The sequence below is a fragment of the Pseudomonas sp. PIC25 genome, assembly GCF_002286785.1.
Lineage (GTDB): Bacteria > Pseudomonadota > Gammaproteobacteria > Pseudomonadales > Pseudomonadaceae > Pseudomonas_M.
In genome coordinates this window covers 1-52,794 of the sequence record NZ_MUJY01000172.1, presented here as the reverse complement: position 1 = coordinate 52,794, position 52,794 = coordinate 1, and the positions used below count along the sequence as shown (strand labels likewise).

General features: G+C 63.0%; 67 protein-coding genes and 1 pseudogene (1 of these 68 only partly in view). 17 read left to right on the top strand and 51 right to left on the bottom strand.

The features are described 5' to 3' along the window. Nucleotides 1-210: the 3' end of a TetR/AcrR family transcriptional regulator gene (locus BZL41_RS22575; RefSeq protein ID WP_095601335.1), read on the top strand. Its footprint begins 453 nt before the window's first position; 210 of the gene's 663 nt are visible here — the last part of the coding sequence; its start codon lies off the left edge, out of view; the stop codon is at nt 208-210. A gap of 71 nt (nt 211-281) precedes the next feature. Further along, on the top strand, nt 282-866 hold the full coding sequence (locus BZL41_RS22570) for a YigZ family protein (protein WP_095601334.1): 585 nt from the start codon (nt 282-284) through the stop codon (nt 864-866). A 594-nt stretch (nt 867-1,460) separates the two neighbouring features. On the opposite strand, the gene BZL41_RS22565 is transcribed toward BZL41_RS22570, so the two are convergent. Then, nucleotides 1,461-2,192: a polysaccharide lyase family 7 protein gene (locus BZL41_RS22565; protein ID WP_095601333.1), complete on the bottom strand. Its 732-nt coding sequence runs from the start codon at nt 2,190-2,192 to the stop codon at nt 1,461-1,463. Between the two features lie 153 nt (nt 2,193-2,345). Here BZL41_RS22565 and BZL41_RS22560 point away from each other — a divergent pair, with 153 nt between their 5' ends. Beyond that, a complete protein-coding gene (locus BZL41_RS22560; protein WP_095601332.1) occupies nt 2,346-3,029 on the top strand; it encodes an SDR family oxidoreductase in 684 nt (227 codons plus the stop codon). A 75-nt stretch (nt 3,030-3,104) separates the two neighbouring features. Here the strand turns inward: BZL41_RS22560 and BZL41_RS22555 are convergent, their stop codons facing one another. Beyond that, on the bottom strand, nt 3,105-4,190 hold the full coding sequence (locus tag BZL41_RS22555) for a calcium:proton antiporter (protein WP_095601331.1): 1,086 nt from the start codon (nt 4,188-4,190) through the stop codon (nt 3,105-3,107). 204 nt (nt 4,191-4,394) lie between these two features. Between BZL41_RS22555 and BZL41_RS22550 the strand changes: the two genes are divergently transcribed. Continuing rightward, the gene (locus BZL41_RS22550; protein WP_095601330.1) at nt 4,395-5,342 is read left to right on the top strand and encodes an adenosine deaminase; all 948 of its coding nucleotides are present in this window, start codon (nt 4,395-4,397) and stop codon (nt 5,340-5,342) included. Nucleotides 5,343-5,363: 21 nt separating this feature from the next. Here BZL41_RS22550 and BZL41_RS22545 read toward each other — a convergent pair whose 3' ends face one another. Together BZL41_RS22545 and BZL41_RS22540 are read right to left on the bottom strand one after the other, a co-directional pair. Beyond that, the gene (locus BZL41_RS22545) at nt 5,364-5,894 is read right to left on the bottom strand and encodes a cytochrome b/b6 domain-containing protein (protein ID WP_095601329.1); all 531 of its coding nucleotides are present in this window, start codon (nt 5,892-5,894) and stop codon (nt 5,364-5,366) included. Between the two features lie 4 nt (nt 5,895-5,898). After that, on the bottom strand, nt 5,899-6,165 hold the full coding sequence (locus BZL41_RS22540; RefSeq protein WP_084339596.1) for a PepSY domain-containing protein: 267 nt from the start codon (nt 6,163-6,165) through the stop codon (nt 5,899-5,901). Between the two features lie 231 nt (nt 6,166-6,396). On the opposite strand from BZL41_RS22540, the gene BZL41_RS28695 reads away from it, so the two are divergent. Further along, nucleotides 6,397-6,573, top strand: a complete 177-nt coding sequence (locus tag BZL41_RS28695) for a hypothetical protein (protein ID WP_168191058.1) — start codon at nt 6,397-6,399, stop codon at nt 6,571-6,573. Between the two features lie 128 nt (nt 6,574-6,701). Here the strand turns inward: BZL41_RS28695 and BZL41_RS22535 are convergent, their stop codons facing one another. Next, nucleotides 6,702-8,612 (bottom strand): propionyl-CoA synthetase, encoded by a 1,911-nt coding sequence (locus tag BZL41_RS22535; protein ID WP_095601328.1) that lies wholly within the window; start codon nt 8,610-8,612, stop codon nt 6,702-6,704. 196 nt (nt 8,613-8,808) lie between these two features. Between BZL41_RS22535 and BZL41_RS28690 the strand changes: the two genes are divergently transcribed. After that, nucleotides 8,809-8,985 (top strand): hypothetical protein, encoded by a 177-nt coding sequence (locus BZL41_RS28690; RefSeq protein WP_168191057.1) that lies wholly within the window; start codon nt 8,809-8,811, stop codon nt 8,983-8,985. A gap of 81 nt (nt 8,986-9,066) precedes the next feature. Here the strand turns inward: BZL41_RS28690 and BZL41_RS22530 are convergent, their stop codons facing one another. From BZL41_RS22530 to BZL41_RS22520, 3 genes are all read right to left on the bottom strand, one after another. Beyond that, nucleotides 9,067-10,242 carry a multidrug effflux MFS transporter gene (locus BZL41_RS22530; RefSeq protein ID WP_095601327.1) on the bottom strand — a complete coding sequence of 392 codons (1,176 nt, stop codon included), beginning with the start codon at nt 10,240-10,242 and terminating at the stop codon, nt 9,067-9,069. 92 nt (nt 10,243-10,334) lie between these two features. Continuing rightward, complete coding sequence (locus BZL41_RS22525) at nt 10,335-13,475, bottom strand: efflux RND transporter permease subunit (RefSeq protein WP_095601326.1); 3,141 nt, start codon at nt 13,473-13,475, stop codon at nt 10,335-10,337. Nucleotides 13,476-13,486: 11 nt separating this feature from the next. Further along, nucleotides 13,487-14,647: an efflux RND transporter periplasmic adaptor subunit gene (locus BZL41_RS22520; RefSeq protein WP_095601325.1), complete on the bottom strand. Its 1,161-nt coding sequence runs from the start codon at nt 14,645-14,647 to the stop codon at nt 13,487-13,489. 162 nt (nt 14,648-14,809) lie between these two features. Between BZL41_RS22520 and BZL41_RS22515 the strand changes: the two genes are divergently transcribed. Further along, on the top strand, nt 14,810-15,442 hold the full coding sequence (locus BZL41_RS22515) for a TetR family transcriptional regulator (RefSeq protein ID WP_095601324.1): 633 nt from the start codon (nt 14,810-14,812) through the stop codon (nt 15,440-15,442). A 6-nt stretch (nt 15,443-15,448) separates the two neighbouring features. Here BZL41_RS22515 and ribD read toward each other — a convergent pair whose 3' ends face one another. Both ribD and nrdR read right to left on the bottom strand, forming a co-directional pair. Next, nucleotides 15,449-16,561 (bottom strand): bifunctional diaminohydroxyphosphoribosylaminopyrimidine deaminase/5-amino-6-(5-phosphoribosylamino)uracil reductase RibD, encoded by a 1,113-nt coding sequence (gene ribD, locus BZL41_RS22510; protein ID WP_095601323.1) that lies wholly within the window; start codon nt 16,559-16,561, stop codon nt 15,449-15,451. After that, nucleotides 16,561-17,025: a transcriptional regulator NrdR gene (gene nrdR / locus BZL41_RS22505; RefSeq protein ID WP_084339600.1), complete on the bottom strand. Its 465-nt coding sequence runs from the start codon at nt 17,023-17,025 to the stop codon at nt 16,561-16,563. Before nrdR ends, ribD begins: the two co-directional genes overlap by 1 nt. Before the next feature lie 141 nt (nt 17,026-17,166). Between nrdR and BZL41_RS22500 the strand changes: the two genes are divergently transcribed. The 3 genes from BZL41_RS22500 (at nt 17,167) to trxA (ending at nt 19,254) form a co-directional block, all read left to right on the top strand. Continuing rightward, nucleotides 17,167-17,631 carry a YbaY family lipoprotein gene (locus tag BZL41_RS22500; RefSeq protein ID WP_095601322.1) on the top strand — a complete coding sequence of 155 codons (465 nt, stop codon included), beginning with the start codon at nt 17,167-17,169 and terminating at the stop codon, nt 17,629-17,631. Continuing rightward, nucleotides 17,628-18,284, top strand: a complete 657-nt coding sequence (locus BZL41_RS22495; protein ID WP_095601321.1) for a methyltransferase — start codon at nt 17,628-17,630, stop codon at nt 18,282-18,284. The genes BZL41_RS22500 and BZL41_RS22495 overlap by 4 nt, the downstream gene beginning before the upstream one ends. A gap of 97 nt (nt 18,285-18,381) precedes the next feature. Next, nucleotides 18,382-19,254 carry a thioredoxin gene (trxA, locus tag BZL41_RS22490; RefSeq protein ID WP_095601320.1) on the top strand — a complete coding sequence of 291 codons (873 nt, stop codon included), beginning with the start codon at nt 18,382-18,384 and terminating at the stop codon, nt 19,252-19,254. Between the two features lie 59 nt (nt 19,255-19,313). Here trxA and BZL41_RS22485 read toward each other — a convergent pair whose 3' ends face one another. After that, nucleotides 19,314-19,652 (bottom strand): hypothetical protein, encoded by a 339-nt coding sequence (locus BZL41_RS22485; RefSeq protein ID WP_095601319.1) that lies wholly within the window; start codon nt 19,650-19,652, stop codon nt 19,314-19,316. A 132-nt stretch (nt 19,653-19,784) separates the two neighbouring features. Here BZL41_RS22485 and BZL41_RS22480 point away from each other — a divergent pair, with 132 nt between their 5' ends. The 4 genes from BZL41_RS22480 to BZL41_RS22465 all read left to right on the top strand — a co-directional run bounded on the left by BZL41_RS22480 (nt 19,785) and on the right by BZL41_RS22465 (nt 22,972). After that, entirely contained in the window at nt 19,785-20,378 is a 594-nt protein-coding gene (locus tag BZL41_RS22480; RefSeq protein WP_095601318.1) for a DUF2796 domain-containing protein, read from the top strand. 87 nt (nt 20,379-20,465) lie between these two features. Continuing rightward, nucleotides 20,466-21,173, top strand: coding sequence for an ABC transporter ATP-binding protein (locus BZL41_RS22475; RefSeq protein WP_095601317.1), 708 nt, complete (start codon nt 20,466-20,468; stop codon nt 21,171-21,173). Nucleotides 21,174-21,176: 3 nt separating this feature from the next. Continuing rightward, nucleotides 21,177-22,442, top strand: coding sequence for an ABC transporter permease (locus BZL41_RS22470; protein WP_095601316.1), 1,266 nt, complete (start codon nt 21,177-21,179; stop codon nt 22,440-22,442). An 11-nt stretch (nt 22,443-22,453) separates the two neighbouring features. Next, nucleotides 22,454-22,972: a DUF3299 domain-containing protein gene (locus BZL41_RS22465; protein WP_095601315.1), complete on the top strand. Its 519-nt coding sequence runs from the start codon at nt 22,454-22,456 to the stop codon at nt 22,970-22,972. A 49-nt stretch (nt 22,973-23,021) separates the two neighbouring features. Here the strand turns inward: BZL41_RS22465 and BZL41_RS22460 are convergent, their stop codons facing one another. The 6 genes from BZL41_RS22460 to BZL41_RS22435 are packed head-to-tail and all read right to left on the bottom strand — an operon-like array spanning nt 23,022 to nt 27,889. Further along, the gene (locus BZL41_RS22460; RefSeq protein ID WP_095601314.1) at nt 23,022-24,125 is read right to left on the bottom strand and encodes a tetratricopeptide repeat protein; all 1,104 of its coding nucleotides are present in this window, start codon (nt 24,123-24,125) and stop codon (nt 23,022-23,024) included. 1 nt (nt 24,126) lies between these two features. Further along, nucleotides 24,127-24,810 (bottom strand): energy transducer TonB, encoded by a 684-nt coding sequence (locus BZL41_RS22455; RefSeq protein WP_095601313.1) that lies wholly within the window; start codon nt 24,808-24,810, stop codon nt 24,127-24,129. After that, entirely contained in the window at nt 24,811-25,224 is a 414-nt protein-coding gene (locus tag BZL41_RS22450; RefSeq protein ID WP_084339579.1) for a biopolymer transporter ExbD, read from the bottom strand. 10 nt (nt 25,225-25,234) lie between these two features. Next, entirely contained in the window at nt 25,235-25,780 is a 546-nt protein-coding gene (locus tag BZL41_RS22445) for a MotA/TolQ/ExbB proton channel family protein (RefSeq protein ID WP_084339578.1), read from the bottom strand. Next, a complete protein-coding gene (locus tag BZL41_RS22440) occupies nt 25,773-27,122 on the bottom strand; it encodes a MotA/TolQ/ExbB proton channel family protein (RefSeq protein WP_095601312.1) in 1,350 nt (449 codons plus the stop codon). Before BZL41_RS22440 ends, BZL41_RS22445 begins: the two co-directional genes overlap by 8 nt. Then, the gene (locus tag BZL41_RS22435; protein WP_095601311.1) at nt 27,119-27,889 is read right to left on the bottom strand and encodes a DUF3450 domain-containing protein; all 771 of its coding nucleotides are present in this window, start codon (nt 27,887-27,889) and stop codon (nt 27,119-27,121) included. Before BZL41_RS22435 ends, BZL41_RS22440 begins: the two co-directional genes overlap by 4 nt. Before the next feature lie 193 nt (nt 27,890-28,082). Here BZL41_RS22435 and BZL41_RS22430 point away from each other — a divergent pair, with 193 nt between their 5' ends. Next, complete coding sequence (locus tag BZL41_RS22430; protein ID WP_084339575.1) at nt 28,083-28,757, top strand: OmpW family protein; 675 nt, start codon at nt 28,083-28,085, stop codon at nt 28,755-28,757. 88 nt (nt 28,758-28,845) lie between these two features. Here BZL41_RS22430 and BZL41_RS22425 read toward each other — a convergent pair whose 3' ends face one another. The 4 genes from BZL41_RS22425 to BZL41_RS22410 are packed head-to-tail and all read right to left on the bottom strand — an operon-like array spanning nt 28,846 to nt 32,564. Further along, nucleotides 28,846-29,775, bottom strand: a complete 930-nt coding sequence (locus tag BZL41_RS22425) for an NAD-dependent epimerase/dehydratase family protein (protein WP_095601310.1) — start codon at nt 29,773-29,775, stop codon at nt 28,846-28,848. Then, nucleotides 29,768-30,652, bottom strand: coding sequence for a sugar nucleotide-binding protein (locus tag BZL41_RS22420; protein WP_095601309.1), 885 nt, complete (start codon nt 30,650-30,652; stop codon nt 29,768-29,770). The genes BZL41_RS22425 and BZL41_RS22420 overlap by 8 nt, the downstream gene beginning before the upstream one ends. A 21-nt stretch (nt 30,653-30,673) precedes the next feature. Next, on the bottom strand, nt 30,674-31,159 hold the full coding sequence (locus tag BZL41_RS22415) for a single-stranded DNA-binding protein (RefSeq protein ID WP_084339572.1): 486 nt from the start codon (nt 31,157-31,159) through the stop codon (nt 30,674-30,676). Nucleotides 31,160-31,175: 16 nt separating this feature from the next. Further along, a complete protein-coding gene (locus tag BZL41_RS22410) occupies nt 31,176-32,564 on the bottom strand; it encodes an MFS transporter (RefSeq protein WP_095601308.1) in 1,389 nt (462 codons plus the stop codon). Between the two features lie 186 nt (nt 32,565-32,750). Between BZL41_RS22410 and uvrA the strand changes: the two genes are divergently transcribed. Then, on the top strand, nt 32,751-35,591 hold the full coding sequence (gene uvrA, locus BZL41_RS22405; RefSeq protein ID WP_095601307.1) for an excinuclease ABC subunit UvrA: 2,841 nt from the start codon (nt 32,751-32,753) through the stop codon (nt 35,589-35,591). Between the two features lie 102 nt (nt 35,592-35,693). Then, on the top strand, nt 35,694-36,962 hold the full coding sequence (locus BZL41_RS22400; protein ID WP_095601306.1) for a M14 family zinc carboxypeptidase: 1,269 nt from the start codon (nt 35,694-35,696) through the stop codon (nt 36,960-36,962). A 66-nt stretch (nt 36,963-37,028) separates the two neighbouring features. Here BZL41_RS22400 and BZL41_RS22395 read toward each other — a convergent pair whose 3' ends face one another. From BZL41_RS22395 to BZL41_RS22250, 30 genes and pseudogenes are all read right to left on the bottom strand, one after another. Then, complete coding sequence (locus tag BZL41_RS22395; protein ID WP_095601305.1) at nt 37,029-38,486, bottom strand: catalase; 1,458 nt, start codon at nt 38,484-38,486, stop codon at nt 37,029-37,031. 364 nt (nt 38,487-38,850) lie between these two features. Continuing rightward, nucleotides 38,851-39,240 carry a 50S ribosomal protein L17 gene (gene rplQ / locus BZL41_RS22390; RefSeq protein WP_084339567.1) on the bottom strand — a complete coding sequence of 130 codons (390 nt, stop codon included), beginning with the start codon at nt 39,238-39,240 and terminating at the stop codon, nt 38,851-38,853. Nucleotides 39,241-39,284: 44 nt separating this feature from the next. Beyond that, nucleotides 39,285-40,286: a DNA-directed RNA polymerase subunit alpha gene (gene rpoA / locus BZL41_RS22385; protein WP_084339566.1), complete on the bottom strand. Its 1,002-nt coding sequence runs from the start codon at nt 40,284-40,286 to the stop codon at nt 39,285-39,287. Nucleotides 40,287-40,308: 22 nt separating this feature from the next. After that, entirely contained in the window at nt 40,309-40,929 is a 621-nt protein-coding gene (gene rpsD, locus BZL41_RS22380) for a 30S ribosomal protein S4 (protein ID WP_095601304.1), read from the bottom strand. Nucleotides 40,930-40,945: 16 nt separating this feature from the next. Next, complete coding sequence (gene rpsK, locus BZL41_RS22375) at nt 40,946-41,335, bottom strand: 30S ribosomal protein S11 (RefSeq protein ID WP_003093689.1); 390 nt, start codon at nt 41,333-41,335, stop codon at nt 40,946-40,948. A gap of 30 nt (nt 41,336-41,365) precedes the next feature. Next, a complete protein-coding gene (gene rpsM / locus BZL41_RS22370) occupies nt 41,366-41,722 on the bottom strand; it encodes a 30S ribosomal protein S13 (protein ID WP_084339564.1) in 357 nt (118 codons plus the stop codon). Nucleotides 41,723-41,855: 133 nt separating this feature from the next. Further along, the gene (gene rpmJ, locus BZL41_RS22365) at nt 41,856-41,972 is read right to left on the bottom strand and encodes a 50S ribosomal protein L36 (RefSeq protein ID WP_002555468.1); all 117 of its coding nucleotides are present in this window, start codon (nt 41,970-41,972) and stop codon (nt 41,856-41,858) included. Between the two features lie 28 nt (nt 41,973-42,000). After that, nucleotides 42,001-43,329, bottom strand: a complete 1,329-nt coding sequence (gene secY / locus BZL41_RS22360; protein WP_095601303.1) for a preprotein translocase subunit SecY — start codon at nt 43,327-43,329, stop codon at nt 42,001-42,003. Further along, on the bottom strand, nt 43,330-43,764 hold the full coding sequence (gene rplO, locus BZL41_RS22355) for a 50S ribosomal protein L15 (RefSeq protein ID WP_095601302.1): 435 nt from the start codon (nt 43,762-43,764) through the stop codon (nt 43,330-43,332). Between the two features lie 3 nt (nt 43,765-43,767). After that, nucleotides 43,768-43,950: a 50S ribosomal protein L30 gene (gene rpmD, locus BZL41_RS22350; RefSeq protein WP_084339561.1), complete on the bottom strand. Its 183-nt coding sequence runs from the start codon at nt 43,948-43,950 to the stop codon at nt 43,768-43,770. A gap of 2 nt (nt 43,951-43,952) precedes the next feature. Next, nucleotides 43,953-44,453: a 30S ribosomal protein S5 gene (gene rpsE / locus BZL41_RS22345; RefSeq protein ID WP_028629279.1), complete on the bottom strand. Its 501-nt coding sequence runs from the start codon at nt 44,451-44,453 to the stop codon at nt 43,953-43,955. Between the two features lie 3 nt (nt 44,454-44,456). Beyond that, nucleotides 44,457-44,807 carry a 50S ribosomal protein L18 gene (gene rplR / locus BZL41_RS22340; protein ID WP_084339560.1) on the bottom strand — a complete coding sequence of 117 codons (351 nt, stop codon included), beginning with the start codon at nt 44,805-44,807 and terminating at the stop codon, nt 44,457-44,459. 10 nt (nt 44,808-44,817) lie between these two features. Beyond that, nucleotides 44,818-45,351: a 50S ribosomal protein L6 gene (gene rplF / locus BZL41_RS22335; protein WP_084339559.1), complete on the bottom strand. Its 534-nt coding sequence runs from the start codon at nt 45,349-45,351 to the stop codon at nt 44,818-44,820. A 12-nt stretch (nt 45,352-45,363) separates the two neighbouring features. Further along, complete coding sequence (rpsH, locus tag BZL41_RS22330) at nt 45,364-45,756, bottom strand: 30S ribosomal protein S8 (protein ID WP_084339558.1); 393 nt, start codon at nt 45,754-45,756, stop codon at nt 45,364-45,366. 185 nt (nt 45,757-45,941) lie between these two features. Continuing rightward, nucleotides 45,942-46,247 (bottom strand): 30S ribosomal protein S14, encoded by a 306-nt coding sequence (gene rpsN, locus BZL41_RS22325; protein WP_084339557.1) that lies wholly within the window; start codon nt 46,245-46,247, stop codon nt 45,942-45,944. Nucleotides 46,248-46,259: 12 nt separating this feature from the next. Continuing rightward, nucleotides 46,260-46,799: a 50S ribosomal protein L5 gene (gene rplE / locus BZL41_RS22320; RefSeq protein ID WP_084339556.1), complete on the bottom strand. Its 540-nt coding sequence runs from the start codon at nt 46,797-46,799 to the stop codon at nt 46,260-46,262. 20 nt (nt 46,800-46,819) lie between these two features. Further along, the gene (rplX, locus tag BZL41_RS22315) at nt 46,820-47,134 is read right to left on the bottom strand and encodes a 50S ribosomal protein L24 (RefSeq protein ID WP_084339555.1); all 315 of its coding nucleotides are present in this window, start codon (nt 47,132-47,134) and stop codon (nt 46,820-46,822) included. Between the two features lie 12 nt (nt 47,135-47,146). Then, nucleotides 47,147-47,515 (bottom strand): 50S ribosomal protein L14, encoded by a 369-nt coding sequence (gene rplN, locus BZL41_RS22310; RefSeq protein ID WP_003448734.1) that lies wholly within the window; start codon nt 47,513-47,515, stop codon nt 47,147-47,149. Nucleotides 47,516-47,538: 23 nt separating this feature from the next. Then, a complete protein-coding gene (gene rpsQ / locus BZL41_RS22305; RefSeq protein ID WP_084339554.1) occupies nt 47,539-47,805 on the bottom strand; it encodes a 30S ribosomal protein S17 in 267 nt (88 codons plus the stop codon). A gap of 2 nt (nt 47,806-47,807) precedes the next feature. Beyond that, complete coding sequence (rpmC, locus tag BZL41_RS22300) at nt 47,808-47,999, bottom strand: 50S ribosomal protein L29 (protein ID WP_016490538.1); 192 nt, start codon at nt 47,997-47,999, stop codon at nt 47,808-47,810. Continuing rightward, nucleotides 47,999-48,412: a 50S ribosomal protein L16 gene (gene rplP, locus BZL41_RS22295; RefSeq protein WP_028238758.1), complete on the bottom strand. Its 414-nt coding sequence runs from the start codon at nt 48,410-48,412 to the stop codon at nt 47,999-48,001. Before rplP ends, rpmC begins: the two co-directional genes overlap by 1 nt. 12 nt (nt 48,413-48,424) lie before the next feature. After that, a complete protein-coding gene (gene rpsC / locus BZL41_RS22290) occupies nt 48,425-49,111 on the bottom strand; it encodes a 30S ribosomal protein S3 (protein ID WP_084339553.1) in 687 nt (228 codons plus the stop codon). A 13-nt stretch (nt 49,112-49,124) separates the two neighbouring features. Beyond that, complete coding sequence (rplV, locus tag BZL41_RS22285; RefSeq protein ID WP_003103908.1) at nt 49,125-49,457, bottom strand: 50S ribosomal protein L22; 333 nt, start codon at nt 49,455-49,457, stop codon at nt 49,125-49,127. Nucleotides 49,458-49,470: 13 nt separating this feature from the next. Continuing rightward, nucleotides 49,471-49,746 carry a 30S ribosomal protein S19 gene (gene rpsS / locus BZL41_RS22280; protein WP_084339552.1) on the bottom strand — a complete coding sequence of 92 codons (276 nt, stop codon included), beginning with the start codon at nt 49,744-49,746 and terminating at the stop codon, nt 49,471-49,473. 16 nt (nt 49,747-49,762) lie between these two features. Beyond that, nucleotides 49,763-50,584: a 50S ribosomal protein L2 gene (gene rplB, locus BZL41_RS22275; RefSeq protein ID WP_095601301.1), complete on the bottom strand. Its 822-nt coding sequence runs from the start codon at nt 50,582-50,584 to the stop codon at nt 49,763-49,765. A 14-nt stretch (nt 50,585-50,598) separates the two neighbouring features. Then, nucleotides 50,599-50,898, bottom strand: coding sequence for a 50S ribosomal protein L23 (gene rplW / locus BZL41_RS22270; RefSeq protein WP_095601300.1), 300 nt, complete (start codon nt 50,896-50,898; stop codon nt 50,599-50,601). Then, nucleotides 50,895-51,497: a 50S ribosomal protein L4 gene (gene rplD, locus BZL41_RS22265; RefSeq protein WP_084339549.1), complete on the bottom strand. Its 603-nt coding sequence runs from the start codon at nt 51,495-51,497 to the stop codon at nt 50,895-50,897. The genes rplW and rplD overlap by 4 nt, the downstream gene beginning before the upstream one ends. Nucleotides 51,498-51,512: 15 nt before the next feature. Then, nucleotides 51,513-52,148 (bottom strand): 50S ribosomal protein L3, encoded by a 636-nt coding sequence (gene rplC / locus BZL41_RS22260; RefSeq protein ID WP_095601299.1) that lies wholly within the window; start codon nt 52,146-52,148, stop codon nt 51,513-51,515. 84 nt (nt 52,149-52,232) lie between these two features. Then, nucleotides 52,233-52,544 (bottom strand): 30S ribosomal protein S10, encoded by a 312-nt coding sequence (gene rpsJ, locus BZL41_RS22255; RefSeq protein ID WP_003463313.1) that lies wholly within the window; start codon nt 52,542-52,544, stop codon nt 52,233-52,235. A 154-nt stretch (nt 52,545-52,698) separates the two neighbouring features. After that, a pseudogene (locus tag BZL41_RS22250) lies at nt 52,699-52,794 on the bottom strand (elongation factor Tu); the annotation flags it as partial.

The following is a 52,794-nucleotide window of genomic DNA, read 5'->3' as shown; positions in this document are numbered from 1 at the left end:
TGGATCGCCGCTGGCAAGATGGACCCCATCGATCCGGTGCACCTGATTTTCCTGCTCTGGGGCAGCACCCAGCATTACGCCGACTTTTCCAGCCAGATCTGCCGCCTGACCGGCCGCAAGAAGCTGACCAAGGAAGATTTCGCCGTCGCCACGGACAACCTGATCCACATCATCCTCAAGGGCTGCGGGCTGACGCCTCCGGCCAAGTAGCCGCGTGCGGGGCGCACGCCCCGTTCCGATGCGGGTACACTGCGCCTCCAGCCGCCACGCCCGCTTCGCCCATGGCCGTCACCCTCGCCGCTCCCGCCGATTACCGCGAAGAGATTCGCAAGAGCCGCTTCCTCGCCCAAGCCGCTGCCGTGGCCAGTGCCGAGGAGGCCCAGGCGTTCATCGCCCGCGTCAGCGACCCCGCCGCGACGCATAACTGCTGGGCCTGGAAAATCGGCAACCAATACCGCTTCAATGACGATGGCGAGCCCGGCGGCACCGCTGGGCGACCGATCCTGGCCGCCATCGAAGGGCAGGGTTTCGACCAGGTAGCCGTGGTGGTCACCCGCTGGTACGGCGGCATCCAACTCGGTACCGGCGGCCTGGCCCGCGCCTACGGCGGCAGCGCCGCCAAGTGCTTGCAGGGCGGTGTGGCGGTGGAACTGGTACAGCGTACGCGCTGTGCCTGCCACTGCGGATTCGCCGAGCTGGCCCTGTTGAAATCCCGCCTCGCCGACTTCGAGGCCCTGATCGAAACGGAAACCTTCGGCGCCGACGGCGCCCGGCTCACCCTGGCGCTCCCGGAACGTCATGTCGCCGGCCTGGAGCGATTGCTGGCCGACATCAGCCGTGGGCGGGAGCAGTTGCGACGGCTTTAGGTTGGATTTCATTGGGCGATGAGCCCGTGAAAGCATCAACCATAGCCCGGATAAGCGAAGCGCAATCCGGGAGTTCAGCGTCCCGGCTTGCGCCAAGGCTTATCCGGGCTACAGACCAGATTGTCGCCGTCTTGTAGAGGGAGGATGAATTTGCCCGTCGAAGCCTCGCCACACGTTATCCCTCATAAAAAAACGCACCGATTTTGCCCACAAAAGGTGTGGACAGTTTTGTGGACAAGACGGGGATGGCTGCCGGAAAGGCCGGCCCAATCGGGGCTCCGGGCCGTTGTATGCAAATTATCCAACCCACTGCGGGACCCGGTTTTTCAAGATAAGCAACTGATTTCCTGTAATTTTTCCTTTGCGGAAATCTTTTCGACGTGGTAGTGGCATTGCGCCGCGATTGTCCACGCGATCCGGGGATAAGGTTGTGGATAAACCGGGGACGCCTGAACGGAAGCCAGGGCTGACGGCGCCTGACGCGCACTGATCATTTTCTGTACAGCTCTTCGTCAGACCGGAGCCCTCCGCTTCGCACCAGCCTTGTGCGCTGGCGAGAACCGATTTGGGCCAGAGCTCACCAAAACAGGCACTTCACAGGTGTGAAGCCTTCAGTGAGTAGAAGCTTACCCGCCCGCCTTCGCTGGACGGCCCCGAATTGTCCTGCACGTAGGCGCCGGCCTTGAAATAGAGCGATTGCGACGCCCAGCTCGAATCGATAGGCAGGTTCAGGCTGGATGACTTGTCGCCATAGCTGGCGCTGACGGTCAGCTTGCCTCTACTGTCCAGCACCGCCTTGTAGCTGAAGCGCTTGCCCAGGGGTACCTTGCTCACCAGCAGCACCGGCTCGTTCGGCGTCTTACCGAACACCGGGCGTACCCGCGCTTCGATGTCGCCCTTGTTGTAGTAAACGATCAGCAGCGGCGTGCTGCGTTGAAAGACATGGATCTGGCCGATGGCGATGCGCCCGCTGCTCGGGATTTGCTCGACGGATACCCGGGCCTCCAGGGTGTTCACCGCGTCCCGGTAGTTCCAGTTGCGCAACCGGCCGTCCTTGTAGGCTTCGCGCAGTTCCGCACGGGGGAAGCCGCTGCTGTCGGTAGTAGCGCCGGTCACTGGCGCCCAGAACTGGATGCGTTCGTCGTTGGCACTGAAATACTCGGAGCTGTACCCGGGCAGGCTTGGCGTGTCGATGGTAGCGGCGAAACCTTCGGCGCCCTTCACCGGCACGGTCAGGTTCCACATAGCGGGATTGTAGGGGGCCGCCCAAAGAACGGCAGGCAGCCAGAACAGGCACAGTGGCAGCATCGGTTTGAACGGATTCATGAGCGGTTACCTCGGCGGCTCTCGTCTCCATTCGAGCCGCCCGCATCCGCCTCCTCTCGGCGCCAGGGGACGAATGGCACGCCGCCGGTCGGCGGCACCGCCTGGTCCAGACGCTATGCTGAGTCTTTTCACCAGACGAAGGAGCAAAGCGAGATGGCAGACACCAAGACGGCTTTGGTGGTCGGAGCCTCCCGAGGGCTCGGCCTGGGCCTGGTCAAGCAACTGAGCGCCGAGGGCTGGCAGGTGATCGCCACGGTGCGCGAACCGCAGCGCGCCAGCCAACTCACCGCGATCGCCGGCGTGCGCATCGAGAAACTGGATATGAACGACCGCGTGTCGCTGGAGGCCCTGGCGCAGAACCTGGCCGGCACCTCCCTGGACCTGCTGTTCATCAACGCCGGTGTGTCCGGCCCGGCGCACCAGTCGGCCAGCCATGCCACGACGGCCGAAGTGGCGGAGCTGTTCATGACCAACGCGGTGGCGCCGATACGCCTCGCGGAGCGGCTGGTCGAGCGAGTGGAGCCGACCAAGGGCGTGTTGGTTTTCATGACCTCGGCCCTCGGCAGCGTCGGCGCCCATGCCGGCGACCTGCCGCTGTACAGCGCCAGCAAGGCCGCGCTCAACTCGCTGACGCGCAGTTTCGTGGCCGAGCTGGGCGAGACGCCGCTGACCGTGCTATCGATGCACCCCGGCTGGGTACGCACCGACATGGGCGGCGAGGAAGCACCGCTGGATGTGGAAACCAGTTGCCGAGGCATGGTGGAGCAGATCGACCGCGCCCGGGGGAGCGGTGGCCATCGTTATATCGATTACCAGGGCGAGAGCATTCCCTGGTGACCTGTGCTGGTACTGGATTCCCGGATTGCGCTTCGCTTATCCGGGCTACGATCGACGGCCCGACGACAATTCCCTCTACAACCCCAGGCACGACAGCATGACGAAGGTGGCGAACAGCACGAAGTGGGTCATCCCCTCGATGGCGTTGGTTTCGCCATCGCCGAGATTGATTGCCGCCGCGATCAGGGTGATGAACATCATCACCGTCTGCACCGGGCTCATCGCCATCTGGAACGGTTGGCCGCTGTAGAGGGCCAGGCCTTCCATCACCGGCACGGTGAGGATCACGGTGGACAGCGAGGCGCCGAGGGCGATGTTGACCACCGACTGCATACGGTTGGCCAGGGCCGCGCGCAGAGCGGTGAGGATTTCCGGGCTGGCGGAAATCGCCGCCACCAGAATGGCCGCCAGCACCGGAGGGGCGGCGATGCCTTCCAGGCCGGCGTCGAGGGACTTGGACATCACCTCGGCCAGCACGCCGATGAGCACGATGCCCGCCACCAGCAGAGCGATGGACTGGCCGCGGCTGCCCTCGTGGTGCGGCGCGGTCACGGTCTTTTTCTTCTTCTCCGGGTAGCTGTAGCTGAAAAAGTAACTGTGCGGCCCCACCTGCATGCGCAGGAACACGCCGTAAAGCATCAGCATGGCGCCGATGGTGAATACCGAGTAAGCCTCCCAATACCGACGCGGAATGAACTCCGGCACCACCATGGAAATTCCCATGGCGGTGAGGATCATCACCACGTAGGTGCGCCCGGAGTCGTTGTTGTACGGCTGCTCGCCGTGCTTGAAGCCGCCGATCAGCGCGGCCAGGCCGAGGATGCCGTTGAGGTCGAGCATGACCGCCGCGTAGATGGTGTCGCGCACCAGCGTCGGCGAAGGCGCATGACTGATCATGATGCCGAGGATCACCACCTCCACCAGCACCGCCGAGAGGGTGAGGATCATGCTGCCGTAGGGGTCGCCGACCTTCTCGGCGAGGATTTCCGCGTGATGGGCGACGCGCATGGACGCCAGGACAATGGTCAACACCAGTACGCCGGCAGTGGCCAGGGCAGCCATTCGCCCCGCCGCCAGCAGGCTATGCTCGAGCGGATAGGTGAGCAGCGCCACGGCCAGCGCGATCAGCAGGAAGCGCTCCTGTTTCAGTAGGGCCAGCATGGGTGCCGTTTCACCTCCGCAGTCGTCCGCGCCCCGTCGATGGCGCCGTTCACGCCTCCCGCCGGAAGGGCCGTCAGCTTCTTTCCGGCTCTATGAACCCGACCGCCCGGATCGCCGGGCAGTTCCGTCGGGCACGTAGCCGGCGCTTGCAGCCCAAGGCTTGTCGCTTGAAGCTATGCTCTTTTCGAAACAGGGGACGCGATCATGTACGACTGGCTCAACGCCCTGCCCAAGGCCGAACTGCACCTGCACCTGGAAGGCTCGCTGGAGCCCGAGCTGCTGTTCGCCCTGGCCGAGCGCAATGGCATCGCCTTGCCCTGGCCGGACGTGGACAGCCTGCGCAGCGCCTATGCCTTCAACAACCTGCAGGAGTTCCTCGACCTCTACTACCGGGGCGCGGATGTGCTGCGCACCGAGCAGGATTTCTACGACCTGACCTGGGCCTACCTGCAGAAATGCAAGGCACAGAACGTCATCCACACCGAACCGTTCTTCGACCCGCAGACCCACACCGACCGCGGCATCCCCTTCGAGGTGGTGCTGGCCGGCATCAGCCAGGCGCTCAAGGACGGCCGCGAGCGCCTCGGCATCAGCAGCGGGCTGATCCTCAGCTTTCTCCGCCACCTCAGCGAAGAGGAAGCACAGAAGACCCTCGACCAGGCGCTGGTCTACCGCAACGCCTTCATCGCCGTCGGCCTGGACAGCTCGGAGAAGGGCCATCCGCCGAGCAAGTTCCAGCGCGTGTTCGACCGGGCTCGTGCGGAAGGCTTCCTCACCGTTGCCCATGCCGGCGAGGAAGGCCCGCCGGAATACATCTGGGAAGCCCTGGACCTGCTCAAGGTCAGTCGCATCGACCATGGCGTGCGCGCGGCGGAAGACCCCAGGCTGCTCGACCGGTTGATCGAAGAGCAAATCCCGCTGACCGTCTGCCCGCTGTCCAACGTGAAGCTCTGCGTGTTCGAAGACATGTCCCGGCACAACATCCTCGAGCTGCTGGAAATGGGCGTGAAAGTGACAGTGAATTCGGACGACCCGGCGTATTTCGGCGGTTATGTCACGGAGAACTTCGCCGCGCTGCACGACAGCCTGGGCATGAGCCAGGATCAGGCCAGACGGCTGGCGCAGAACAGCCTGGACGCACGCCTGGTCTGAGGTCGTGGTACGGCCGCGCCGTCAGTCCAGGCGGCGGCGCTTGCCGGTAATCATCGACAGCGGCAGGTTTTCCCGCAGGCGGACGCTTTCGTAGAGAGCGGCGGCCAGGTGTATGCAGACCAGCGCCAGCAACGTGTTGGCAAAGAAGGCATGGATCTCCAGCGGCAGGTCTTCGCCCCAGAAGTAATCGACTTCCTGCATCAGGAAGCCGGTGACACCGAGCCCCAGGAGCAGCAGCATCATCAGGATCATCACCAGCCCGCCGATGGGCGAATGCCCGAGGCGATGGTAAGGGCGCCCGGTGAGCAGCGCCCGGGCATGTTCGGCAAGGCGCGCCGGGGTCGGCCAGAAGTCCGACCAGCGCGCCGCCGGCGAACCGACGAAACCCCACACCAGCCGCACCACCAGGCAGACCACGGCGTAGTAGCCGATCCAGTTGTGCCAGTCGTCGCCTTCTTCGGTGAAGAAGTAGTTAGCGATGAAGGCACCGGCGAAGGACCAGTGACACAGGCGTACCAGCGGGTCCCACAGGCGCAGGGTTTCACGACTCACGGGATCAGTCCTCGATCTCTTCCTTCACAGCCTTGCCGCTGACCGGATCGAAGTAGATCTCGACCTTGCGCTTGTCCTTGTCCCAGCCGTAGATCTCGTAGCAGTTGCCGCCGGTGACCTTGAATTTCTTGATCTCGTAGCCCTGGGCCTTGAGGTCTTCCTGGAACTTGGCCTGGTCCTGCCACTCGGCTTTATCGGCTTTGGTGCATTCGGGGCCGGCGAAGGCCAGGGGGCTGGACAGAGCGAGGGAGAGCAGCAGCAGTTTGCGCATGGATGTCATCCTTTCGTTTGTTGTCATGGCCATGGGCGGCCCGATCGATGGCGCCCGCCTGAGCGGTGCCAGGCGGGCAATGCATCCTGCCGCACTCGGGAATCCGTCACAAGCCCGCTGAGAATGCGTATCAGCGCCTTGATGCCCGGGCTTGACCTGGATCATTTCCTGGTCACGAAGCGGTCCTACACTGGGGCGGCCCTGTGCGACCCCGCATGCAGGAGAACCGTCATGAAAATTCTCATCCAGCCGCTCTCACCCGCGCCGAACAGCCCCTGGCAGGTCCGTATCGACCAGCATAGCGTGCGCTTTTCCAGCGAAACCGAAGCCCGGCGCTTCGTCGCTACCCTGGAAGCACGCCTGCAGGCCCCACATCCCTGGCCTTCGCCGCGCCGCGAAGCGGGGTGATCGACCTACCCTCTGTGGGCGAATGCGTTCGCCCGCGCAGGGCTTTTTGTGGGAGCGAATTCATTCGCGATGCGCTCCACCTTCCTTGCGAATGAATTCGCTCCCACCGGGTTATCGCCCGGCGCAGCTCAGCGGGCAACCGAACTCATCCCGGCAGGAACCTTGAACGCACGCAACACCTCGGCGATTTCATCGAGGATCGCCGGATCGTCGATGGTCGGCGGCACGCTGTAGGCTTCTCCGTCGGCGATCTTGCGCAGCACGGCGCGGAGAATCTTGCCGGAGCGGGTCTTGGGCAGGCGCTTGACCACCGCCACCTTCTGGAAGCACGCCAGCGCGCCGATCTGCTCGCGGACCGTCGCCACCAGTTCGCTTTGCAGGCGATCGGCCGCGAGACCGGCGCCATCCTTGAGCACCACCAGACCCAGCGGAACCTGCCCCTTCAGCTCGTCGTGCACACCGATCACGGCGCACTCCGCTACTGCCGGGTGCCGGGCCACCAAGTCCTCCATCTCGCCGGTGGAGAGCCGGTGGCCGGACACATTGATCACGTCGTCGGTGCGCCCCATGATGTAGACGAACCCCTCGTCGTCCAGATAGCCGCCGTCGCCGGTGTGGTAGTAGCCGGGGTAGGTACGCAGGTAGGCGTCCAAGTAGCGCTCGTGGTTGTTCCAGAGGGTCTGGGCGCAACCGGGCGGCAGCGGCAGGGCGATGACGATGGCGCCCTGCTGGTTAGGCCCGAGCGGCTTGCCTTCGTCGTCCAGCACCTGCACGTCATAACCGGGCACTGCACGGTTGCTCGATCCCGCCCGCGCGGCGAAATCTTCCATGCCGGTGCAAGGCGCGGTCACCGGCCATCCGGTTTCGGTCTGCCACCAGTGGTCATGCACCGGCTTGCCGGTGAGCGCTTCGAGCCACTGATGGGTACTGGAATCGAGCTTCTCACCGGCGAGGAACAATTGTTTCAGCGAACGCTGGTCGTAGCGCCGCAGCAACTCGCCTTGCGGGTCTTCCTTGCGAATCGCGCGCATGGCGGTAGGCGCGCAGAACAGCGCGTTGACCCCATACTCCTCCACCACCCGCCAATAAGCGCCGGCGTCCGGCGTGCGGATCGGCTTGCCCTCGTAGAACACCGTGGTACAGCCGTTCATCAGCGGCCCGTAGACGATCAGCGAGTGACCCACCACCCAGCCCACGTCGGAGATACCCCACCAGGTCTCGCCTGGCTGCATGCCGTAGACGTGGCGCATGGCGAACAGCAGGGCGACGGCGTGGCCACCGTTCTCGCGAACGATGCCCTTGGGCTTACCGGTGGTTCCCGAGGTGTACATGATGTAGAGCGGATCGCCGCTGGCCACTGGCACCGGGTCCGCCGGGCTGGCATCGGCGACGGTGGCCTGCCAGTCGAGATCGCGGCCTTCGCGCATCGCCGCCGTGGCCTGCGGCCGTTGCAGCACCAACACATGCTCCGGCTGATGGCCGGCCTGCTCCAGGGCCTTGTCCACCAGCGGCTTGTATTCGATCACCCGCTCGAACTCCAGCCCGCAGGAAGCGGTGAGCAGCAGCTTGGGCCGGGCGTCGTCGATACGCACCGCCAGTTCATGGGGCGCGAAACCGCCGAACACCACCGAGTGCACCGCGCCGATCCGCGCGCAGGCGAGCATGGCCATGGCCGCCTCGGGCACCATGGGCATGTAGATGATCACCCCGTCGCCCTTCCCCACCCCCAGGTCGCGCAACGCGCCGGCCAGCCGCGCCACCTCGTCGCGTAATTGACGGAAGCTGTAGCGGGCCTTACGGCCGGTCACCGGGGAGTCGTAGATCAGCGCATCCTGCTCACCGCGGCCTTGCTCGATCTGGTGATCCAGGGCCAGGTAGCAACTGTTCAGCTCACCGTCCGGAAACCACTGGTGCGTGCCGTCCGGACGCTCGATAAGGGCCTGGGTGGGCGTACGATACCAGGCGACGCTGGCGGCCTGCTCGGCCCAGAATGCGGCGGGCTCGCGAAGAGAGCGCGCGTGGCTGTGCGGGTAGTTCATGGTCCTGCCTTCTCATTGTTGTTATGGAGGATGGAACCAGTATGGGCGAGTCTGGCCGGTCGGCCATGCCCCTTTGGTCGTAGCGGTGCACCGCAATGGGGCGACCGCCGGTCGGGGAAAAAGTTCTGAGCGGAGCGGCTGCGGGAGACGGGGCTAGACTCCTATTCCCCCTTTTCGCGCTCTGGAGGATTACTCCATGGAGATTCAAGTGCGTTCCCTGAAGACCGCCAAAGGCGAAACCTGGCAAGTGAGCCTGGGCCGGAATAGCGTCACCTTCCGCAGCGAAGCCGAAGCCCGCGACTTCGTCCGCACCCTCGAAGCCCGCCTGCACGCCCCGCATCCACTGCCCAGACGGGACCAGCACGTCGCCTGATCCACAACTCGACTGCAGGGGGAGAATGAATTCGCCCCTACGGCGGGCTGGGTACGTGGCAATGCACCTACCCCTCCAAAATCAGGCCGTCCGGCTCACCTGTCCGCTGTACCACGCCAGCAGCGTCGCCAGTCCGCCGCAGAGGGTGATCACTGCCGCCATAGGCACCGCGCTGCCGTCGTGCAGCACGCCGACCAGACTGGAAGCACCCGCCGCCACACAGAACTGCAGACTGCCCATCAGGGCCGAGGCGCTGCCGGCCTGGGCGCCCTGGTGGGCCATGGCGCAGGCCGAGGCGTTGGGGAGGATGCAGCCGAGGCTGGCGATGGCGATGAACAGCGGGATCAGCAACGGCCAGAGTTGCGCCGGCCGCGCCAGGGCCAGACCGAGCAGCACCACGCCGCTGAGGAAAAACACCCACACCATGCGCCGCAGCCAGAAACCCGGGCCACGATAGCGCAGCAGCCGGGCGTTGACCTGCGCCGCCAGGATAAAGCCCGCCGCGTTACTGCCGAACAGCCAGCCGTAATGCTCCGCCGGTACGCCGTAGAGTTCGATGAAGACAAACGGCGACCCGGCGATATAGGCGAACATGCCCGCCATAGCCACCCCACCGGCCAGGCCGCAGGCAATGAATTCCCGGTCGCGCAGCAGCGCGGCGTAGCGCCCCAGGCTGCCGCGCAGCGGCGCTCGCGGTTGGGCGTCGGACAGCGTTTCCGGCAGCCAGGCGGCGAGACCGGCACCAACCAGGGCGCTGAACAGCGCCAGGCAGAAGAAGATCGACTGCCAGCCGAAGACATCCAGCAACAACCCGCCGGCGAGCGGCGCAAGGATCGGCGCCAGCCCCATGACCAGCATGAGCTGCGAAAACACCTTGGCCGAGGCCAGCGGATCGCAGAGATCGCGCACCACTGCGCGGGAAATCACCATGCCGGCGCAGCCGCCCAGGGCCTGGACGAACCGCGCGGCGATCAGCCATTCCAGGTTCGGCGCCAGGGCGCAGCCCAGCGAGGCCAAGGTGAACAGCACCACGCCGAACAACAGCGGCCGACGCCGGCCATAGCGGTCGGCCATGGGCCCGTAGCCCAGTTGGCCGATGGCAAGGCCGGCGAAGTAGGCGGCCAGGGAGAGCTGCACGTGTTCGACATCGGTGGCGAATGCCCGTGCCAGGGTCGGGAAGCTGGGCAGGTAGAAGTCGATGGCCAGGGGGCCGAAGGCACTGAGAGCACCGAGGATCAACAGGATTCGCAGATTCATCGTAGGTTCGTTCTTGGGCTCATTTGTTCAACCTCTCTGAGACGACGAAACGCCGCCGCCCTTACGGACGGCGGCGTTTCCCGGCGGCCAAGTCACTCGGCCTGGGCGGGCACCGCCTGCTTCCTGCGACTCCGGCCCAGGCGCTCGGCCCCAGCCTCCACCAGCAGGTAGAACATCGGGATGACGAACGTCGCCAGCAGGGTGGCGGCGAGCATCCCGCCGATCACCCCGGTGCCGATCGAGTGCCGGCTGGCCGAACCGGCCCCGGTGCTGATCGCCAGCGGCACGCAACCGAGAATGAAGGCCAGCGAGGTCATCACGATCGGGCGGAAGCGCAGCTTGGCCGCCTCCAGCGCCGATTCGAAGATTCCCATGCCCTGCTCGCGGCAGAGCACGGCGAACTCGACGATCAGAATGGCGTTCTTCGCCCCCAGGCCGATCAGGGTCACCAAGCCGACCTGGAAATACACGTCGTTCTGGATACCGCGCAGCCACACCGCGAGAATCGCGCCGAACACCGCGAAGGGCACCGCGGTGACCACCGCCAGCGGCAGGGTCCAGCGCTCGTACTGGGCGGCGAGGATCAGGAACACCATGATCAGGCCGAAGATGAATGCTGTGCTGCCCGAGCCCTGGCTGGCCAGTTCCTGGTAGGCCGAACCGATCCAGCCAATGCTGTAGTTCTCGCCGAGCACCTCGTCGGCGATCTCCTGCATCGCCGCCAGGGCCTGGCCGGAGCTGTAGCCGGGCGCCGGGCCGCCGAGGATCTTCGCCGCCGGGTAGACGTTGAAGCGCGCATAGCTGTCCGGTCCGAGGATGCGCCGCACCTTCACCAGGGTGGAAAGCGGCACCAGTTCGCCGGAGGCGGAGCGCACGTAGACCTGCGACAGGTCCTCCGGCTTGCGGCGGAACTCCGACTCCGACTGCAGGCTGACCTGCCAGGTCCGCCCGTAGAGGGTGAAGTCATTGACGTAATAGCTGCCGAAGGTGGCCTGCATCGCGGTGAACACATCGTTGATCGGCACGCCCAGGGCGCGGGCCTTGGTGCGGTCGAGGTCGATGTAGTACTGCGGCACGTTGGCGCTGAAGGTGGTGTTCACCCCGGCCAGTTCCGGCCGCTTGGCTGCCGCTGCGAGGAACGCCTGGACCTTCTCGCCGAGGGCTTCGGTGGTGCCGCCGCTGCGGTCCTGGATGTACGCCTCGAAGCCGCCGGTGGTGCTCATGCCAGTGATCGGCGGCGGATTGAAGGACAGCACCACACCATCCTTCTGCGCCGCGCCCATGCCCATGAATTCACGGGTGAGGTTGCGTGCGTCCAGTTCCGCCGTCTTGCGCTCGCTCCAGTCCTTGAGCGGCACGAAGGACACCCCGGCGTTGCTGCGCTGGCCGAAGGTGAGTACGTCGAAACCGGCGAAGGTGACCACATCCTGCACCGCTGGGTGCTTCATCATCTGCCGGGTGACATCGCTGGTCAGCGCGTCGGTGCGGGTCAGCGAGGCCGCTGGCGGCAGGAAGTAGGCATTGATCACGTATCCCTGGTCTTCGTCCGGCACCAGCGAGCCGGGCACGCGGTTGAACAGCAGCACCATGATGGCGATCATCCCGCCGAACAGCAGCAAGCCGATTACCGAGCGCTTGAGGAAGAACAGCACGCCGGCGGCATAGCCCGCGGTGAACCGGTCGAAGGCACGATTGAACCAGCGGAACGGCGCCGCCGGCTCCTTGTGTTCCATCTTCAGCAGCAACGCGCAGAGCGCCGGCGACAGGGTCAGGGCGACGATGCCGGAGATCACCACCGAAACCGCAATGGTGATGGCGAACTGTTTGTACATCTGCCCCGCCAGGCCGCCGAGGAAGCCCACCGGGATGAACACCGCGCAGAGCACCAGGACAATGGCCACGATAGGCCCAGTGACCTCCTCCATCGCCTTGATCGACGCCTCGCGGGCGCTGAGCCGCTGGGTGCGCATCACCCGCTCGACGTTCTCGATCACCACGATGGCGTCGTCCACCACGATACCGATGGCCAGCACCATGCCGAACAACGTGAGCAGGTTGATGGAGAAGCCGAGCATGTACATGCCGGCGAAGGTGCCGATCAGAGAGACCGGGATCGCCAGCACCGGGATCAGCGTGGCGCGCCAGTTCTGCAGGAAGATGAAGACCACCAGCACCACCAGCACCAGGGCCTCGAAGAAGGTCTTCACCACCTCCTCGATGGAGACCTTGACGAATTTGGTGGTGTCGTAGGGGATTTTGTAGGCGATGCCGTCGGGGAAGCGCTTGGACAACCGCTCCATGGTGTTACGGACGGCCTCGGCGGTGTCCAGGGCGTTGGCGCCCGGTTGCAGGTAGATACCGAACGCCGCGTTCTGCTGGCCGTTGAGGGTGGTCACCAGGGAGTAGTCCTGGGCGCCCAGTTCGATCCTCGCCACATCCCTCAGCAGCAGGCTGGCGCCAGTCTCGTCGGTGCGCAGAATGACGCTGCCGAACTCCTTCGGGTCGGTGAAACGGCCCTGGGTGGTCACCGTGTAGGTGAAATCCTGCTCCTCCTTCATCGGTTGCTGGCCGAAGCTGCCGGCGGCGAACTGGGAGTTCTGCTCGCGGATCGCATTGACCACGTCGGTGGGCGTCAGGTCGTACTGCGCCAGCTTGTCCGGGCGCAGCCAAATGCGCATGGAATAATCCTTGGAGCCGAACTGGCTGGCATCGCCGACGCCGTCCAGGCGCTTCAGCTCGTCGATCACGTTGATCAACGCGTAGTTGCTGATGTAGACGGGATCGCGCGAGTTGTCCGGCGAGTAGAGCGTCACCACCTGCAGAATGTCCGAGGACTTCTTCTGCACCTTGACGCCCTGCCGGCGCACTTCCTCCGGCAGCTTGGCCAGGGCCGCCTGGACCCGGTTGTTGACGTCGATGGTGGCCTGGTCCGGGTCGGTGCCGACCTGGAAATAGACGGTGAGCGACATCTGTCCGCTGCTGGAGGAGTTGGACAACTGGTAGATCATCCCCTCCACGCCATTGATCTGTTGCTCCAGCGGCGCGGCGACGGTTTCCGCGATCACCTGCGAGCTGGCGCCCGGGTAGTTGGCGGTCACCGAGACCTGCGGCGGCAGGATCTGCGGGTATTGGGCGATGGGCAGCGCGCGCATGGCGGCGAGGCCGGCGAGCACGATGACGATGGAAATGACCGCGGCGAATACCGGGCGGTCGATGAAGAAGCGTGAGATCACGGGAACGCTCCTCAGGACTGCTTGGGCTGGGCGGCGGGGGTTTCGGCGATCTTCACCGGCGTATCCGGGCGGACCTTGGGCAGCCCTTCGACGATCACCCGGTCACCGGCATCGACCCCGGATTCGATTACCCAGCGGCCGTTGGCGGTGCGCCCGGTGCTCACTTGGCGCACGCGCGCCACGCCCTGCTCGTCCACCACGTAGACGAAGGTACCGCGCGGCCCCTGGGAAACCGCACGCTCGGGCACGGTCACGGTATCCGGACGGGTCAGGCCCTTGACCAGCACCCGCACGAACTGGCCGGGCAGCAGCTTCTGCGCCGGATTGGGCACCACCGCACGGGCACTGACGGTACCGGTGCCGCGGTCGATCAGACTGTCGGTGAAGTCGACCTGGCCTTCCATGGGGTAGCTGGAGCCGTCGCCGAACTTCACCTCGACGTTCAGTTTTCCGCTCTCCGGCAGGGTCAGCTTGCCGGTCTGCATTTCCTGGCGCAGGCGCTCCGCCTCGGTGTCCGGGTAGGCGAAGTTGACGTAGATGGGGTCGAGCTGGGTCAGTTGGGTGAGCAGGCTGGAGTTCGGATCGCTGGCCACCACCAGGCTGCCTTCGGAACGGGTCTCGCGGCTGGTAATGCCGGAGATCGGCGCTTCCACGGTGGTGTAGTCGAGATCGATCTGGCGCGACTTCACCTCGGCTTCGGCGGCCTCGACGTTGGCCTTGCTCTGCTCGAAGTTGGACACCGCGTTATCCAGCTCGCTTTCGCTGGCGAAGCCTTTCTTCTGTAGCTCGCGGATGCGCTTGAGGTCACGCTCGGTCTGCCGATAGCGCGCCTGTTCCTGGGCCAGCGCACCCTTGGCGCGGGCCAACGCCGCCTCGTAGGTACGCGGATCGATGCGGAACAGCACCTGCCCCTTCTGCACTCGGCTGCCTTCCTGGTAGGTGCGCTCCTGCAGGATGCCGCTGACCTGGGCACGTACTTCCACTTCGCGGTAGCCGGCGGTGCGACCGGAATATTCCAGCACCAGCGGCATGGCTTCGGACTTGGCCGTTTCGACCACTACCTCCGGCGGCGGAGGAGCTGGCTGGGCATCGGCAGCTTGGGCGGAGGTTGCCGTCATAAGAGCGCTGAGCGCGCACAGCGGAACGAGGGATAGGCGACGGACTGAAGGCATAACGGGCTCCAAGGCACGACGGAAGCGAGTGAAATTTGAATACGATTCGCAGGAAAGGTGCCGATGCTGTTACATACATTCACGTTTGTAAACAGACCATTGGCGGCAAAATCGTTACACTCTGTTCCCTCGACAGAGCCTAGCCGTGAATCGCCGCCTCGTATGCGTAGAACCAAGGAACAAGCCGAACAGACTCGCGTCGCCATCCTGGCGGCGGCCGAAGTTCTGTTCCTGAAAAATGGCGTGGCTCACACCACCCTCGAACAGGTGGCGCGGGAAGCGGGGGTGACCCGAGGCGCGGTCTATTGGCACTTCCAGAACAAGGCCCATCTGTTCCACGAAATGCTCAACCAGGTACGCCTGCCGCCGGAGCAACTCGCCGAACGCCTGTGCGGCTGCGACGGCCAGAATCCACTGATGGCGTTGCGTGACCTGTGTGTGGAGGCGGTGGAAAACCTGGCGCGGGACGAGCAGAAACGGCGCATCTTCACCATCCTGCTGCACCGCTGCGAATTCACCGACGAACTGCGCGACGCCGAAGAGCGACACAATGCCTTCGTCAATCAGTTCATTTCATTGTGCGAGCAATTGTTCGAACGCTCCGCCGAACGTCTTCATCAGGGACTGACGCCACGCCTGGCCGCACGTACCCTGCATGCCGGCATCGTTGGTCTGTTCACCGACTGGACGCGCGACCCGCTGCTGTTCGATCCGTTGCAGGAAACCGCCGCGCTGATCGACGCCCTGTTCCGCGGCCTGGTGCGCGACTGGAGCGCCACGGCCAACCCACACTGAAGGCAGTCAGAGCGGAACGGCGGTGATCCGCCAATCGTCGCCGACCGCGCGGATATCGGTGATCTTCAATTCCTTCGCCTCGGCCATCCGCACCAGCGGCAGGTCGAGCAGCGGGCGGGCGCTGGAACCGAGGAATTTCGGCGCGACGAAGAGCTGGTACTCGTCGACCAGCCCGAGGCGGGCGAAAGCCCCGGCCAGCCGTGGTCCCGCTTCCACCAGCACCTCGTTGGCGCCGCGCGCGGCCAGTTCGACCAGCAGCCGGTTCAGGTCCACGTGCCCGTTACTGCCTGGCACGGCGAGCAGCTCGTGGCCATCCTCGAGAAAACGATCACGTGCCGATGCCGCCGCGCACGTCGCCACCAACGCCGGTCCGACCTGGAAGAACGGCGCACTCAGAGGTACCCGCAGGCGGCCGTCGACCAATACGCGCAACGGCGGACGCATCAGCGCCAGGGCGGTCAGCTCGGCATTGAGGCCCAGCTCCTCGGGGCGCACCGTCAGCCGCGCCTGATCGGCGAGCACCGTGTCCGCCCCGGTCAGCACCACACTGGCCCGGGCCCGCAAGCGCTGCACTGCGGCACGTGCGGCCGGGCCGGTAATCCACTGGCTTTCGCCGCTGGCCATCGCCGTGCGGCCGTCCAGGCTCATGGCCAGCTTGACCCGGACGAAGGGCAAGCCCTTCTCCATGCGTTTGATGAAGCCGGCGTTCAGCGCCCGTGCTTCCGCCTCCAGCATGCCGCTCTGCACGGCGATGCCGACATCGGCCAGACGCTGCAAGCCACGGCCGGATACCTGTGGATTGGGGTCCTGCATGGCTGCCACCACGCGGGCAACTCCCGCGTTCACCAACGCATCCGCACAGGGCGGGGTACGGCCGTGGTGGCTGCAAGGCTCCAGCGTCACGTAGGCGGTCGCGCCTTTTGCCTTGTCGCCGGCCTGGCGCAAGGCATGCACTTCGGCGTGGGGCTCGCCGGCGCGGGCATGCCAGCCCTCACCAACGATGCGGCCGTCGCGCACGATCACGCAGCCGACACGGGGATTGGGGTGGGTGGAGTAAAGCCCTTTGCGCGCCAGCTCCAGGGCTCGGGCCATGTAGGCCTGATCGGGAAGTGCCGGCATCAGTCTTTCGACGGCTCGCGGGCCAGGCGCTCGATTTCCTCGCGGAATTCGTTGAGATCCTGGAAACGCCGGTAGACCGAGGCGAAGCGGATGTAGGCCACTTCGTCGAGTTTCTGCAATTCGGCCATCACCAGTTCGCCCAGCACTCGCGACTTGACCTCGCGCTCGCCGGTGGCACGTAGCTTGTGCTTGATATGGGCGATGGCCTCTTCCAGGCGCTCGACGCTGACCGGCCGCTTTTCCAGCGCCCGCTGCATGCCGGCGCGGAGTTTTTCCTCGTCGAACGGCTGGCGGCTGCCGTCCTGCTTGATCAGCCGGGGCATGACCAGCTCGGCGGTTTCGAAGGTGGTGAAGCGCTCGCCGCAGGCCAGGCATTCGCGGCGGCGGCGCACGTGCTCGCCCTCGGCGACCAGGCGGGAATCGATGACCTTGGTGTCGTGGGCACCGCAGAAAGGACAGTGCATGATGAAGGCAGTACGGATGAAAGGAGGCCCATGGTAGCGCATCCCGCCGGCAAGACAAGCCGAGGCTTTTGCGCTATACAGGCGCCCCGTTCGCAGGGCCGCGGCCCTGCCATACTGTCGTGGTTGCGATGGATGCTTCCCATGCCGATACGCCTGCGCCTACTGGCCCTTACCCTCCTGCTCAGCGCCTGCGCCAGCGCGCCCGACTCAACGCCGGTGACGCCCGCCACGCCGCCCGCGGCGGCTCCCAGTGTTAGCCCGGCGCCGCCTGTCGATACTCCGATGCCGTTGCCGGCACATTTGCGCGAGATCAGCGGACGGCTGCTCGGTGCCCCCAGCGGCGCCGAGGTGGAGCTGGCCTTGCTGCAAGTGGATGAGCGCGGCCGCCCGCGCAAGCTGCTGGCCAGCCTGAGCCGACGGGCCGATGGCACGCCGCTGGCGTTCGCCCTGCGCTTCAACCCGGAAGCCTTTCCCGGCGCCGCGCGCGTCGAACTGCGTGGCCGCGCCAGCCATTCCGGGCGCCTGATCCTGCGCCTGCCGCCCCGCACCATCCCCACGCCCACCAACCAAGTGCTCGGCGACCTCTCGCTGGTGCCCGCCCCATGAATGCACCCGACAACCTGCAACGCGCGCTGAGCGAACTGCTGGGCGACGCCCGCCTGGTGGCCGAGTCCCTGCCCGGCACTGACCTGCATCTCTGGCTGATCGACGCGGCAAACATGGACCGCGCGTTCAGCCCCGAAGAAACCCGCCGTATTTTGGAAGAGCCGCCGTACTGGAGCTTCTGCTGGGCCAGCGGTCTGGCCCTGGCGCGCTGGTTGGCGGAACGGCCGGAATGGGTGCGCGGCAAGCGTGTGCTGGATTTCGGCGCCGGCTCCGGCGTGGCGGCCATCGCAGCGGCCAAGGCCGGCGCGCTGGAGGTGGTGGCCTGCGATCTCGACCCGCTGGCGTTGGATTCCTGCCGGGCCAACGCCGCGCTGAACGGTGTCGCCCTGCAGTATTCGGAGGACTTCTTTGCCGAGGCCGACCGCTTCGACCTGATCCTGGTGGCCGACGTACTCTACGACCGGGCCAACTTGCCGCTGCTCGACCAGTTCCTCAGCCGGGGCCGCGAAGCGTTGGTGGCCGACTCGCGGGTACGCGATTTCCAGCATCCGCTATACCGGCGCCTGGCCGTGCTCGACGCCTGCACCTGGCCGGACCTGGCGGAGCCGGCGGAATTCCGTAGCGTCAGCCTCTACCATGCCAAGCGGCAATAGCGGCAAGTGGGGTCAGTGTGAGATAGCCTGCGCTTTTCCTTGAAGCTTGCGGCTCGAAGCTGGAAGCTATCCCCTTTTCAATGCGAAAGCCCTTCCCATGAGCGATACCCCCTACATCTTCGACGTGTCCGGTGCCGCCAGCTTCGAACGGCTGGTGATCGAAAACTCCTTCCACAAGCCAGTACTGGTGGACTTCTGGGCCGAATGGTGCGCGCCGTGCAAAGCGCTGATGCCGCTGCTGGCGCAGATCGCCGAGAGCTACCAGGGCGAGCTGCTGCTGGCCAAGGTCAACTGCGATGTCGAGCAGGACATCGTCATGCGCTTCGGCATCCGCAGCCTGCCGACCGTGGTGCTGTTCAAGGATGGCCAGCCGGTGGACGGCTTCGCTGGCGCCCAGCCGGAATCGGCGATCCGCGCCATGCTCGAGCCGCATGTGGCGGAACCGGCCACGCCCCAGGCCAACCTGCTGGAGAGCGCCCAGGCCGCCTTCGCCGAAGGTCGTATCGGCGAGGCGGAGAGCCTGCTCAAGCAACTGCTGACCGAAGACAACGAGAACGCCGCCGCGCTCATCCTCTATGCCCGCTGCCTGGCCGAGCGCGGCGAACTGGGCGAAGCCGAGACCGTGCTGAACGCCGTGAAAGGCGACGAGCACAAGCAGGCGCTGGCCGGCGCCAAGGCCCAGTTGACCTTCCTGCGCCGCGCCGCCGACCTGCCGGAAGTGGCGCTGCTGAAATCGCGCCTGGCGCAGAACGCTGAGGACGACGAGGCCGCTTACCAACTGGCGATCCAGCAACTGGCCCGCCAGCAATACGAAGCCGCCCTGGACGCTCTGCTCAAGCTGTTCGTGCGCAACCGCGGCTACGACAACGGCGCCCCTCACTCGACCCTGCTGCAAGTGTTCGACCTGCTGGGCAACGACCATCCGCTGGTAACCCTGTATCGCCGCAAGCTGTACCAGGCGATCTACTAAAAAGCAGCGGCAAGTCCCGGCTTTCCTTGTGGCTTGCCGCTGGAAGCTTATAGCTGCTCTTATGTCTGCCAGCGATAGAGCGGTGTATCGGCGCCGCTCTCCAGCTTCACCTGCGGGCAATGGCGCAAGCGCACCAGCAGGCGCTTGCCGGCGTCGGCGCTGCCGGCCAGGGCTTGCAACTGGGCCAGCAGATCGGGGCCTTCCATCTGACCGGCGGTGCGCAGCAGGTCCTGGGCGCTCTGCCAGATAGCGTCGACCGGCTGGCTGCGCGCTGGAGCGGGCCTGGCCTCCTCCGGTACGATCGCCTGAACGCAGGCCAGTCGTGCCCAATCCTCATCGTCCAGTTCCACCGTCAGGTCCACCGGCCACGTACCGATGGTTCCGCGAATTCTCAGCATCTCCCGCTCCTCATCCCACAAGAATGCGAAGCATGCTCCCATGCCCTCCACCGGCACACCAGACGCTGGCCAGACCGCAATGAAAGTTGTTATAACGTAACAACTTCAAGTCGTACCCCTCTGGAGAACACCATGCGCCGCCTGCTGCTCGCCCTGCCCTTCGCCCTCCTGCCCCTGGCCATCGCACAGGCCAACGAAGACGACCATCACCACGATCACGACCATGCGCACGAAGAGCATGGTAGCCTGGGCGCCCACGAACACGGTGTCGCCCGGCTGAACGCGGTACTCGACGGCAACTCGCTGGAGATCGAACTGGAAAGCCCGTCGATGAACCTGGTCGGCTTCGAACACGAAGCCCACAGCGAGGAAGACAAGGCCAAGGTTGCCGCTACCCGCGACCAACTGGAAAAACCCGCCGCTCTGTTCGGGCTCCCGGCCGCCGCCGGTTGCGAGCTGGCCAAGCAGGAGCTGGAAAGCCCGCTGTTCGGCGACGAAGACGAACACCACGAAGCAGAAGCCGGGCACGATCACGAAGAAGAGCACAGCGAGATTCACGCCCACTACCGGTTCACCTGCAACGCACCCGAGGCGCTCGAGGGCTTGAACCTGTCCGGACTGTTCGGCACATTCCCCGCCACCCAGAAAATTCAGGTACAACTGATCGGCCCCAATGGTCAGCAAGGTGCCGAAGCCAACGCGCAGAACGCCCGCCTGAATTTCTGACCTGAGTACATTCCGGGGCGGGCATGGGCTCGCCCCTTTTGCCATTCTGTTTTCCGGCGAACGGACTCGCCCCACAGCCGAAGAACGATGAACGCGCCCCTGATCGAACTCCATGAACTCGGCTTCGCCTGGCCCGGCCAGGACGAACTGCTGGATATTCCTGCGTTCCGCCTGGAAGCCGGCGAGACCCTGTTTCTCAAAGGGCCATCCGGCAGCGGCAAGACCACCCTCCTCGGCCTGCTCGGCGGGGTGCAGAAGCCCGGACGCGGCAGCATCCGCCTGCTCGGCACCGATCTCGGCGCACTCTCCGCCAGCGCCCGCGACCACTTCCGCGTCGACCACACCGGCTACATTTTCCAGCAGTTCAACCTGCTGCCGTTCCTCTCGGTGCGCGAAAACGTCGAGCTGCCCTGTCACTTTTCCCGCCTGCGGGCGCAGCGCGCCGAACAACGTCACGGCAGCGTGGACAAGGCCGCCGCCAGCCTGCTCGCACACCTGGGGCTGAAGGAAGAACTGCTGATGCGCCGTGCCGACTCGCTGTCCATCGGCCAGCAGCAACGCGTCGCCGCCGCCCGCGCCCTGATCGGCCAGCCGGAACTGGTGATCGCCGACGAGCCCACCTCGGCGCTTGATGCCGATGCCCGCGAGGCATTCCTGCGCCTGCTCTTCGCCGAATGCCGCGAAGCCGGCGCCAGCCTGCTGTTCGTCAGCCATGACCAGAGCCTCGCCCCGCTTTTCGATCGCAGCCTGTCCCTGGCCGAACTCAATCGCGCCAGCCGTCCCGTCGAGGCCTGATCCATGTACCTATTGCGCCTGGCCCTGGCCAGTCTGGCCAACCGCCGTTTTACCGCGCTGCTCACCGTATTCGCCATCGCCCTGTCGGTCACCCTGCTGCTGGCCGTGGAGCGGGTACGCACTGAAGCGCGCGCCAGCTTCGCCAGCACCATCAGCGGCACCGACCTGATCGTCGGCGCCCGTTCCGGCTCGGTGAACCTGCTGCTGTATTCGGTGTTCCGCATCGGCAATGCCACCAACAACATCCGCTGGGACAGCTTCGAGCACTTCGCCCAGCATCGTCAGGTGAAATGGGCGATCCCGATCTCCCTCGGCGACTCCCACCGCGGCTACCGGGTGATGGGAACCAGCGCTGCCTACTTCGAACACTACCGCTACGGTCGCGGCCAGCCGCTGGAAATCGCCCAGGGCCGCCCCTTCGAACAGGACCCGTTCGAAGTGGTGCTCGGTGCCGAAGTGGCCGACACCCTCGGCTACGGGTTGGGCGAGGAAATCGTCCTGGCCCACGGCGTGGCCACCGTAAGCCTGGTCAAGCACGACGACAAGCCGTTCAAGGTGGTGGGCATCCTCAAGCGCACCGGCACCCCAGTGGACCGCACCCTGCATATCAGCCTGGCCGGTATGGAAGCCCTGCACGTCGACTGGCAGAACGGCGTGCCTGCCCGAGGCGCCGGCAAGGTGAGCGCCGAGCAGGCCCGTCACATGGACCTGCAACCGAAGGCGATCACCGCTTTCATGCTCGGCCTGAACAGCAAGATCGCCACCTTCGCCGTACAACGCGAGATCAACGACTACCGGGGCGAACCGCTGCTGGCGATCCTCCCCGGCGTCGCCCTGCAGGAACTCTGGGGTTTGATGGGCACGGCGGAAAAGGCGCTGCTGGTGGTGTCCTGGTTCGTCGTGCTGACCGGATTGATCGGCATGCTCACTGCCATCCTCACCAGCCTCAACGAACGGCGCCGGGAGATGGCCATCCTCCGCTCGGTGGGCGCACGGCCCTGGCATATCGCCGGGCTGCTGGTGCTGGAAGCCTTCGCCCTGGCCCTGGCCGGCGTGCTGCTCGGTCTGGCGCTGCTGTACCTCGGCATCGCCCTGGCCCAGGGCTATGTGCAGGTGCAGTACGGCCTGTACCTGCCGCTGGCGGTACCCAGCCGCTATGAGTGGGGCCTGCTCGGCGCTATTCTGGGCGCCGCCCTGCTGATCGGCAGCGTGCCGGCCTGGCGCGCCTATCGGCAGTCGCTGGCCGATGGTCTGTCGATCCGTCTATGAGGATGTCGTTGATGTTGCGTTCCCTGCTGGCCCTGCTGTTGTTGACCGCCCTGCCCGTCTGGGCCGGCGACGTGCGCGAACTGAACTGGTCGGAGCTGATCCCGGCGGATGCCCCGCCGCCGCCCCCTCCGGTCGCCGTGCACGATCTATCGCAACTGGCCAACGCGCTGGAAGCCGAAGCCGGCCCGGCCGCTACCCAGCAATCGCCCGCCGCACCGGTGGTCAAAGCGTTGGATGGTCAGGAAGTGAAACTGCCGGGGTACATCGTGCCGCTGGACGTGACCGACGAAGGCCGGGTGACCGAATTCCTGCTGGTCCCCTACTTCGGCGCGTGCATCCACGTACCGCCGCCGCCGTCGAACCAGATCGTGCATGTCCGCAGCGAATTGGGCGTGTTGATGGATGCGCTGTACCAGCCGTTCTGGGTCGAAGGGCCACTGAAAGTGGAACACACCAGCAGCGAACTGGCCGATGCCGGCTACCAGATCGAGGCGAGCAAGATCTATCCCTACGAATTGCCGGATAGTTGAGAGGCGGGCGAACTTATTCGCCCATAATCACCGCACCTACGCCGAACACTCAGCGCGTGTATCCGTTGACGCTGGCCACACGGTTTTCCCGCTCGAAGCTCAGCTCGCCTTCTGCCCACTCGCGCCAGGCACGTACCTTGCCGCGGTCGACACCGGCGCGCTCGGCCTGCTTGAGCGCTTCCAGGCCCGCCTGCCAGCGCGATTGCTCCAGCTCCAGTTGGGCGACGTTCATCCACAGTTTGCCGCTGCCGGATTTGTTCGCCAGGGCCCGGTAGATCTTCGCCGCTTCCCCACGCTCGCGGGCCTGCCACCAAAGCATGCCGAGTCGCTCTTCACGCGCCGGAGTACGCGCCAGCAGCCCGTTTTCCAGCATACCGTCGAGCAGCTTCGCGCCCTGCCAGGGCTGGCCAGCAGCGCTGGCCAGCAGTACCAGGTTGTCCAACTCGCTTTCGCTGAAGCGCAACCCCTTGCGATAGGCGGCACGCAGGGTCGCCAGGGCCTTGTCGTGACGGTCGGCCATCTGTTGCAACGCGGCGAGCTGACGCCAGTTGCGTGGCTCATCGGGCTTGCGCGCCAGCAACTGGCGCTGCCAGCGCTCGGCTACCGCATAGCGTTTCAATTCGGCATTACCCGCGACGAGGAACTGCAGCCAGGTATCCGCCGCAGCCGGATTGGTCTGGACGTAACGCTCGGCCAACGGTAGCGCTTTCTCATGCTGGCCAAGCCCCTGGTAGGCCTGCACCAGCAATTGCAGCACCTCTTCGCTGGCATTGGCCGGCGCCGGCGCGATCAGTTGCACCACCTTGGCATAGCGCCCTTCGACCAGGTTGAGCCTGGCCAGGTTGAGGCGTTCGAGGGGCAGTTGTTCCTTATCCAGCTTGCCGCTGGATACGGCCTTGTCGAGCCATTCGATGGCCTTGCCGTTCTGCCCTTCGGCCCAGGCCAGATAGCCCTGGCTGCGCCAGACCAACGCTTCTTCCAGGCTGCCCGGCTTGGCCTTGGCATCCGCCAAGGCGCGGCGCGCGGCGGAATAATCCCCCTTCTGCTGTGCCGCGCGCGCCGTTTCCAGCGCGCGGAAGACAGCCGGGTCGATGCTCTGCGCCGCATGGGCGGAACCGGTCAACAGAACCAGCAGGAGCAACAGGCGATGCATCTCAGCTTCCCTCCTTCAGACGGAAGAACAGGGTTTTCACCGCTTCGCGATTCACCGCCAAGCCATTCTCGGTACGCGGGGCGAAACGCCAGCGCGCCGCGGCACGGCGGGCTTCGCGGTCGAAGACGTTCTTCGGCGACGCCTCGACCACGCGAATGTTTTCCACATTACCGGCACGGTTGATGGTGAAGGCCAGCTTGACGTGCCCTTCGATCCCTCTTTGCAAGGCGAAACGCGGGTACTCGGGGCTGATGTCGTTTAGCGGCATGACTTCGCTTTCCGGGCCACCAGGCTGTCCGGCGCTTTCCACCGGATCGCTCGGCACGCTGGGCGCGGCACCAGCAGTGAGGCCGGCCAGGCTCGGGGTCGGCGCACTCGCCACACTGACATTGCTGTTCAGGCTCGGCAGGGCCAGGTCCAGCGACGGCAGGTTGGCGCTCGGCGTGGCGGCCACCGGCGTGGGCGGAGTCGGCGGTTGCGGCGTCTTGGGCTGCGGTGGTTGCGGTGCCTGCTGCCGGGTCCGGGTGGCGGTGGAGCTGGTGTTGCCATCCAGGCGGACGAAGTTGGCAACGGTCACCGGCTCGTCGATCGCCTTGCTGCGCGGCGGCGCCACCATGCTCAGCATGAGGGCGAACAGCGCCAGGGCCATCAGGCAGGCGGCGGCGAAGGACAGCGGCAGACGCATTCAGAGCGCTCCCGAGCTGGCTGCCAGGGCCACGTCCTGCACACCCGCCTGGCGCGCCTGGTCCATCACCTGCACCACCAGACCGGTGCGGGCATCACGGTCGGCCTGCACCACCACGGCGCCCTCCGGCTGGTCGACGCGCATGCGCTCGACGTGGGCGCGTACGCTGCGCACATCGACCACCTGCTTGTCCATCCAGATCTGCCCATCGGCGGTGATGGCAATCAGGATGTTGCCCTTGTCCTGCGGGCTGGCGGTGTCGGCCTGGGGCCGCTGCACTTCGACGCCGGACTCCTTGATGAAGGAGCTGGTGACGATGAAAAAGATCAGCATGATGAACACTACGTCCAGCATCGGGGTGAGGTCGATGCCGGTGTCTTCGTCCTGCTGGTAATGATGGCGACGCATTCTCATCGCAATGACCTCAATCGTGACGCAGCTGGTCGGCCAGCCGGTCGAGTGCCTGGCGCGCGTTGCGTTCGAGACGCGCCAAGCTGAACAGTCCAGGGATCGCCAGCACCATGCCGGCCATGGTCGGCAGGGTCGCCTGCCAGACGCCAGCGGCCATGCCGCGCGGGTTACCGGTGCCGTTGACGGCAAGCACGTCGAACACGGCGACCATGCCGCAGACAGTGCCGAGCAGGCCAAGCAGCGGGTACAGCGCCACCAGCGTCTTGCTCAGCCGCAACGGGCCGGCCAGTTGCTGTTGCGCCTGTGCCAGCCAGGCGTTGCGCACCGCGCGCTGCCAGTTGCCGGGCTCGTCGCCGAGGTGCTGCCACGCCTGGCGGCGCTCGGCGACCCACTGCGGAAAAATCCGCCGCATGAACCAGAAGCGCTCGAACACCAACGTCCAATAGATCACGCAGAGCGCAGCGAGTGCCCACATCACGAACCCGCCGGCGGCCATGAAGTCGAGCAGCGCATAGGCGCTGTCGACCAGGCGCAGCCAGGTGGCGTGCAGATCAGTCACGGCGCGGCGCCCCCGACAGGTGCAGGGCGATCAGCCCGGCGCTCTGCTGCTCGAGCAGTTGGATCAGGCTCTTGCTGCGGCTGGCCAGCAGGCTATGCAGGAACAGCAGCGGAATCGCCACCACCAGACCCAGCACCGTGGTCACCAGGGCCTGGGAGATGCCGTCGGCCATCAGCCGCGAATCGCCGCCACCGCTCTGGGTGATAGCCTGGAAGGTGACGATCATGCCGGTCACGGTACCCAGCAGGCCGAGCAGCGGTGCGACCGCGCTAAGCAGCTTGAGCAGCCCCTGGCCACGCTCCAGCGGCGGGGTTTCCTGAAGGATGGCCTCGTCCAGCTTGAGTTCGAGAGTTTCCAAGTCGGAAAGCTGGGGCTTCGGCCCCAATACGCCGATGACACGGCCCAGCGGGTTGTCCTCGCGCGGCGCGCCGAGCGACTGCATCTGGCTGTTGACCTTGCGCTGGACCCCGGCCAAGTAGGTCATGCGCCAGAGAGCGAGGAACAGGCCGAGCGCGCCGAGCACCAGGATTACGCCACCAACCAGCCCGCCCTGCTGAACGCGATCCCACAGGCCGGGTTGCCGCTGCAACTGCGCCAACAGGGTACCGCGGCTGGGGTCGACGGGCAGCGTGGCCAACGGCTCCTTGCTGCTCACGAAGTCTTCCACCAAACCCAGGCCGGACGGCTGGCGTGGCGGCGCCAGCAGCTCGCCAGCATCGGCGTCGTAGCGCAGGAAGGCGTCGTCGCTGTAGGCGGAGAAGGTGCCGACGCGCAGCACCGGACGCGGCTCGCGATGGCCGTCGGTTCCCACTACCGGCAATTCGACACGCTCCACCCGGCCACTGGCGGCGAGGTCGTCGAGCAGCAGCATCCAGTAGCCGTCGAGGTCGTCGGCGGACGGCAGGCTGCGACTTTCGGCCAGGGCCTTGAGGCGCTTGAGACGATCCGGGTACTGGGCGTTGAGCAGGCTGTCCTGCCACTGACCGGCGACATCGCCGGCGCTCTGGCGGACTACACCGAAGAGTTCGCCGAGATGGCCGACACGCTGGGCCAGCAGTTTTTCCTGCTCGGCCAGCTCGGCTTCCTGACGGTCGAACTCGGCCTTGAGCCGCTCGGCTTCGGCCTTCTGCTGATTCAGAGCGGCACGCGCGCTGGCCAGCAACTGGGCCTGTTCGCTGCGGCGGGCGATGAAGGCTTGCTCGCGCTCCTGCATGGCACTGGCTTCGGCGGCTCGTTCGTTGCGAATGCGTTGCAGCAGTTGGTCGGGAGTCAGGGTTTCAGCGGCCTGTGCAAGGCACGGCAAGAGGCCGAAGATGAAAACGGGGAGCAGACGGCGGCTCATTGTGCGGTCTCCTGGGCCGGGGTCTTCACGGGCAGTTCCAGATAGGCCGGAGCCTGCTGCTGGCGAGCGATGGCGATGGCCTGCGCGAGCGGACGGCGGGCGTCGCCGCCGAGCACCTTCCAGCTACGGCTCTGCGGGTCCCACCAGCCGCTCTCGTGACCGTCGAGGGTCTGGTAATAGAGCATCACCCGGCCGAGGCGGAGGAATTCCACGCTGCGCGGGCCGCCTTCGTCCGGCAGCTCGCCACGCCAGGCCTCGAGGGTGCGGCCATAGTCACTCTCGATCTGGTAGGCCTCGAGAATGCGGCGATATTTCTCCGCCAGGCTGACGTCGGCGCGCGGCAACAGCTCCTGCAACTGTGCCAGGCGATCGGCGCGCTCCTCGGGGAGGAACGGCAGATCGGCGGCAATGAACTCGCCCAGTACTTCCACCATTCGGCGCATCTGCGGGGTGACCGCCTCCTGGGTGCGCTCGATGCCGTCGAGTTGCTGCTGGTAGCTGGCCAGCTCCTTGCGCTGCGCGGCGGTCAGCTCGCGCAACTGGGCGTTGTAGCCCTTCAGAGCCTCGGCTTGCTGCAAGGCACTTCGGTACTCGTCGAGCATCTGCCGACTAGCATCATCCAGTTGTTCGATGCGGGCCTGGGAGGCCTTGGCCTCTTCGGCCAGGCGTTGGCTTTCTTCCAGTGCGGAATCCAGCGGGGCGGCGGCCAGCGGCAGACTACCCGCCAACAGCGCGGCAGCCAGCAGGCGGGAGGGGTAAGGCATCATGCGGAGAAGTCCTCGACAGACAGGGCTTGCTTCAAAAGAGAAACATTATCATCCGCAAACACGTTCGAAGCAATGGACAAAAAGCCGCATCGCCCATAGGGGTATTTATTGAGCTACGTCAAACCACGCGTTCCATTAGCTCCCTAACATCGCCATCAGCCAAAACCACTGATGACTCAACGGAGCCTTCACTATGCGCAAGTCCCTGTTCACCGCGTCCGTACTGGCCATGGCGCTGGCCGCCCCCTTCGCCCAGGCCCACCAGGCTGGCGACATCATCGTTCGCGCGGGCGCCGCAACCGTTGACCCGCACGAAGACAGCAGCACCATTTCCACCGCTGCCACCGGCTCCCTGGCCGGCACCAAAGCGACCCTGGACAGCGACACCCAACTGGGCCTGACCGGCACCTACATGCTGACCGATCACGTCGGTATCGAACTGCTGGCCGCCACTCCGTTCCAGCACCAAGTGAGCATCAAGGGCATGCCGCTGGGCCTGGACGGCAAGCTGGCCGACGTCAAGCATCTGCCGCCGACCCTCTCCGTGCAGTACTACCCGCTGGACGCCAGCTCCCAGATCCAGCCCTATGTCGGCGCCGGCCTGAACTACACCATGTTCTTCGATGAAGAACTGACCGGCCAGCGCAAGGACCAGGGCTTCAGCAACCTGGAGCTGGACGACTCCTGGGGCCTGGCCCTGCAAGCCGGCGTGGACTTCATGCTGACCGACAACGTGCTGCTGAACGCCGCTGTCTGGTACATCGACATCGATACCACCGCCACCGCCGACTCCGCCTTCGGCAAAGTGAAAGTGGATGTGGACGTCGATCCGTGGGTCTACATGGTCGGCCTGGGCTACAAGTTCTGATCGACCGACGTTTCTGCGGGGAACTCTCCGCTCAAGGCGCCTTCGGGCGCCTTTTTTATTGCCCGCGGAACGGCACGAGAGGCAGGGGTCAGCGCCCCAGGAGACGCGCGATACCGACCCGGAGCGGCGTCGGTTCGGGGAAGCGATAACGGCCCAGCAGACACTGGTTGTTGGCACGCGAGTGACGAATATCGCCCGGACGCGCCTCGGCATGACTCACCGGCGGCAGCCCGCCCAGCACCTCGCCGATAGCGGCCAACAGCTGATTGAGGCTGGTGGTCTGCCCGAGCCCCACGTTCGCCGCGCCCGGCTCGGCGCCCGACAGCTCCAGCGCCTGCACCAGCACCTCCACCAGATCGGCGACATAGACGAAGTCACGGGTCTGCTCGCCATCGCCGAACACCGTGATCGGCTGCCCTTTCAAGGCACGCTCGGTGAAGATGCTGATCACCCCGGAGTATGGCGAGGACGGATCCTGGCGCGGCCCGTAGATGTTGAAGAAACGGAAGATCGCCGGCTCCAGCCCATGCTGGCGGCGATAGAAATCGAGGTAATACTCGCTGGCCAGCTTGTCCGACGCATAGGGCGTCAGCGGTGCCTTCGGCGTGTCCTCATCGATCGCCATGCCCTCGCCGTTGTTCCCGTAGACCGCCGCACTGGAGGCGAACAGCACACGGCGAATACCCAGCCGGCGCATGGCCTCGCAGATATTCAGCGTACCGACGAAATTGCTTTGGTGCGTACTCACCGGATCGTCCACCGAGGCCTGCACCGAGGCTACCGCCGCCAGATGCACGACGCTCCGACATCCTTCGACAACGCGCAGCACGAGGTCAGCATCGGCCACGTCGCCCGTCACCAGCTCGCACTTCGGATTATCCAGCGGCAGGTTCTCGCGCTTGCCGCTGGACAGGTTGTCCAGCACGCGAACGCTGTAACCCTTGGCCAGCAGAGCGTCGACCAAGTGGGAGCCGATAAAACCGGCCCCGCCGGTCACCAGGATGGGGGAATCAGACATGGCGGTAATAGCGATCCAGCAGAGTCGGCAAGGCAGCGCGCCAGGCGCGGGGCTTGATACCGAAGGTATGGAGGATTTTCTTGCAGGCCAGCACGGCATGCTGGGGTTCGTCCGACGCATCGGGACGGGCCGCATGCGCCTGCGGGGTGATCTGTTCGACCGCCACGGAACGCAAGGTGCGCACCTCGGCGAGGATCGCCTGGCCCAAGGCCAGCGGCGTGGTCGCCTCATGCCCACCGTAGTGGTAGGTGCCCCACAGCGGCGCCTGGCAGTCCAGTTGTTTCAGCACGGCCAGGATCACCCGCGCGGCATCGTCCACCGGCGTCGGGTTGCCGCGTCGGTCATCGGCGAGGAGCAGCTCGGACTCGCGCTCGGCACGGGCGAGGAAGCGGCCCAACTGGCCCTCATGGCTCTCGTCGAGCACCCAGCCGAAGCGCAGCAGCACATGCCGTGGGCAGAGCGCGCGCACGGATTGTTCGCAACGCCAGAGCACCTGTCCACGCAGGCCGAGCGGTACCGGCTCGTCCTTCTCGCTATAGGCAGTGGCGCGCGAGCCGTCGAACACCCGGTAGCTGGAAGGCTGCAAGAGAACGATGTCGTGGTACTGGCAAAGCTCGGCCAGACGCTCCACCGCCCGTTCCTGGGCGGCAAAACGCGACGCGTCCACCGCTTCGGCCTGGAACCAGTCGAAGTAGTAGGCGAGATTGATGACGGCTTCCGGACGGGTCTCGTCCAGCAACTGGGTCAGGCTGGTGGCATCCCAGCCCTGATCGGGCGGGCGCGGCGCAAGGAAACTGATGTCCTCTTCGGCCCCGAGACGGATCAGCGCCTGTCCCAGGGCACTACCGCCGCCCAGCAGCATCAGGCGCATGTGCATGGTGATGCGAGCGGCTCCAGATCAGAACGGAATGTCGTCGTCGAAGCTGTCGTAGTCCGGAGCCGGCTGGGCCTGCTGCGGTGCCGGACGCGATTCGCGCGGGGCCTGCTGCTGCGGCTCGCGCTGCGGACGCGGCGCGCGCGGGGCGTCGTCGGAATTGCCGCCACGGCCGCCGAGCAGCTGCATGGTGCCGTTCATGTCGACGACGATTTCAGTGGTATAGCGCTTGACGCCATCCTTTTCCCACTCGCGGGTCTGCAGGCGACCCTCGACGTAACACTGCGAACCCTTGCGCAGGTATTCGCCGGCGATTTCCGCCACCTTGCCGAAGAACACCACGCGGTGCCACTCGGTACGTTCCTGCAGTTGACCGGTCTGCTTGTCTTTCCAGCTATCGGTAGTCGCCAGAGTGACGTTGGTCACCGCATTGCCGTTGGGCAGATAGCGGGTTTCCGGGTCGCCGCCGACGTTGCCGATCAGAATGACTTTGTTAACCCCACGGGCCATGACGTTCTCCTAGGCTTCAGCACGCCGCGGGCGCCGGATCGATCAGGCGCTCCAGGGACGTGCGGTCCAATTGTTCGGTATCCACTTTGATATAGATGGCGCCTTCTTCGGCAACCACCACGGCATCCGCCACTCCGGGCAATGCCAGCAATCGCTCGGCCAATCCCGCGTCGCGCTGCGTTGCGGGCGACAACGGCAGGCGCAAGCTCGTTACATACGGAGGCTCGCGCATGGTAACAGCAATTGCCAGCCAGAGGGCACAGAGCACCGCGCAGCCGATGAACACCATGCCCAACCCTCCCTGAGCGAACAGCCAGCCTCCAAGGATGCCGCCCAGCGCCGCGCCGAGGAACTGACTGGTGGAGTAGACCCCCATCGCCGTGCCCTTCCCGCCGGCCGGCGCCACCTTGCTGATCAGCGACGGCAGACTGGCCTCGAGCAGGTTGAAGGCGGTGAAGAAAACCACCGCACCGATCACTAGGGCGCGCAGGCTGGTGCCGAGCTGCCAGAAGAACAGTTCGCACAGCAGCAGCACGGCGACTGCCCCGATCAGGACTCGCTTCATGCGGCGCTTCTTCTCGCCATAAATGATGAACGGGATCATCGCGAAGAAGCTGACCAGCAAGGCCGTGAGATAGACCCACCAATGCTCCTCCTTGGGCAATCCGCCACGCTCGACCAGCGCCAGCGGCAGCGCGACGAAGCTGGCCATGAGGATCGCGTGCAGCGCGAGGATGCCGAAATCCAGCCGCAGCAGATCGGGGTGGCGCAAGGTGGCGCCCAGCGCCTGCTTCGCCACACCGGACTCACGGTGCTGCAAGGGATGATCGGCCCTGGGCACCAGCCCGGCGATGATCAGCACACCGACCAACGCCATTGCCGCGGTCGCCCAGAACAAACCGGGCAACCCGAACGCACGGGTCAGCAGCGGGCCGACCACCATGGCCACGGCGAAGGAAATGCCGATGCTCATGCCGATCATGGCCATCGCCTTGGTCCGGTGTTGCTCACGGGTGAGGTCGGAAAGCAATGCCATCACCGCCGCCGAGATGGCGCCCGCGCCTTGCAATACGCGACCGGCGATCACGCCCCAAATCGAATCGGCGTTGGCCGCCAAGACACTGCCGGCGGCAAAGATCAGCAGCCCGACATAGATCACCGGCCGCCGGCCGATGCGATCGGAAATCACACCGAAGGGAATCTGCAGGATGGCCTGGGTCAGGCCGTAGGCGCCAATGGCCAAGCCGATCAGGGATGGAGTCGCACCGGCGAGATCCTGTCCGTAAGTCGCCAGCACCGGAAGCACCATGAACATGCCCAGCATGCGGAAGGCGAAAACCAGCGCCAGCCCTCCGGCGGCGCGTGTCTCACTGCGGCTCATGCGTTCGCTGTGCGGATCGTGCATCTATCTGGCTCTACCCTCTGAAACCGGCGGCGATTCTACCAGCCCGAATCGCCGAGGGCCCGCGTAAAAGCGTCACGCGGCAACCCCCGCCGCCCAGGGTGGTCGGAGAAAGACCAGCCGCGCTTTGCCGCGGCGTTGCGGCGGACCGTATACTCGCGGGTTTCCGCCCGTCATGCGAGGGTGTTCGTGGACAAGATCCTGATCCGTGGGGCACGCACCCACAACCTGAAGAACATCGACCTCACCCTGCCACGCGACAAGCTGATCGTGATCACCGGCCTGTCTGGCTCCGGCAAGTCGTCCCTGGCGTTCGATACACTGTATGCCGAAGGCCAGCGCCGCTATGTCGAGTCTCTTTCGGCCTATGCCCGGCAGTTCTTGTCGATGATGGAAAAGCCCGACGTGGACACCATCGAAGGGCTTTCCCCGGCCATTTCCATCGAGCAGAAGTCGACATCGCACAACCCGCGCTCGACCGTCGGCACCATCACCGAGATCTATGACTACCTGCGTCTGCTTTACGCGCGGGTCGGTACGCCGCGCTGCCCGGATCATGACATTCCCCTGGAAGCGCAGACGGTCAGCCAGATGGTCGACCAGGTCCTCGCCTTGCCGGAAGGCCGTCGGCTCATGCTGCTGGCGCCAATCGTTCGCGAGCGCAAGGGCGAGCACCTCGCTGTGTTCGATGAAATGCGCGCCCAGGGCTTCGTCCGCGCACGGGTCAACGGCAAGCTCTACGAACTCGATGAGCTGCCCAAGCTGGACAAGCAGAAGAAGCACTCCATCGATGTCGTGGTGGACCGCTTCAAGGTTCGCGAGGACCTGCAACAGCGCTTGGCGGAATCCTTCGAGACGGCGCTGAACCTGGCCGATGGCATCGCGCTGGTGGCCCCCATGGAGGACGATGAAGGCGAAGAGATGATTTTCTCCGCACGCTTCGCCTGCCCGGTGTGCGGCCACTCGATCAGCGAGCTGGAACCCAAGCTGTTCTCCTTCAACAACCCGGCCGGTGCCTGCCCCACCTGTGATGGTCTGGGCGTGAAGCAGTTCTTCGATGCGCGCCGGCTGGTCAATGGCGAGCTGACCCTGGCCGAAGGCGCGATTCGCGGCTGGGATCGACGCAACGTCTATTACTTCCAGATGCTCGGCTCGCTGGCGGCGCATTACGGCTTCAGCCTGGACAAACCGTTCGACGACCTGTCCGCCGAGGATCAGAAAGCGATCCTGTACGGTTCCGGGCGCGAGAACGTCGAATTCCGCTACCTCAACGACCGGGGCGACATCGTCAAGCGCGCCCACCCGTTCGAAGGCATCATCCCGAACCTCGAGCGCCGCTACCGCGAGACGGAATCCACCACGGTGCGCGAGGAGCTGGCCAAGTTCCTCAGCACCCAGCCCTGCCCCGACTGCCGTGGCACCCGCCTGCGCCGCGAGGCGCGCCATGTCTGGGTCGGCGAAAAGACGCTGCCGGCGGTCACCGGACTGCCGGTGGGCGATGCCTGCGATTACTTCGGCAATCTGCATCTCACCGGTCGCCGCGGCGAGATCGCCGAGAAGATCCTCAAGGAAATCCGCGAACGCCTGCAATTCCTCGTTAACGTCGGCCTCGACTACCTGACCCTGGACCGCAGCGCCGACACGCTTTCCGGCGGCGAGGCCCAGCGCATCCGCCTGGCCAGCCAGATCGGCGCCGGCCTGGTGGGGGTCATGTACATCCTCGACGAACCCAGCATCGGCCTGCACCAGCGCGACAACGAGCGCCTGCTGGCCACCCTCACCCACCTGCGCAACCTCGGCAACACGGTGATCGTGGTGGAGCACGACGAGGATGCCATCCGCCTTGCCGACTATGTCGTGGACATCGGTCCGGGCGCCGGCGTGCATGGCGGTCGGATCGTCGCCGAAGGCACGCCGGACGAGGTCATGCGTCACCCGGATTCACTGACTGGCAAATACCTGTCCGGCCGCGAGAAGATTCGCTACCCGGCCAAGCGCACCCCGCGCGACAAGAAGAAGCTGCTCAAGCTCAAGGGCGCTCGCGGCAATAACCTGCAGAGCGTCGACCTGGAAGTTCCGGTCGGCCTGCTGACCTGCATCACCGGCGTGTCCGGCTCGGGCAAGTCGACGCTGATCAATAACACCCTGTTCCCGATCACCGCGACGGCCCTGAACGGCGCCACCTCGTTGGAAGTCGCCGCGCACGACAGCTTTGACGGCCTGCAGCACCTGGACAAGGTGGTGGACATCGACCAGAGCCCGATCGGCCGCACCCCACGCTCCAACCCGGCCACCTACACGGGCCTGTTCACGCCGATCCGCGAATTGTTTGCCGGTGTGCCGGAAGCCCGCTCGCGCGGCTATGGCCCGGGGCGCTTCTCGTTCAACGTCAAGGGCGGCCGCTGCGAGGCCTGTCAGGGCGACGGGGTGATCAAGGTGGAAATGCACTTCCTGCCGGATATCTACGTTCCCTGCGACGTCTGCAAGGGCAAGCGCTACAACCGCGAAACCCTCGAGGTGAAGTACAAGGGCAAGAGCATCCATGAAGTGCTGGAAATGACCATCGAGGAAGCCCGCGAGTTCTTCGACCCGGTTCCTGCCGTGGCGCGCAAACTGCAAACGCTGATGGACGTGGGGCTTTCCTACATCAAGCTGGGACAGAGCGCGACTACCCTGTCCGGCGGCGAGGCGCAGCGGGTCAAGCTGTCCCGCGAGCTGTCCAAGCGGGATACCGGCAAGACGCTCTATATTCTCGACGAACCTACCACCGGCCTGCATTTCGCGGATATCCAGCAACTGCTCGACGTACTTCATCGCCTGCGCGACCACGGCAACACCGTGGTAGTGATCGAGCACAATCTGGACGTGATCAAGACCGCCGACTGGATCGTCGATCTAGGGCCGGAAGGTGGATCGCGCGGTGGGCAGATCATCGCTACCGGCACACCGGAAGAAATCGCCGGCATGCCGCAGTCCTATACCGGGCATTTCCTCAAACCGCTGCTGGAACGCGATCGCGCCGCCAGTTGACTCCAAGCGCAACGCAACCTTCCATGCCCGTGCCGGGTCCAATCAGGACCCCGCCGGGCCGTGTAAGGCGGGGCCTTCCCGTCTTGCACAAGGAGAGTTCCCATGCGTCTTCCGATTGCTGCCTTCCTCCTCGGCGCCGGCCTGCTGCCTGGCATCGCCACCGCCGCGGAACCCAATGGCCCCTGGGTCACCGACGAACAGAACGTCTCGCTCGAAGGCTTCATGAGCAACGAGCAGCTATACGATCAACTCGCTGCCCTGGCTCGACGCTCCAAGGGTGTACTGGCGCTGGAGCAGATCGGCACCAGCGGAAAAGGCCGGCCCATCTGGCTGGCACGGCTCGGCACTGCGGACAAGCCGACCGTAATGATCATGACCCAACAGCACGGCAACGAACCCCACGGTACCGAGGCCGCACTCGATCTGATCCGCAAGCTGGCCACCGGGGGCACGTTTTCCCGAAAGGTCCTGGATCATGTGCAGGTGCTGTTTATTCCCAGGGTCAATCCGGACGGGACCGCGCTGTTCACACGCGGAAACGCCGATTTCAGCGCACCGGAAACCAGCGCCAGTTGCCTGAAGGCCGATGGCACCGTCGACCCGGCCAAACTGAACCAGGGCCTCGGCGGCAACGTCACCGCCTACACGAACGCCGATGGCCAGCGCCACTGGAGCTATGACATCAACCGCTACCATTGGCCGGACTGGGGTCAGAGCACACAGATATTGTGCAACCCAGGGCTTGCCGATCAGCGCCATTTCAACCCCGCCCAGAACCCGGTCCCGGAAGCGACAGCAGTGCGCACGGCCTATGACCGCTATCAGCCCATCTGGCTGGTCGATGTGCACAACCAGAATCCAGCGGTCGTTCTCGAGGATGCCGACCCGGACATCAATCGCCCGGATCGCCAGGTCACCGGCTCCATTACCTGGCCGACCAACGACGATGTCGCCCAGGCCGCCGTAGACTTGTCGAAGCAGATGAGCGTGGTCATGAAGCGTCGCTCCATGGAGCTGGGCAACATGGAGATCACCAATTACTTCTATCAGTACCCGGACGGCAGCATTCGCCGTGGTGGCGGCGAGCCCGGCATCGCCCGCAACGCCTACGCCCTGTTGGCCACACAGCGGCTGAACAGTGGAACCAGCGGCCCCATGGGGGGTAGCGTTCTAATGGAGATCACCGGGTTGAACAGCCGTGGCCAGAAGTCCATCGGCATGCTGCGCAACAATGTCAGGGAAATGCTGGAAGCGCTCCTGTTGGCCAGCGCAGACGGCAGCCTGTATGCCATCGACCCGGCCGAAGCCGACCGTATCCTGCCTCCAGGCCAGGAAACCGACAAACCTCTGCCCAACCCGCACGACGAATAAATCCGCACGAATGGAAAAGGCCGCAAGCATGTGATGTGCTTGCGGCCATTTCGCGACGTCAATGCTTTACATCACTTCGCTGGCGGCAATCCCCAGTCCTTCGGCAATACCGTGGCCGTAGGCCGGGTCGGCTTTGAGGAAGTGGCCGATCTGACGCAACTGGACATCACGGGTTACCGTGTGCATCGCCCCGACGATGTTGCCGATCAGCAGGGCCTGCTGCTCGGGGGCCATGAGACGGAACAAGGCACCGGCCTGACTGTAGTAATCGCCGTCCTCCCGATGATCGTAACGATCCGCCACACCACTCAAGGCCAACGCCGGCTCGGCATACTGGGGCGCCTGCTCTGGCGCGTTGGTATAGCTATTCGGCTCATAGTTGGGCGCCGAGCCACCGTTACCGTCGAAGCGCATGGCGCCGTCGCGCTGATAGTTATGGTATGGACAACGCGGCGCGTTCACCGGCAACTGCTGATGGTTGGTGCCAACCCGGTAACGGTGCGCATCGGCATAGGCGAAGACTCGTCCTTGCAGCATCCGATCCGGGGATAGACCAACGCCGGGAATGACATTGCTCGGTGCAAAGGCTGCCTGCTCCACCTCGGCGAAATAGTTCAGCGGGTTACGGTTCAATTCGATGACACCGACCTCGATCAGCGGGAACTCTTTCTGCGACCAAGTCTTGGTCACATCGAACGGGTTCTCGTGATGCTGGGTAGCCTGCTCCTCGGACATCACCTGGATACACACACGCCATTTCGGAAACTCGCCCCGTTCGATGGCAGCGAAGAGATCGCGCTGGGCATAATCCGGATCGGTTCCGGCCAGACGTGCAGCCTCCTCTGGGCTCAAGTTCTTGATGCCTTGCATCGACTTGTAGTGCCACTTCACCCAATGCCGTACGCCTTGGGCATTGATCAGGCTGAAGGTATGGCTACCGAAGCCATGCATGAAGCGATACCCGTCCGGAATGCCACGATCCGAAAACAGAATGGTGATCTGGTGCAACGCCTCAGGCGACAATGACCAGAAGTCCCACATCATCTGCGGACTCTTCAGGTTGGTTTGCGGATCACGCTTCTGGGTATGGATGAAGTCCGGGAATTTCAGCGGGTCGCGAATGAAGAACACCGGCGTATTGTTCCCCACCACATCCCAGTTGCCTTCTTCGGTGTAGAACTTGATGGCAAAACCACGCGGGTCACGCTCGGTATCGGCCGAGCCACGTTCACCTCCAACGGTGGAGAAACGAAGGAACAAGGGGGTTTGCTTGCCCACGGACTCGAACAGTTTGGCACGGGTGTAACGCGTGATGTCCTGGGTCACGGTAAAGGTGCCATACGCGCCGGAGCCCTTGGCGTGAACTCGACGCTCCGGAATCACCTCACGATTGAAGTGGGCGAGCTTCTCGACCAGATGAAAATCATCGAGCAGCAACGGACCACGAGGCCCCGCCGAACGGGAATTCTGGTTGTCAGCGATCGGGCTGCCGCTGGCAGTGGTAAGTATCGGTTTCTGACTCATGCGCTCTCTCCTCTCAGCCTTACCGAAATCGGTTAGTACGGAAAGGGTATCGAGACGGCTAAAAGAGAGCTAATGCATTAGCCGTAACGGCCTGATAGATAATAGTAAAACAAGGACGGACTCGAGCGGCCCTACTGCGCACGCTAGTCACGGCTGTAAAGCCAATGGGAAATCGAGACACAGGACTTGAGCAGACATGGAGCCGGCCACCTTCGGAGGATCGTCGGGAGGCAACCAGAAACCTATCCGAGCCGTTCTTGCAAGGATGCCAAGTTCACTTGTAAAGGTCTGCCAATCCCAACCTGTCCCAGTTACTCGGCATAAAAAAACCGGGCATAGCCCGGTTTTCTAACAGCGTCCGAAGTTACTCGGCAGCAGCTTCTACCGCGCCGCCGACCGGACGGTCGACCAGCTCGACATAAGCCATCGGGGCATTGTCGCCAGCGCGGAAACCGCACTTGAGGATGCGCAGGTAGCCACCCTGACGGTTGGCGTAGCGCTTGCCCAGATCGTTGAACAGCTTGCCTACGGCAGCTTTCGAGCGAGTGCGGTCGAAAGCCAGACGACGGTTGGCGACGCTGTCTTCCTTGGCCAGGGTGATCAGCGGCTCGGCAACGCGACGCAGTTCCTTGGCCTTGGGCAGGGTGGTTTTGATCAGTTCGTGCTCGAACAGCGACACCGCCATGTTCTGGAACATGGCCTTGCGGTGGGCGCTGGTGCGGCTCAGATGACGGCCACTTTTACGATGACGCATGGTTCAATTCCTTACCAAACTTGTTCGTTCGGTGGTGATGACGATCAGGCCGTAGCCTTGTCGTCTTTCTTCAGACTTGCCGGCGGCCAGTTGTCGAGGCGCATACCGAGGGACAAACCACGGGAAGCCAGAACGTCCTTGATCTCGGTCAGGGACTTCTTGCCCAGGTTCGGAGTCTTCAACAGCTCTACTTCGGTGCGCTGAATCAGGTCGCCGATATAGTAGATGTTCTCCGCCTTCAGGCAGTTGGCCGAACGTACGGTCAGCTCGAGGTCGTCGACTGGACGCAGGAGGATCGGATCAATCTCATCTTCCTGCTCAACAACCACCGGCTCGCTGTCGCCCTTGAGGTCGACGAACGCGGCCAACTGCTGTTGCAGGATGGTCGCGGCACGACGGATGGCCTCTTCGGGATCCAGGGTACCGTTGGTTTCCAGATCGATAACCAGCTTGTCCAAGTTGGTGCGCTGCTCGACACGGGCGTTTTCGACCACGTAGGCAACACGACGGACCGGGCTGAAGGAAGCGTCCAGCTGCAAGCGACCGATGCTGCGGCTTTCGTCTTCGTCGCTCTGACGCGCGTCAGCCGGCTCGTAGCCGCGACCGCGAGCGATCTTGAGCTTCATGTTCAGGGCGCCGTTATCCGCCAAGTTGGCAATCACGTGATCGCCGTTGACGATTTCGACATCATGATCCAGCTGAATATCGGCAGCAGTGACCACGCCCGAACCTTTCTTGGAGAGGTTCAGCGTTACTTCGTCACGGCCGTGCAACTTGATAGCCAGACCTTTGAGGTTGAGCAGGATTTCGATGACATCTTCCTGCACGCCTTCGATAGCGCTGTACTCGTGGAGCACGCCATCAATTTCGGCCTCGACTACTGCACAGCCGGGCATGGAGGACAACAGGATGCGACGCAACGCGTTGCCCAGGGTATGGCCGAAACCACGCTCGAGAGGCTCGAGCGTGATCTTGGCGCGGGTCGGACTGACCACCTGCACATCGATATGGCGGGGGGTCAGGAACTCATTTACCGAACTCTGCATGGATACACCTATTTTCTAGCCCTTACTTGGAGTAGAGCTCGACAATCAGGTTTTCGTTGATGTCGGCGGACAGATCGCTACGAGCCGGTACGCTCTTGAACACACCGGATTTCTTCTCTGCGTCCACTTCCACCCACTCGACACGACCGCGCTGAGCGCACAGTTCGAGGGCTTGGGCGATGCGCAGCTGGTTCTTCGACTTTTCACGCACAGCAACCACGTCACCCGGCTGAATCTGGAACGACGGAACGTTCACGGTCTTGCCGTTGACACTGATGGCCTTGTGAGAAACCAACTGACGGGATTCGGCACGAGTGGCACCGAAACCCATGCGGTAGACGACGTTGTCCAGACGGCACTCGAGCAGCTGCAGCAGGTTCTCGCCGGTAGCGCCTTTCTTGCGGGCAGCTTCCTTGTAGTAACCGCTGAACTGACGCTCCAGTACACCGTAGATACGGCGGACTTTCTGCTTTTCACGCAGCTGGGTGCCGTAGTCGGACAGGCGACCACGGCGTTGGCCATGGATACCGGGAGCGGATTCGATGTTGCACTTGGATTCGAGCGCGCGAGCACCACTCTTCAGGAAGAGGTCGGTACCTTCACGACGAGACAGTTTGCACTTGGGACCAATGTAACGAGCCATTTCTCACTGTCTCCTATTACACGCGACGCTTCTTCGGCGGACGGCACCCGTTGTGCGGGATCGGCGTCACGTCGGTGATGCTGGCGATTTTGTAGCCGCAGGCGTTCAAAGCACGCACAGCGGACTCGCGACCCGGGCCCGGACCCTTGACGTTAACGTCGAGGTTCTTCAGACCGTATTCCAGAGCAGCCTGGCCGGCACGCTCGGCAGCCACCTGGGCAGCGAACGGAGTGCTCTTACGGGAACCGCGGAAGCCCGAGCCACCGGAGGTAGCCCAGGACAGGGCATTGCCCTGACGGTCAGTGATGGTCACGATGGTGTTGTTGAAAGACGCGTGGATATGGGCGATGCCATCAACCACCGTCTTTTTGACTTTCTTACGAGGACGAGCAGCAGGTTTTGCCATGACTAGATTCCTGTCGATTCGCGAATGCGATTACTTGCGGATCGGCTTACGCGGGCCCTTACGGGTGCGCGCGTTGGTCTTGGTACGCTGACCGCGGACCGGCAGGCCACGGCGATGACGCAGACCGCGGTAGCAGCCCAGATCCATCAAGCGCTTGATCTTCATGTTGACTTCGCGACGCAGGTCACCCTCAGTGGTGATCTTGGCCACTTCGCCACGCAGCAACTCGATCTGCTCGTCGGAGAGATCCTTGATTTTCGCCGCCGGATTTACGCCAGCAGCAGCGCAGATGCTCTGCGCAGTGGTGCGACCAACACCGTAGATGTAGGTCAGCGAGATAACAGTATGCTTGTTATCTGGAATGTTGACGCCTGCAATACGGGCCATTCAGTGGAACTCCAATTGACAGCTACCCACACCCTGGAAGCCAAGAAATAGGGCGCGGGATATTAGCGCTGTAATAACAAAGAATCAACCCGACAGCGCACTAGCTGCCGGGCTCATTACGCGTGAATCACAATCAGCCTTGGCGCTGCTTGTGACGCGGCTCCGCACTGCAGATCACGCGAACGACACCTTCGCGACGGATGATCTTGCAGTTACGGCACAGCTTCTTCACCGATGCACGAACTTTCATCACCAACTCCTCGAACCTTACGGACACGTCAGCGGAGCATGCCGCTGCCGTAACCCTTCAGGTTGGCTTTTTTCATCAGGGATTCGTACTGGTGGGAAACGAGGTGCGATTGTACTTGGGACATGAAGTCCATCACAACCACAACCACGATCAGCAACGAGGTCCCGCCAAGGTAGAACGGTACGTTGGCCGCCACCACCAGGAACTGGGGCAACAAGCATACGGCCGTCATGTACAGGGCACCGAACATGGTCAAGCGGGTCAACACGCCATCGATATAGCGCGCAGACTGCTCGCCCGGACGAATACCCGGAATAAAGGCACCGGACTTCTTCAGGTTTTCCGCTACGTCCTTCGGGTTGAACATCAGAGCCGTATAGAAGAAGCAGAAGAAAATGATCCCTGCACTAAACAGCAGAATGTTCAACGGCTGACCGGGAGCAATCGACTGAGCGATGTCCTGCAACCACCCCATGCCCTCACCCTGACCGAACCAGGACCCCAGAGAGGCCGGGAACAACAGGATGCTGCTGGCGAAAATAGCCGGAATGACACCAGCCATGTTCACCTTCAGAGGCAGGTGACTGGTTTGCGCAGCAAAAACCTTGCGGCCTTGCTGACGCTTGGCGTAATGCACCGCAATACGGCGTTGCCCACGCTCGATGAACACCACAAAACCGATGATCGCTACCGCCAGCAGACCGATGGCAAGCAAGGCGATGATGTTGATATCGCCTTGACGGGCAGACTCGAAAGACTTCCCGATTGCCGACGGCAAGCCAGCCACGATGCCTGCGAAAATCAGCATCGAGATACCGTTGCCGACACCGCGCTCGGTGATTTGCTCACCCAACCACATCATGAACATCGCCCCCGCCACGAAGGTGGTGACAGCTACGAAGTGGAAGCCGAAATCGGTAGTGAACGCTACGCCCTGGCTCGCCAGGCCGATCGACATGCCGATGGCCTGGACGAATGCCAGGACGAGAGTGCCGTAGCGGGTGTACTGGCTGATCTTGCGACGGCCAGCTTCCCCTTCCTTCTTCAACTGTTCCAACTGCGGGCTGACGGCTGTCATCAACTGCATGATGATCGATGCCGAGATGTACGGCATGATCCCCAGCGCGAAGATACTCATCCGTTCCAGCGCACCGCCGGAAAACATGTTGAATAGGCTAAGAATGGTCCCCTCGTTCTGCCGGAACAGGTCGGCCAGCCGGTCAGGGTTGATACCTGGTACTGGGATATGCGCTCCAATCCGGTAGACGATGATCGCCAGGAAAAGGAAACGCAGTCGAGCCCAGAGTTCGGACAACCCGCCATTGCTGAGCGCGGAGAGAGCACCTTGCTTAGCCATTTATTCCTCGATTTTGCCGCCAGCTGCTTCGATGGCCGCACGCGCACCCTTGGTGGCGGCGATGCCTTTCAGGGTGACCGCACGACCAACCTCGCCCGAGAGCATGATTTTCACACGCTGCACGTTCTGGTTAATGACGTTGGCATCCTTCAGCGCCTGCACAGTAACGATGTCGCCTTCCACCTTCGCCAGCTCGGAAGTACGCACTTCAGCGCGATCCATAGCCTTCAGGGAAACGAAACCGAACTTGGGCAGACGGCGGTGCAGAGGCTGCTGACCGCCCTCGAAACCGGGAGCAATCTTGCCGCCGGAACGGGAGGTCTGGCCTTTATGGCCACGGCCGCCGGTCTTGCCCAGACCGCTACCGATACCACGGCCCGGACGCAGCTTTTCGCGACGGGCACCCGGCGCGGAACGCAGATCGTTCAGTTGCATGGATTAACCCTCCACACGCAGAAGGTAATAGGCCTTGTTGATCATGCCGCGGTTTTCAGGAGTATCCTGAACTTCAACGGTATGACCGATGCGACGCAGGCCGAGACCCTTGACGCAAGCCTTGTGATTGGCCAGACGGCCGTTCAGGCTCTTGACCAAGGTGACCTTAACAGTTGCGTTAGCCATGATCAGAGAATCTCCTCGACGCTCTTGCCACGCTTGGCCGCGACCGATTCCGGAGACTGCATGTTCTTCAGCCCTTTGAAAGTGGCGTAAACCACGTTCACCGGATTGGTCGAGCCGTAGCACTTGGCCAGGACGTTTTGAACACCAGCCACTTCCAGAACGGCACGCATGGCACCGCCGGCGATGATACCGGTACCTTCGGAAGCCGGCTGCATGAACACCTTAGAGGCGCCATGAGCGGACTTGATCGGGTACTGCAGAGTGGTGCCGTTCAGATCGACCTGGATCATGTTGCGGCGAGCCGCTTCCATAGCCTTCTGGATGGCGGCGGGGACTTCGCGGGACTTACCGCGACCGAAACCGACACGACCCTTGCCATCACCAACCACGGTCAGCGCGGTGAAGGTGAAAATACGGCCACCCTTAACGGTTTTGGCGACGCGATTAACCTGAACCAGCTTCTCGATGTAGCCTTCGTCGCGCTTTTGCTCGTTATTTGCCATAACTTAGAACTCCAGCCCGCCTTCACGAGCAGCATCGGCCAATGCCTTAACACGACCGTGGTACTTGAAGCCAGAACGATCGAACGCCACCTGAGTGACACCGGCGGCTTTCGCACGCTCAGCCACCAGCTGACCAACCTTCTTGGCCGCGTCGACGTTGCCGGTGGCACCATCACGCAGTTCTTTGTCCAAGGTCGAGGCGCTGGCCAGGACCTTGCCGCCGTCGGCCGAAATGACCTGGGCGTAAATGTGCTGGGAAGAGCGGTACACGCAAAGGCGTACGGTTTCCAGCTCGCGCATTTTCAGGCGTGCCTTGCGAGCGCGACGCAGACGAGTTTCTTTCTTTACGCTCATTTGCTATGCCCTACTTCTTCTTAGCTTCTTTACGACGGACGACTTCGTCCGAGTAACGTACGCCCTTGCCTTTATAAGGCTCCGGCCGGCGGAAGTCGCGGATCTCAGCAGCCACCTGACCTACCAGCTGCTTGTCGATACCCTTGATCAGGATGTCGGTCTGGCTGGGAGTCTCGGCAGTGACACCTTGCGGCAACTCGTAATCCACCGGATGAGAGAAGCCAAGAGCCAGAGACAGCACCTGACCTTTGGCCTGAGCCTTGTAACCAACGCCAACCAGCTGAAGCTTGCGCTCGAAGCCCTGGCTGACACCGATAACCATGTTGTTGACCAAGGCACGAGTAGTGCCAGCCATGGCCTTGTTCTGCTGATCGCCATTACGAGCAGCGAAACGCAGCTCGCCCGCCTCATGGGTGACTTCCACGGACGGATGTACGTTCAGATCCAGCGCACCCTTGGCACCTTTCACCGAAAGGACCTGGCCGACCAGTTTCACTTCCACGCCGGCGGGCAGCTTGACGGGGTTCTTAGCAACGCGAGACATGCTTATCCCCCCTTAGAACACTGTGCAGAGCACTTCGCCGCCAACGCCAGCAGCGCGAGCAGCACGATCAGTCATCACACCCTTGTTGGTGGAAACGATCGAAACGCCCAGGCCACCGCGAACTTTCGGCAACTGGTCGACGGACTTGTACTGGCGCAGGCCAGGACGACTAACGCGCTTGAGCTCTTCAATGACCGGACGGCCTTCGAAATACTTAAGCTCGATGGACAGCAACGGCTTGGCGTCGCTGCTGACTTGGTATCCGGTGATATAACCTTCGCTCTTCAGAACGTTGGCGACTGCCACCTTCAGCTTGGAAGACGGCATGCTAACCACGGTCTTCTCAGCCATCTGGGCATTACGGATACGAGTTAGCATGTCCGCTAACGGGTCCTGCATACTCATGGGCTAGATGCTCCTGAAACAAAAAGAAAGCCTTGCGGCTGTATCCACCTGAGCGCCACGAAAACCCGGGCTCAGGAGAGCCGGTCATTCTAGAGACTGCTCAGAAATGAATCAAGCCCCAAAAGGGGCTTGATTCGATTCGCCGTGAACGGGGAGGCAAGCCTCCGACGCTCACTACGTACGCCTTACCAGCTGGCCTTGACCAGACCCGGTACGTCACCACGCATAGCGGCCTGACGCAGCATGTTACGGGCAAGCCCGAACTTGCGGTAAACGCCATGAGGACGACCGGTCAGGCGGCACCGATTGCGCAGACGGGAAGCGCTCGCATCACGCGGCTGCTTCTGCAGGGCAATTTGAGCCTCCCAACGCGCTTCCGGAGTGGAGTTCGGGTTGGCGATGATAGCTTTCAGCTCAGCACGCTTCTTGGCGTACTTGGCTACCGTTTGCTGACGCTTCAGCTCACGGTTCTTCATGCTCTGTTTGGCCATTTCCTACTCCAATCAGTTGCGGAACGGGAAGTTGAAGGCGCGCAGCAGAGCACGACCTTCATCATCGGTACGGGCGGTAGTGGTCAGAGTGATATCCAGACCACGGAGCGCATCGATCTTGTCGTAATCGATTTCCGGGAAGATGATCTGCTCTTTCACGCCCATGCTGTAGTTGCCGCGTCCGTCGAAGGACTTGGCATTCAGGCCGCGAAAGTCACGTACGCGCGGCAGGGAGATGGAAAGCAGACGGTCCAGGAACTCGTACATCCGATCGCGACGCAGAGTGACCTTGACACCGATCGGCCAGCCTTCGCGGATCTTGAAACCAGCGATGGACTTGCGAGCGTAAGTCACAACCGGCTTCTGACCGGTGATCTTCTCCAGGTCGGCGACGGCGTTCTCGATGACCTTCTTGTCACCTACCGCTTCGCCAAGACCCATGTTCAGGGTGATTTTGGTAACGCGCGGAACTTCCATCACGTTGGCCAGCTGAAGTTGTTCTTTCAGCTTGGGCGCGATTTCCTTCCGATAAATCTCTTTTAGTCGTGCCATGGTGATCTACCTAGCAGTGCTCAAGCATCAACCGGCTTTTGGGTCGACTTGAAGACACGAATTTTTTTGCCTTCTTCTACCTTGAAACCAACGCGGTCAGCCTTGTTGGTTTCAGCATTGAAGATGGCCACGTTGGAGGCGTGCAGCGGCGCCTCTTTCTCGACGATCCCGCCCTGTACACCCAGCATCGGGTTCGGCTTGGTATGGCGCTTGACCAGGTTGATCCCGCCGACGACCAGACGGTCGTCCGCGAGAACCTTGAGCACCTTGCCACGCTTGCCCTTGTCTTTGCCGGCGATGACGATGATCTCGTCGTCACGACGAATCTTTTGCATGACGGCTTCTCCTTACAGCACTTCAGGGGCGAGCGAAACGATCTTCATGAACTTCTCAGAACGAAGCTCACGAGTCACAGGCCCGAAGATACGAGTGCCGATCGGCTCCTGCTTGTTGTTCAGCAGAACAGCAGCGTTGCCGTCGAAACGGATGATCGAGCCATCAGGACGACGAACGCCGTGCTTGGTGCGGACCACGACAGCGGTCATCACCTGGCCCTTCTTCACCTTACCGCGCGGAATCGCTTCCTTCACGGTGACCTTGATGATGTCGCCAATGCCGGCGTAACGACGGTGAGAACCGCCCAACACCTTGATGCACATGACGCGACGAGCGCCGCTGTTGTCGGCCACATCGAGCATGGATTGAGTCTGAATCATAACTTTCTCCGACCCTTAGTCTCTTAGACTTCCACCGCGCGCTCGACGACTTCCACCAGCATCCAGGACTTGGTCTTGGCCAGCGGACGGGTCTCGCGAATGGTGACCTTGTCGCCGATACGGCACTGGTTGGTTTCGTCGTGGGCGTGCAGCTTGGTCGAACGCTTCACGTATTTACCGTAGATCGGGTGCTTCACGCGGCGCTCGATCAGGACGGTGATGGTCTTGTCCATTTTGTCGCTGACGACACGGCCGGTCAGCGTACGGACGGTTTTCTGAGCTTCAGCCATGATTACTTACCTGCTTGCTGGTTGAGCACAGTTTTCACGCGAGCGATGTCGCGCTTCACTTGCGAGAGCAGGTGAGACTGCCCCAACTGGCCAGTTGCCTTCTGCATACGCAGATTGAACTGGTCGCGCAGCAGGCCGAGCAGTTGCTCGTTCAGCTGCTGTACGGATTTTTCACGAAGTTCATTCGCTTTCATCACATCACCGTCCGCTTAACAAAGGAGGTGGCGAGCGGCAGCTTTGCAGCGGCCAGGGCGAAAGCCTCACGCGCCAGCTCTTCGGAAACACCCTCGATCTCGTAGAGCACCTTGCCCGGTTGAATCTGGGCTACCCAGTACTCGACGTTACCCTTACCTTTACCCATACGTACTTCGAGGGGCTTCTTGGTGACGGGCTTATCGGGGAACACGCGGATCCAGATCTTGCCGCCACGCTTTACGTGACGGGTCAAGGCACGACGTGCGGCCTCGATCTGACGAGCAGTGAGACGACCACGGCTCACGGATTTCAGAGCAAATTCGCCGAAGCTGACTTTGCTACCGCGCTGAGCCAGACCACGGTTGTGGCCGGTCATCTGCTTACGGAACTTCGTACGCTTTGGTTGCAACATTTGGCGTACCCCTTACTTAGCAGCTTTTTTACGAGGAGCGGGCGCTTGCGGCTTGAGCTCTTCCTGGCGGCCACCGATGACCTCACCCTTGAAGATCCAGACCTTGACGCCAATCACACCGTAGGTGGTGTGCGCTTCATAGGTGGCGTAATCGATATCGGCACGCAGGGTGTGCAGGGGCACACGACCTTCGCGATACCACTCGGTACGGGCGATTTCCGCACCGCCGAGGCGACCGCTCACCTGAATCTTGATGCCCTTGGCACCAATACGCATGGCGTTCTGTACCGCGCGCTTCATGGCACGACGGAACATGACGCGACGCTCCAGCTGCTGGGCAACGCTCTGAGCAACCAACATTGCATCGAGCTCCGGCTTGCGGATCTCTTCGATGTTGATGTGCACCGGCACACCCATTTGCTTGGTCAGGTCCTGACGCAGCTTTTCGACATCCTCACCCTTCTTGCCGATCACGATGCCGGGACGGGCGGTATGGATGGTGACACGTGCGGTTTGGGCCGGACGTGCGATATCGATGCGGCTTACGGACGCGCTTTTTAGTTTGTCTTGGAGGTACTCACGAACCTTCAGGTCGGCCAGCAGATAGTCCGCATAGGTGCGCTTATCTGCATACCAGACCGAAGTGTGCTCCTTGACGATTCCCAGGCGGATGCCAACGGGATGTACTTTCTGACCCATCTGATCGACTCCGTTACTTGTCCGCAACCTTGACAGTGATATGGCAAGACCGCTTGACGATGCGATCAGCGCGGCCCTTGGCGCGCGGCATGATGCGCTTAAGCGAACGCCCTTCGTTGACGAAAACGGTGGAGACCTTGAGGTCATCCACGTCCGCGCCTTCGTTGTGCTCGGCGTTGGCCACGGCCGACTCCAGCACTTTCTTCATGATCTCGGCGGCTTTCTTACTGCTGAAAGCCAGGAGGTTGAGCGCTTCGCCCACCTTCTTCCCGCGGATCTGGTCGGCGACCAAGCGGGCTTTCTGGGCGGAGATTCGAGCGCCCGACAGCTTAGCGGCTACTTCCATCGTTCCTTACCCCTTAACGCTTGGCTTTCTTGTCCGCAGCGTGCCCGCGATAGGTGCGGGTAGCGGCGAACTCGCCCAGTTTGTGGCCGACCATGTCCTCGTTGATAAGAACCGGAACATGTTGACGACCGTTATGCACAGCGATGGTCAGACCAACCATCTGCGGCAGGATCATGGAGCGACGCGACCAGGTCTTAACCGGCTTGCGATCACCCTTTTCCACCGCCACTTCGACCTTCTTCAGTAGGTGAAGATCGATAAAAGGACCTTTTTTCAGAGAACGCGGCACTGTCGTATCCCTCTAGTTACTTACGGCGGCGGACGATCATGTTGTCGGTGCGCTTGTTCGCACGAGTCTTCGCGCCCTTGGTCGGGAAGCCCCATGGCGACACCGGATGACGACCACCCGAGGTACGACCTTCACCACCACCATGCGGGTGATCGACAGGGTTCATCGCCACACCGCGAACGGTCGGACGAATACCACGCCAGCGCTTGGCACCAGCCTTGCCCAACGAGCGCAGGCTGTGCTCGGAGTTCGAGACCTCACCCAGGGTCGCACGGCACTCTGCCAGGACCTTGCGCATCTCACCGGAGCGCAGACGCAGAGTTACGTATGCACCCTCGCGAGCCACCAGCTGAACGGAGGCACCTGCGGAGCGAGCGATCTGAGCGCCCTTACCAGGCTTCAGCTCAACACCGTGAATAGTGCTACCAACCGGAATGTTGCGCAGCGGAAGAGTGTTGCCCGCCTTGATAGGCGCGTTGACACCGGAAATCAGCTGATCACCAGCGCTAACACCCTTCGGAGCGATGATGTAGCGACGCTCACCGTCGGCATACTTCAGCAGTGCGATGTGGGCAGTACGGTTCGGATCGTATTCGATACGCTCAACGGTGGCAGGAATGCCATCCTTGTTGCGACGAAAATCGACCAGGCGGTAATGCTGTTTGTGACCACCACCTATGTGACGGGTAGTGATACGGCCATTGTTGTTACGGCCGCCAGACTTGGACTTCTTCTCGACCAGCGGAGCGTAAGGAGCGCCTTTGTGCAGCTCCTGACCAACCACTTTGACCACGAAACGGCGGCCAGCGGAAGTCGGTTTGCATTTAACGATTGCCATGATGCACCCCTTCCTTACTCAGCACTGCTGGCGAAATCGAGATCTTGGCCCGGTTGAAGGGCGATATACGCCTTCTTCCAGTCGTTACGCTTGCCCAGCCCGCGAACGGTACGCTTGGTCTTACCCTTCACATTCAGGGTGGTGACGCGCTGCACCTTCACGTTGAACAGGCTTTCGACGGCCTTCTTGATTTCCAGCTTGGTTGCATCGGTAGCAACCTTGAAAACGAATTGGCTCTTGCTGTCCGCCAGCACAGTGGCCTTCTCGGAGACGTGCGGACCAAGCAGCACTTTGAATACGCGTTCCTGGTTCATCCCAGCAGCTCCTCGAACTTTTTCACCGCGGACACGGTGATCAGCACCTTGTCATAGGCGATCAGGCTGACCGGATCGGAACCCTGTACGTCGCGAACGTCGACGTGCGGCAGGTTGCGCGCAGCCAGATAGAGATTCTGATCAACAGCATCGGACACGATCAGAACATCGTTCAGCCCCATGCCGTTCAACTTGCCCAGCAGAGCCTTAGTCTTCGGCGCATCGACACCGAACTCTTCGACGACAACCAGACGATCCTGACGCACCAGCTCGGAGAGGATGGAGCGCAGAGCTGCGCGATACATCTTCTTGTTGAGCTTCTGCTCATGATTCTGCGGACGAGCAGCGAAGGTAACACCACCGCCACGCCAGATCGGACCACGAGTGGTACCAGCACGAGCACGACCAGTGCCCTTCTGACGCCACGGACGTTTGCCGCCACCAGAGACATCGGAACGGCTCTTCTGTTGCTTGCTGCCCTGACGACCTCCGGCCATATAGGCCACGACTGCCTGGTGCACGAGGGTCTCGTTGAACTCGCCGCCAAAGGTGCGCTCGGAGACTTCGATCGCCTGAGCGCCATTTACATTCAATTGCATCTCAGCATTCCCCTCTTAACCGCGAGCCTTGGCTGCCGGACGCACGACGACATCACCACCGGTAGCGCCAGGAACGGCACCCTTGACCAGCAGCAGATTACGTTCAGCGTCGACACGCACAATTTCCAGGGACTGCACGGTCACGCGCTCAGCGCCCATATGACCGGACATCTTCTTGCCCTTGAACACACGACCAGGAGTCTGGCACTGGCCAATGGAACCAGGGACGCGGTGGGAAACAGAGTTACCGTGAGTGTTGTCCTGACCACGGAAGTTCCAGCGCTTGATGGTACCGGCAAAGCCCTTACCCTTGGACTGACCTGTGACATCCACCAACTGGCCTACCTGGAACAGCTCGACACTGAGTTGATCACCCGCCTGATACTCGCCTTCTTCCAGACGAAATTCCAAGACGCTACGACCAGCAGCGACATTGGCCTTGGCGAAGTGACCGGCCTGAGCCTTGGTCACGCGAGAAGCACGACGCTCACCGACAGTCACCTGTACGGCGCGATAGCCATCGCTCTCTTCAGTTTTGAACTGGGTGACGCGATTCGGCTCGACCTCAATGACCGTAACCGGAATGGAGACACCTTCTTCGGTGAAAATGCGGGTCATGCCGCACTTACGACCGACTACACCAATAGTCATTTTTAAAACCTCTTGAGTGTACGGGGCTTTCACCCGCTATGGCCGCCCATTTCAGAGCGTTACACGACCAAAACCTGGCAGGTTTTAGCCGAGGCTGATCTGCACTTCCACGCCAGCCGCAAGATCGAGCTTCATCAGCGCGTCGACCGTTTTATCGGTCGGCTGAACGATGTCCAGCACACGCTTATGGGTACGAATTTCATACTGATCGCGCGCGTCTTTGTTGACGTGCGGAGAGACCAGTACGGTGTACCGCTCTTTGCGGGTAGGCAGAGGAATCGGACCACGCACCTGAGCACCAGTACGTTTCGCGGTTTCCACGATTTCCTGGGTAGATTGATCGATCAGGCGATGGTCAAAAGCCTTCAACCGAATACGGATTTGTTGGTTTTGCATTTTGACCTCAGACTCCAAGTTGCCATCCCCACCGGACGCAATACGCCCGATAAAAGGAGGCGCAATTGTACGGATGAGCCCAGGGGGTGTCAATAAATGATCAATAATAGAAAAGGCCCCCGAAGGGGCCTTTCCATTACCGCGAGACCTTCGATTACTCGATGATCTTGGCAACCACGCCGGCGCCGACGGTACGACCACCTTCGCGGATCGCGAAGCGCAGGCCGTCTTCCATGGCGATCGGAGCGAT

What these genes read in the sequence shown, in the direction of transcription:
- BZL41_RS22570 (WP_095601334.1), top strand. Translation starts at nt 282, where the DNA reads ATGGCCGTCACCCTCGCCGCTCCCGCCGATTACCGCGAAGAGATTCGC.
- BZL41_RS22565 (WP_095601333.1), bottom strand. Translation starts at nt 2,192, where the DNA reads ATGAATCCGTTCAAACCGATGCTGCCACTGTGCCTGTTCTGGCTGCCT.
- BZL41_RS22560 (WP_095601332.1), top strand. Translation starts at nt 2,346, where the DNA reads ATGGCAGACACCAAGACGGCTTTGGTGGTCGGAGCCTCCCGAGGGCTC.
- BZL41_RS22555 (WP_095601331.1), bottom strand. Translation starts at nt 4,190, where the DNA reads ATGCTGGCCCTACTGAAACAGGAGCGCTTCCTGCTGATCGCGCTGGCC.
- BZL41_RS22550 (WP_095601330.1), top strand. Translation starts at nt 4,395, where the DNA reads ATGTACGACTGGCTCAACGCCCTGCCCAAGGCCGAACTGCACCTGCAC.
- BZL41_RS22540 (WP_084339596.1), bottom strand. Translation starts at nt 6,165, where the DNA reads ATGCGCAAACTGCTGCTGCTCTCCCTCGCTCTGTCCAGCCCCCTGGCC.
- BZL41_RS28695 (WP_168191058.1), top strand. Translation starts at nt 6,397, where the DNA reads ATGAAAATTCTCATCCAGCCGCTCTCACCCGCGCCGAACAGCCCCTGG.
- BZL41_RS22535 (WP_095601328.1), bottom strand. Translation starts at nt 8,612, where the DNA reads ATGAACTACCCGCACAGCCACGCGCGCTCTCTTCGCGAGCCCGCCGCA.
- BZL41_RS28690 (WP_168191057.1), top strand. Translation starts at nt 8,809, where the DNA reads ATGGAGATTCAAGTGCGTTCCCTGAAGACCGCCAAAGGCGAAACCTGG.
- BZL41_RS22530 (WP_095601327.1), bottom strand. Translation starts at nt 10,242, where the DNA reads ATGAATCTGCGAATCCTGTTGATCCTCGGTGCTCTCAGTGCCTTCGGC.
- BZL41_RS22520 (WP_095601325.1), bottom strand. Translation starts at nt 14,647, where the DNA reads ATGCCTTCAGTCCGTCGCCTATCCCTCGTTCCGCTGTGCGCGCTCAGC.
- BZL41_RS22515 (WP_095601324.1), top strand. Translation starts at nt 14,810, where the DNA reads ATGCGTAGAACCAAGGAACAAGCCGAACAGACTCGCGTCGCCATCCTG.
- ribD (WP_095601323.1), bottom strand. Translation starts at nt 16,561, where the DNA reads ATGCCGGCACTTCCCGATCAGGCCTACATGGCCCGAGCCCTGGAGCTG.
- nrdR (WP_084339600.1), bottom strand. Translation starts at nt 17,025, where the DNA reads ATGCACTGTCCTTTCTGCGGTGCCCACGACACCAAGGTCATCGATTCC.
- BZL41_RS22500 (WP_095601322.1), top strand. Translation starts at nt 17,167, where the DNA reads ATGCCGATACGCCTGCGCCTACTGGCCCTTACCCTCCTGCTCAGCGCC.
- BZL41_RS22495 (WP_095601321.1), top strand. Translation starts at nt 17,628, where the DNA reads ATGAATGCACCCGACAACCTGCAACGCGCGCTGAGCGAACTGCTGGGC.
- trxA (WP_095601320.1), top strand. Translation starts at nt 18,382, where the DNA reads ATGAGCGATACCCCCTACATCTTCGACGTGTCCGGTGCCGCCAGCTTC.
- BZL41_RS22485 (WP_095601319.1), bottom strand. Translation starts at nt 19,652, where the DNA reads ATGCTGAGAATTCGCGGAACCATCGGTACGTGGCCGGTGGACCTGACG.
- BZL41_RS22480 (WP_095601318.1), top strand. Translation starts at nt 19,785, where the DNA reads ATGCGCCGCCTGCTGCTCGCCCTGCCCTTCGCCCTCCTGCCCCTGGCC.
- BZL41_RS22475 (WP_095601317.1), top strand. Translation starts at nt 20,466, where the DNA reads ATGAACGCGCCCCTGATCGAACTCCATGAACTCGGCTTCGCCTGGCCC.
- BZL41_RS22470 (WP_095601316.1), top strand. Translation starts at nt 21,177, where the DNA reads ATGTACCTATTGCGCCTGGCCCTGGCCAGTCTGGCCAACCGCCGTTTT.
- BZL41_RS22465 (WP_095601315.1), top strand. Translation starts at nt 22,454, where the DNA reads ATGTTGCGTTCCCTGCTGGCCCTGCTGTTGTTGACCGCCCTGCCCGTC.
- BZL41_RS22460 (WP_095601314.1), bottom strand. Translation starts at nt 24,125, where the DNA reads ATGCATCGCCTGTTGCTCCTGCTGGTTCTGTTGACCGGTTCCGCCCAT.
- BZL41_RS22455 (WP_095601313.1), bottom strand. Translation starts at nt 24,810, where the DNA reads ATGCGTCTGCCGCTGTCCTTCGCCGCCGCCTGCCTGATGGCCCTGGCG.
- BZL41_RS22450 (WP_084339579.1), bottom strand. Translation starts at nt 25,224, where the DNA reads ATGAGAATGCGTCGCCATCATTACCAGCAGGACGAAGACACCGGCATC.
- BZL41_RS22440 (WP_095601312.1), bottom strand. Translation starts at nt 27,122, where the DNA reads ATGAGCCGCCGTCTGCTCCCCGTTTTCATCTTCGGCCTCTTGCCGTGC.
- BZL41_RS22435 (WP_095601311.1), bottom strand. Translation starts at nt 27,889, where the DNA reads ATGATGCCTTACCCCTCCCGCCTGCTGGCTGCCGCGCTGTTGGCGGGT.
- BZL41_RS22430 (WP_084339575.1), top strand. Translation starts at nt 28,083, where the DNA reads ATGCGCAAGTCCCTGTTCACCGCGTCCGTACTGGCCATGGCGCTGGCC.
- BZL41_RS22425 (WP_095601310.1), bottom strand. Translation starts at nt 29,775, where the DNA reads ATGTCTGATTCCCCCATCCTGGTGACCGGCGGGGCCGGTTTTATCGGC.
- BZL41_RS22420 (WP_095601309.1), bottom strand. Translation starts at nt 30,652, where the DNA reads ATGCACATGCGCCTGATGCTGCTGGGCGGCGGTAGTGCCCTGGGACAG.
- BZL41_RS22415 (WP_084339572.1), bottom strand. Translation starts at nt 31,159, where the DNA reads ATGGCCCGTGGGGTTAACAAAGTCATTCTGATCGGCAACGTCGGCGGC.
- BZL41_RS22410 (WP_095601308.1), bottom strand. Translation starts at nt 32,564, where the DNA reads ATGCACGATCCGCACAGCGAACGCATGAGCCGCAGTGAGACACGCGCC.
- BZL41_RS22400 (WP_095601306.1), top strand. Translation starts at nt 35,694, where the DNA reads ATGCGTCTTCCGATTGCTGCCTTCCTCCTCGGCGCCGGCCTGCTGCCT.
- BZL41_RS22395 (WP_095601305.1), bottom strand. Translation starts at nt 38,486, where the DNA reads ATGAGTCAGAAACCGATACTTACCACTGCCAGCGGCAGCCCGATCGCT.
- rplQ (WP_084339567.1), bottom strand. Translation starts at nt 39,240, where the DNA reads ATGCGTCATCGTAAAAGTGGCCGTCATCTGAGCCGCACCAGCGCCCAC.
- rpoA (WP_084339566.1), bottom strand. Translation starts at nt 40,286, where the DNA reads ATGCAGAGTTCGGTAAATGAGTTCCTGACCCCCCGCCATATCGATGTG.
- rpsD (WP_095601304.1), bottom strand. Translation starts at nt 40,929, where the DNA reads ATGGCTCGTTACATTGGTCCCAAGTGCAAACTGTCTCGTCGTGAAGGT.
- rpsK (WP_003093689.1), bottom strand. Translation starts at nt 41,335, where the DNA reads ATGGCAAAACCTGCTGCTCGTCCTCGTAAGAAAGTCAAAAAGACGGTG.
- rpsM (WP_084339564.1), bottom strand. Translation starts at nt 41,722, where the DNA reads ATGGCCCGTATTGCAGGCGTCAACATTCCAGATAACAAGCATACTGTT.
- rpmJ (WP_002555468.1), bottom strand. Translation starts at nt 41,972, where the DNA reads ATGAAAGTTCGTGCATCGGTGAAGAAGCTGTGCCGTAACTGCAAGATC.
- secY (WP_095601303.1), bottom strand. Translation starts at nt 43,329, where the DNA reads ATGGCTAAGCAAGGTGCTCTCTCCGCGCTCAGCAATGGCGGGTTGTCC.
- rplO (WP_095601302.1), bottom strand. Translation starts at nt 43,764, where the DNA reads ATGCAACTGAACGATCTGCGTTCCGCGCCGGGTGCCCGTCGCGAAAAG.
- rpmD (WP_084339561.1), bottom strand. Translation starts at nt 43,950, where the DNA reads ATGGCTAACGCAACTGTTAAGGTCACCTTGGTCAAGAGCCTGAACGGC.
- rpsE (WP_028629279.1), bottom strand. Translation starts at nt 44,453, where the DNA reads ATGGCAAATAACGAGCAAAAGCGCGACGAAGGCTACATCGAGAAGCTG.
- rplR (WP_084339560.1), bottom strand. Translation starts at nt 44,807, where the DNA reads ATGAGCGTAAAGAAAGAAACTCGTCTGCGTCGCGCTCGCAAGGCACGC.
- rplF (WP_084339559.1), bottom strand. Translation starts at nt 45,351, where the DNA reads ATGTCTCGCGTTGCTAAGAACCCCGTCAAGCTGCCCGCCGGCGTGGAA.
- rpsH (WP_084339558.1), bottom strand. Translation starts at nt 45,756, where the DNA reads ATGAGTATGCAGGACCCGTTAGCGGACATGCTAACTCGTATCCGTAAT.
- rpsN (WP_084339557.1), bottom strand. Translation starts at nt 46,247, where the DNA reads ATGGCCAAACAGAGCATGAAGAACCGTGAGCTGAAGCGTCAGCAAACG.
- rplE (WP_084339556.1), bottom strand. Translation starts at nt 46,799, where the DNA reads ATGGCACGACTAAAAGAGATTTATCGGAAGGAAATCGCGCCCAAGCTG.
- rplX (WP_084339555.1), bottom strand. Translation starts at nt 47,134, where the DNA reads ATGCAAAAGATTCGTCGTGACGACGAGATCATCGTCATCGCCGGCAAA.
- rplN (WP_003448734.1), bottom strand. Translation starts at nt 47,515, where the DNA reads ATGATTCAGACTCAATCCATGCTCGATGTGGCCGACAACAGCGGCGCT.
- rpsQ (WP_084339554.1), bottom strand. Translation starts at nt 47,805, where the DNA reads ATGGCTGAAGCTCAGAAAACCGTCCGTACGCTGACCGGCCGTGTCGTC.
- rpmC (WP_016490538.1), bottom strand. Translation starts at nt 47,999, where the DNA reads ATGAAAGCGAATGAACTTCGTGAAAAATCCGTACAGCAGCTGAACGAG.
- rplP (WP_028238758.1), bottom strand. Translation starts at nt 48,412, where the DNA reads ATGTTGCAACCAAAGCGTACGAAGTTCCGTAAGCAGATGACCGGCCAC.
- rpsC (WP_084339553.1), bottom strand. Translation starts at nt 49,111, where the DNA reads ATGGGTCAGAAAGTACATCCCGTTGGCATCCGCCTGGGAATCGTCAAG.
- rplV (WP_003103908.1), bottom strand. Translation starts at nt 49,457, where the DNA reads ATGGAAGTAGCCGCTAAGCTGTCGGGCGCTCGAATCTCCGCCCAGAAA.
- rplB (WP_095601301.1), bottom strand. Translation starts at nt 50,584, where the DNA reads ATGGCAATCGTTAAATGCAAACCGACTTCCGCTGGCCGCCGTTTCGTG.
- rplW (WP_095601300.1), bottom strand. Translation starts at nt 50,898, where the DNA reads ATGAACCAGGAACGCGTATTCAAAGTGCTGCTTGGTCCGCACGTCTCC.
- rplD (WP_084339549.1), bottom strand. Translation starts at nt 51,497, where the DNA reads ATGCAATTGAATGTAAATGGCGCTCAGGCGATCGAAGTCTCCGAGCGC.
- rplC (WP_095601299.1), bottom strand. Translation starts at nt 52,148, where the DNA reads ATGACTATTGGTGTAGTCGGTCGTAAGTGCGGCATGACCCGCATTTTC.
- rpsJ (WP_003463313.1), bottom strand. Translation starts at nt 52,544, where the DNA reads ATGCAAAACCAACAAATCCGTATTCGGTTGAAGGCTTTTGACCATCGC.